Below are 56,548 nucleotides of genomic sequence, written 5' to 3'. Positions count from 1 at the left end.
CAATATTTATTGGTATTCGCTTAGGCGGAATCGCCATAGGCTATGCTGGTGGATTAGGAGTTGTGATTTTAGGTCTTTTCTTAGGACTTAAACCAGGAAGCATTCCTTGGGATGTTATTTTAATTATTGCTGCTGCTATTGCAGCAATCTCTGCTATGCAACAAGCAGGCGGTCTTGATTACATGGTAAAAATGACAGAAAGGCTTTTAAGAGCTAACCCTAAATTTATAAACTATCTTTCTCCAGCTTGCGGTTGGTTATTAACCATTCTTGCAGGAACTGGAAATGCTGTATTTTCTTTAATGCCTGTGGTTATAGACGTAGCAAAATCTCAAAACATAAAACCAAGTGTTCCTTTATCATTAATGGTTGTTTCATCTCAAATTGGAATTACCGCAAGTCCTGTAAGTGCTGCTGTTGTTTATATGAGTGGGGTATTAGAACCACTAGGTTGGAATTACCCTACTTTATTAGGAATTTGGATTGCAACAACTTTTATTGCTTGTATGGTTACAGCTTTAATAATAAGTCTTATAACACCTCTAGATTTAAGTAAATGTTCAATCTATCAAGAAAGATTAAAAGCAGGTCTTGTTAAAGATCCAAATGAGGTTTTACACGCTGAAAATAAACCGGGTGCTAAACTTTCTGTGGCAATCTTTTTAATCGCTGTATTAGCTGTAGTTCTTTATGCCACAGCAATATCAAATAATATCAAATGGATCGATCCAGTGATTATACCAAGAGATGCAGCTATTATGAGTTTCTTACTTACTGCAGCAACTTTAATCACTTGGCTTTGCAAAGTTGAACCATCTAAAATAATTGAAACAAGCGTTTTTAAATCAGGTATGACAGCTTGTGTTTGTGTATTTGGCGTAGCTTGGCTTGGAAATACTTTCGTAAGTGCTCACGAAGCAGGGATTAAAGAAATAGCAGGTGATTGGGTTAAACAAACTCCAGCTATGCTTGCAGTTGCATTTTTCTTTGCTAGTATGCTTTTATACTCTCAAGCAGCTACTGCAAAAGCTATTGTGCCAGTTATTATGGCTGCTTTAGGAATTTCAGCTACTAATCCGCATGACTCTTATATGTTAGTAGCTTGTTTTGCGGCTGTTTCTGCTCTTTTTGTTCTTCCAACCTATCCAACTCTTTTGGGTGCAGTGCAAATGGATGATACAGGATCAACAAAAATTGGAAAATTTATTTTCAATCACTCTTTTTTCATTCCAGGCGTTTTAGCTATCGTAATTGCTGTTACTTTAGGATTTTTTATCGCACCTTTACTTATTTAATTTAAGGGGATTTTCCCCTTTTTTTATTGTATTGATCTTGTAAATAAAATTTGTTAAAAATTTAAAGATTGTTTTCAATGTATTTTTATTTTTTTATAATGTTTCGTTTAATTTAATTTACTTTTCAAGGAATCTTATGACAAAAATACCTTTAAAAACTACCTTAATAGGTTTAAGTTGTTTATTTTTAGGAGCTTGTGCTAATCAAGCTAAAATAAATTCAAATTTCGAAAATGCTTTAGTTCAAAAATATTGCGGTGCTGATTTTTTTAATGAAAATTTAGAAAAAATCCAAAAAAATGATGATGTTATTTATACAGGCATCAATACAGGTTTAATCGCAAGAAATTGTAAAGAATTTAACAAAAGCAATGAATTTTTCGATGCAGCAGAAGATGCTTACAAATATGATGTAGATTTAGAAAGTGTTGGAAAAAAAGGTGCAAAACTCGCAGCTACTACTTTAATAAATGATAGCATTGTTGATTATGATGGTTCTTTATATGAAAGAATTATGGTAAATGTCTATAAAGGGCTTAATTTTATGAATTTAAATGATTATGCCAATGCTAGAGTTGAATTTAATCGTGCTTTAATGCGTCAAGACAAGGCTAAAGAATATTTTGCAGCTCAAATTGCACAAAATAGAGAAGATTTAGAAAAAGCTAAAAAAGAAGATCCAAATTATGCTAAAAATATGAATGAAAACTCAAAAGTTATCGAAGAACAATATAATAGTTTATTTAAAGAATTTGATACAACCAAAAAATTTGTAAATCCTTATGCAACTTATATTGCTTCTGTATTTTTCTTTATGGATCAAGATTATAGAAAAGCAGCTGATTTATTTAGAGAAGTAGCAATCATCAATCCTAAAAATAAAGAAATTCAAAAAGAAGCTAAAATTTTTAACAATTATGCAAAAAAAATCAATTCTAAAAATAATAAAAAATATATTTTTGTTGTTTATGAAAATGGTATGGGTGTAGTAAAAGATGAATTTAGCATAACTTTACCTTTTATAGTAAATAAAAATATCATTAGTACAAGTCTTGCTTTGCAAACTTTGAAAAAAAGAGAAGCTTCTTTTGAAAATTTAAATATCAATGGTATTAATACTACTGAAGTTGTAGATTTAGATGATATTGTAGCAACTGAATTTAAAATCAATATGCCAGCAATGATTAGCAAAGCCTTAGCCCAAACTATTATTAAAACTACTTTAAATGCAGCTGTGGCAAATAATGACTCAAGCGGCGGTTGGTTTTCTTTAGCAAGCTCAGTTGCAACTGCAGCGACAAATAAAGCTGATGTGCGTTCTTGGAGAGGTTTGCCTAAAAGTATTTCTGTGGCTATGATTGAAAATTCAGGCAGTATTAGCATAAAAGATCCACAAGGGCAAGAAATTTATCAAAATAATATTGATAAAAATAAAAATGCTCTAATTATAGTGCGTTCTTTTGCGCCTTATTTGCCAACTAGTGTAGATTTGATCCAAAAATAAGGTTAAAAAATGAAAAAATGGCTTTTACTTATTATAGTAATGCTTTTTAGTGCTTGTGCTTCTTACAAAGCTGATACAAGCACTTCTAACAATGCAATAATAAATTCAAATTTACCAAAAAGCTTGGTAAAACAATTTAATAAACGTATCAACAATAATGGTTATTTAGAATTTGAAGTAATTTTATATAGTACTTTTTCTAAAGATATTATGTATAAGGTGGATTGGTTAGATAGCAATGGCTTTGTGTTGCGTGATGTCTTAAATGAAGAATACCAATATTTAAGAATTCCAGCCAAACAAGAAGTAATTATTCATAAAATTTCAGCTGATCTTAGAGCAAAAGATTTTAGAATTAATATTAAAACAAAAAATTAAAGGATAAAAAATGAAAAAAACAAAAATTTTAGTTACAGCTCTTGCAGGAGCATTATTTTTCAGTGGTTGTGTGCAAACAACTTATACAGATGGAAAAGCAAGTCAAGTAAAAAAAGGTGACGCGCTTACTTTAGGTCTTGATAGAGAAGATTTTGAAAATGCAGCTGAAACTATGATAAATAGTATGCTTAGCGATCCAGCTTTTGCAAATATTAAAGCAGGTCAAAGAAAAGTTATTGCTATTGGTAGAGTAGTAAATGATACTCCTCAAAGAATTGATACAGAAAAACTTACTGCAAAAATCACCTCAGCATTAAGACGTTCAGGCAAATTTGTATTAACTTCAGCTGTTGCAGCAGGTGGAGCGCTTGATAGTATGAGCGAAGATGTTAGAGAATTAAGAGATAATGATGAATTTAATCAAAGCACCATAGCCAAAAAAGGAACACTTGTTTCACCTGATTTTTCATTAGCAGGCAAAATAAGACAAGACAATGTTAAACTTAGCAATGGTAAAACTCAAGTAGAATATTTCTTTTTATTAAGAGTTACTGACTTAAATTCAGGTCTTGTATATTGGGAAGATGAAAAAACTATTGACAAAACAGGTTCAAGCAAATCAGTTACTTGGTAAAAATAAATTTATTTAAAAAATTTTAGCCTGAGTTTGCAAAAACAAACTTGGGCTTTTTTTATAACATTTATAAAGGAAAAAAATGAAAAAATTATTATTAATTAGCTCTTTAGTTGTGGCAAGTTTGCTTTATGGACAAGGCTCACAACCTGTCGAAATTACACAACAAGATATAAATACTCAAAATGAAATGTCCGATGCAAGCACTAAAGATATCACTCCAAAATCAATTGAAGATTTCTTTGAAGAATTTGCAGATAATTTTGGAATAGAATATGGCATAACCAAGGATGGAAAAACTTTTTATACAGGAAAGAGCACTGTTGCTGTAAATGATACTGATCCACAATTTGCACAAGCTTTACAAAATGCATATCAAAAAGCAATGTTAAATTTACAAACTGAATTTATAAGAGATGTTTTTGGAAGAATTGCTACAAATAAAGTTCAAAACTATGAAGCAGATAATTCTACTAATGCTAAAGAATTTGATGAATTACCAAAAGGTGATAAAATTGATCAAATTTTAAATAAACTTACACAATTAGCTGGCGCTAAGCTTGATAAAGCATTAAAAGATTTGGGTATAGATGCAAATTCTTTAAGTGAAGAAAGAAAAAAGACTTTATTAAAACAAGAATTTCTTAATAAAACTATGACAAATGCAGTAGGTTCTATGAGCGGACTTATTCCTGTGCAAACCATAGTAACTCAAAGAAGGGGTGAATATGATGTAGGAGTTATAGCTATTATCTCTAATAAAACACGTCAATTAGCAAGAGATATGGCATTAGCAAGACAAAGCACTATAAAAGGTAAAGGTAAAAAAATAAGTGAGTATTTACCAAAAGATCAAAAAGGTTTTCTTAATGAATACGGAATTCGCTTAGTTTATGATGAAAATGGTGCACCTGTAATTTTAAGCTATGGAAATTGGGGTTATGTAGCTGATCCTAGCAATGCTAAAAAAACAAATATTTTAGAAGATAAAGCTAAAGAAACAGCAATTACTATGGCAGATGCTGCTATTATAGAATTTATCAATACAAATTTAAGTCTTAAAGATGAAAGAACAACAGGTGATACTTATGAAGATATCATCAAGCAAAGTATCAATATTAATGATAATTCCACCCAAGAGCAAACTCAAAATATTACAAATATTATTGATAAGGTAAATAGCAAAGTAAAAACGAGTGCAAGTGGCAAAATTCGTGGTATTCGTACTCTTAAAAAATGGAGTTACACTAGCGAAAATGGTATTGAACATGTGGGCGCTGTGAGATTTTATTCTTATACTAATTTAGCTAATACAAATGAGGTTTTAAATACAAAACCCAATGCAACTAAAAATGAATCTAAAAAATCCTCAAATATCCAAAGAAGCTCCAATATCATAAATAGCTTAGATGATTTTTAAGGATAAAAGATGAAAATAATTCAAATTCTTTTTTTGGGCTTATTTTTAAGCCTAAATCTTAATGCTAAAGTTGTTACTACAACTTCTACAAAATCAAGCACAGGCGAAGGCACGGGATTAACACGTGAAGATGCTATAAATAACGCTATCATCGAAGCTATAGGTAAAATGAGTGGAGTAAGCATAAATTCGCTCAAAAAATCCAACACTAATGTTTCAACCGACAATAAAGGAACAAATATACAAGATAATTACAGCGAACAAATTTCAAAAGCTACTAAAGGTAAAGCTGATACTTATGAAATTAACAGCGTTGAACAAGATGCAAATGGCAAATATGTAGCAAATGTAACTATTTTTAAAACCACAACAACCAAAAAATACCAAACCCCTGGACTCAGTGCGGATAGTAGAAGAAGCATAGTAGTATTTGACTCAACGCCAGATCCTATAAAACGTGGCATAGGTGCAAGCTTACAACAAAAAATTATTTCTGATTTATTGCAAAGTCGCAAATTTAACGTTTTAGATCGTGACTCAAATGGATATTATGAAATGGAAAAAGCTATTATCAAAAGTAGCGATACAGCAAGTGATGAAATTTATAAACTTAAAAATATATTAGCCACAGATTATATTTTATTATTTTCTATTTCAGGGCTTGATGGCAAACAAAAAACAAGTAATCTTACAGGAAAAACTAAAACAGAAGTTGAAGTAGTAATAGATTATCGTGTGCTTTTATTTGCTACAAGACAAATTAAATTTTCCAATACTTTAAGCATGAAAGTAAATCTTAAAGATAATAGTCTAAGTGCCAATGAATCTGTTCTTAAACAAATAGCAAATCGTATTTCAGGAGATATTTTAAATGCTATTTATCCTTTAAAAGTTGCTAGTGTTGAAAACAATGAAGTTGTATTTTCTCAAAGTTTAAATCAAGGTGATACTTATGAGTGTTTTTCACTTGGAAAAGTTATAAAAGATGCCTATACCAAAGAAAATACAGCAAGAGTAGAAACTAAAACAGGAAATATTGAAATCACACGCACCAGCCCAAAGCTTTCTTATGCAAAAATTATAGAAGGAAGTGTAAAAGTAGGCGATATTTGCAGACCTTTAAATAGTGGAAATAATGGAAATGGTTATACAATAGGACGTGATGCAAATTATAAAATAGAACAAGGTGGTGGAGTAAATTTAGGTTTTTAAATTCATTAAAAATTAAAGAAAAATTAGCTAGAATTAAAACTTTTAATCGGCCAATAAAGCTTTTAAACCAAAAATTTGGTGCTTTATGGTAACTTACCTTAAAAAGGAAAAGTAATATGTATGCTATTATTAAACATAGTGGAAAACAATATAAAGTTAGTATTGGAGATGAGTTAAAGCTTGATCATTTTGAAGCAGAAATTAAATCAAGCGTAGAAATTAATGAAGTTTTAGCTATCAACGATAAGGATTTAAAGGTAGGTGCGCCTTTTATAGCAGGTGCAAAAGTTGTCTTAGAAGTTATATGCCACGGAAAAGATAAAAAAGTTATTATTTATAAAAAAAGACGTAGAAAAGACTCTAAACTCAAACGCGGTTTTAGAAGACAATTTACCCGTGTTAAAGTTATAGATATTAAAGCTTAAGGAGTAAAAGAATGGCACACAAGAAAGGTCAAGGTTCAACTCAAAATAATCGCGATTCTATAGGACGTCGTTTAGGTGTTAAAAAATTTGGTGGCGAATTTGTTAGAGCTGGAAATATCATTATTCGTCAAAGAGGAACTGCAACTCACGCTGGAAATAATGTAGGTATGGGAAAAGATCATACTCTTTTTGCCTTAATTGATGGCTTTGTAAAATTTGAAAGAAAAGATAAAGACAGAAAAAAAGTTTCTGTTTATCCTGCTTAATTTCTAGACTAAAGTCTAGAAATTACTTGTATAAATCAAATTTTAAAATTCTAAATAAGACCTAAAATAACAACTTACCAAGCAAAACAATAAAAACGAAATTAAAAAAACTAATAATAATTTATAATTTTAATTATAAATAGTTTATTTGGTATTTTAAAAATTTAATAGAAATTATTTTTAATCATATAAATAAAAAATACTCTTTTATTTATTTTTCAAAATAAGAGAAACAAAATATAATTAAAATATCAAAAAAATCTTTTAGATATTAATATAAATGTAGCAAAAATTCAATTTTTGTATTTTTTAAAATTTCACTTCAAATTTATCATTAAACAAAAACTTATAAGAATTGATATTAAACCATAAAATATTTTATAATTTTTTATTTAAATTCTTTATTATTAATATTACATTTTAATAATATTTAATAATAAAAAATAATATCTTAAATATAAATACAAATAAAAGTTTAAAATTTAAATAATTAACATTATAAAAGTTAAATTTTTGAATTTTATTTTATTTTGATATACTTTTTCAAAAATTTTTAAGGTTATAAATGTTTATTGATAGTGTTAAAATTACCCTAACCTCTGGTAATGGAGGCAAAGGAGCTGTAAGCTTTCGACGTGAAAAACACGTGCCTTTAGGTGGTCCTGATGGTGGCGATGGTGGAAATGGTGGAAATATTTATTTTATATGTGATAACAATACACATACTTTAGCTAATTTTAAAGGAAAAAAAGAATTACGTGCTCAAAATGGATCTGCAGGAATGGGACGCAATAAAAATGGTAAAAAAGGTGAAGATTTAAATCTTATAGTGCCCGAAGGAACTCAAATTATTGATGCAAACACAAATGAAGTTTTGCTTGATTTAACCAAAGAAGGACAAAAAGAATTATTTTTAAAAGGTGGAAAAGGCGGGCTTGGGAATACACATTTTAAACACGCAACCAACCAAAGACCTGATTATGCACAACCAGGCATAAAAGGGGAAAGTCGTTTTGTAAGACTTGAATTAAAACTTATTGCAGATGTAGGACTTGTTGGCTTTCCAAATGTAGGAAAATCGACCCTTATAAGCGTAGTATCTAATGCCAAACCTGAGATTGCAAATTATGAATTTACAACACTTACTCCAAAATTAGGGCTTGTAGATGTAGATGAATACAATTCTTTTGTAATGGCGGATATTCCAGGTATTATTGAAGGGGCAAGCAATGGAAAAGGCTTAGGACTTGAATTTTTAAAACATATTGAAAGAACAAGTTTTTTACTTTTTGTGCTTGATCCTATGAGAGAAATGAGTTTAAAGGAACAATTTATCATCTTAAGAAATGAACTTAAACAATTTTCATCTAAACTTTATGAAAGAAAATTTGGCATAATGATTTCAAAAAGTGATAGTGTAAATTTAGGAGAAGAATTTGCTAAGCAAATAACCCTAAATTTAGAAGATTTAAAAAATTATTTAAAAGAAATAAACAATATCCAAAGCTTTTTGATTAACGTTTCAAGTCTTGAAAAAACAGGGCTTAAAGAGCTTAAATTTATTCTTTTAGAAGAAATCAAAAATTTAAGAAAAGATAAAAATTTAAATGATTAAATAAAATAAATTTTTAAAACTTAAAAATAAAATGGTAAATTTTATAAAATTTTAGGATTAAAATGTGTCAAGTAGTAATGATTTTAAAGATTTTGTTTTAGAATGTTTAAAAGCTTGCGATACGCCTTTTAATTTTAACGCAAAAAAAATGTTTGGAGAATACTGTATATATATAAATTCTAACTCAGCATTTTTAATTTGCAATAATACTTTATATACAAAAAAACTTCCGTGTCTTGAAGAATTATTAAGAGAAAATGAGCTTGGATTTCCTTTTCCCAAAGCTAAACAATGGTATATTTTAGATGTGGAAAATTTAGAACTTTTAAACAAAATTATATGGATTTTATCTGATTTTTATAAGGAAAAAAAATGCAAAGAATAATCATCAAAGTAGGTTCTCACGTTATTAGCGAAGATAATGCTTTAAGCTTTAAACGTTTAGGCAATTTAGTTGAGTTTTTAACAACTTTGATGAAAAAATATGAAGTGATTTTAGTAACTTCAGCTGCTATATCAGCTGGATATACAAAACTTAACATTGATAGGAAAAATTTAATCAATAAACAAGTTTTAGCTGCTATTGGACAACCTTATTTAATGAGTGTTTATAATGAATTTTTATCTAAATTCAATAAAATAGGCGGACAAATTTTACTAACTGCTAAAGATTTTGATTCAAGAAAAGCCACAAAACACGCTAAAAATGCTATTGATGCTATGATAAATTTAGGGATTTTGCCTATTATTAACGAAAATGATGCCACAGCCATAGAAGAAATAGTTTTTGGAGATAATGATAGCTTAAGTGCTTATGCAACATATTATTTTGGAGCCAACTTACTTGTAATCTTAAGTGATATTGATGGTTTTTATGATAAAAATCCTAGCGAATTTAAAGATGCTAAAAGATTAGATAAAGTCGATAAAATTCTTGATTCTTGGCTTGATATGTCAGTAAAAACTGGAAGCGATCATGGAACTGGAGGCATTATCACCAAATTAAAAGCTGCTAAATTTTTACTTGAAAATAATAAAAAAATGTTTTTAGCAAGTGGCTTTGACTTAAGTGTTATTAAGGCATTTTTACTTGAAAATAAACAAATAGGCGGAACTTTATTTGAAAATTAACAAAAACAATACATTTTGTTTTCTCTTCAAATCATAAAAACTTATAATGTAAAATAACTTTTTATTAAATAAGATTTTATCAATGATTAGTAAAAGTTGATTTAAAACTCTTTAAAAAATTCTGCCATTTCTATATCTAAGACTTTTGAAATTTTATAAAGATGTTCAAGATTAAAATGTATATTTTTATATCCTGCTTCAGCTCCACCTACTAAAGAGCAAGACTTATAACCTATTTCAAGACTTAATTCAAGTTGAGACAAACCTTTTTCTCTCCTTAATCTAGAAACATTTTTTGCAATTTTTTTATAAAAATTATCTATTTCATTTTGATTAAACTGATAAGCCAAATTTTATACCTTAATCTATTATGATAGATTAAGGTATATTTGTTTTATAATTTTATTTCATTCTATTATAATAGATTAAAAAGGAGAAAATATGTTAAAAAATGTTTTTAGCCCTATTTTGTGCTTTATTATTTATTGCTTGTAGCGATAAATAAGCTCCAATTGAAATTTCACTAGGCGAAAGATATAACCCTATTTTTAATACAATACCCAGTATTTAAAGATCACTTCTTTGGTAAATACTATAGAAATTACAAAGATAATACCTAAAGAGGAAAGGGAGATTGCAGAGCGGGTGGATTATTGGATAAAAAGATATAAAAATAGAAAAAACTCTATCTTATGGTCAAAGTTGGCAAGTTCCACTTTCAGGCTGTAATAAAGTTTTAGAAGTTGAAATCGAAACAAATCAAGGAACATGGAATTTTAATTTTAACTAAATATATAATTTACCTATATTTATTATAATTCAAAGTATTTTAATATAGGTAAATTAAATATGAAAAACATTATTTTTATGGGAACACCTTCTTATGCAACTTGTATTTTAAAAGAATTAATAGATAAAAAATTTAATATCTTAGCTCTTTTTACTCAACCTGATAAAGCAGTAGGAAGAAAACAAATTTTAACACCTAGTGATACAAAAATATTTTTAAGTCAAAATGCACCGCATATTCCTATTTTTACACCAAAAAGCTTAAAAGATGAAAAAATTATTGATGAGATAAAAGATTTAAAACCTGATTTTATAGTCGTTGCTGCTTATGGAAAAATCTTACCTAAAAATATCCTAGATATTGCACCTTGTATTAATCTACACGCTTCGCTTTTACCAAAATACCGTGGTGCTTCTCCTATACAAAGTGCCATTTTAAATGGAGATGAAAAAAGCGGAGTTTGCACAATGTTAATGGATGCTGGACTTGATACTGGAGCTATACTTGAAAGCATAGAGTGTGATATAAAAGATAAAAATGCTGTAGAAGTTTTTGAACTTTTGGCCCATTTAGCGGCAAAACTTTGTGTTAGCACTTTAAAAAATTATAACTCTATTGTTCCTATAGTGCAAGATGAAAATTTAGCAACATATTGTAAAAAAATTAAAAAAGAAGATGGTTTAATCACTCTAGATAATGCAAAAAAAATTTATCAAAAATATTTAGCCTTTATGTCTTGGCCTGGAATTTTTTTAGATAAAGGTTTAAAATTTCTAGAACTTGAACTTATAGATGAATCAACACAGCACACTAAAGAGGGACAAATTTTAGAATTAGAAAAAGAAAGTTTTTTACTTACTTGCAAACAAGGAATTTTGCGCATTAAAAAAATCCAAGAAAATGGTAAAAAGATCTTAGATGGACGCACTTACCTTAATGGAAAAAGGTTAAAATGTGGAAATTATTTGTATTGATAAAATAGCCTCAACTCATCTTTTTTTATGTGATGAAATTCGTAAAAATAAAATAGAAAAAAATCTAGCTATTTATGCGCTTGAACAAACAAATGGTATTGGGAGTAGAGAAAATTCTTGGCAAAGCTCTAAAGGAAATTTACATCTTTCCTTTTGTATTGATAAGCAAGATCTTCCTAAAGACTTACCTTTAGCTTCTATAAGTATTTATTTTGCTTATTTATTAAAAGAAATCTTAGCTCAAAAAGGATCAAAAACTTGGCTTAAATGGCCTAATGATTTATACATAGAAAATAAAAAAATTGGAGGAATAATAAGCACAAAAATTAAAAATTTTATTATAGGCGGGATAGGACTAAATTTAAAATATTGCCCTGAAAATAGCTCCTTATTGGATATTGATATAAAATTAGATGAATTAGTTTTAAAATTTATAGAAACTTTAATGCAAAAAAAATTATGGAAGAATATTTTTAGCAAGTATATGATAGAATTTGAAAAATCAAAACAATTTAATGTCCATTATGAAGGAAAAATCTTTTCTTTAAAAGATGCTTTCTTATATGAAGATGGATCGATATTATTAAATAATAAAAGGGTATATAGTTTAAGATGAGCGAAGTTATAACAATTGCAAACCAAAAAGGTGGAGTAGGAAAAACAACAACCGCCGTTAATTTAGCTGCTTCTTTGGCTGTTGCTGAAAAAAAAGTTTTATTAATAGATGTTGATCCTCAAGCAAATGCAACCACTGGACTGGGATTTAATAGAAATAATTATGAATATAATATCTATCATGTTTTTATAGGCAAAAAAAAGCTTTCTGATATTATTTTAAAAACCGAACTCAATCAACTTCATCTTGCCCCTTCTAATATAGGATTAGTTGGCATAGAACAAGAACTTGCTAAAGGTGAAAGTAATGAAAAAAAAATTGTTCTTAAAAACCAACTTAAAGAAGTAGAAAATGAATATGATTTTATTATTATAGATTCTCCTCCTGCTTTAGGAAGTATTACTATCAATGCATTTGCTGCAAGTGATAGTGTAATCATTCCTATACAATGTGAATTTTATGCTCTAGAGGGTGTTGCAATGGTTTTAAACACTATTAAAGTAATCAAAAAAACAATCAACCCTAAATTAAAAGTGAGAGGATTTTTACCAACAATGTATAGTTCTCAAAATAATCTCTCTAAAGATGTAGTTGAAGATTTAAAACAAAATTTTAAAAAACAACTTTTTACAATCAATGGAAACGAAGATGATTTCATAGTTATACCAAGAAATGTAAAACTTGCTGAAAGTCCTAGTTTTGGTAAACCTATCATACTTTATGATATTAAATCTCCTGGTTCTTTAGCATATCAGAATTTAGCTTATTCAATTTTAGGATAAATAAATGGGATTAAATAAAAATAAAGGTTTAGCAACACTTATCGGCGATATAGATGAAGTTTATAGCAAAGAATTAGGGCTTGATAAAAACAAAACCATTCAAATTCCGGTTGAAAAAATTAAAGTCAATCCTTTTCAGCCAAGAAAATATTTTGACAAAGAAGCTTTAAATGAATTAGCAAATTCTATTAAACAATATGGACTTATCCAACCTATTATAGTTTTAAAACAAGAAAATCATTATATTCTTGTTGCAGGAGAAAGAAGACTTAGAGCTTATAAAATATTAGGATATGAAAATATACTTGCTTTAGTTTCTGATGTCAAAGAAGAAAAGTTAAGAGAATTGGCACTTATAGAAAATATTCAAAGAGAAAATTTAAATCCTATTGAACTTGCAAATTCATATAAAGATCTAATAGAAATTCACAAAATTACCCAAGAAAATCTTGCATCACTTGTTAATAAAAGTCGTACACAAATCACTAATACTTTAAGACTTCTAAATTTAGATCCAAGTACGCAAAATCTTATTATCGAAGGAAAAATTTCACAAGGACATGCTAAAATTCTTGTAGGATTAAACAAAAAAGATGAAAAAATGATTGCAAGTAGCATTATTGGGCAACAACTAAGCGTTCATGATACTGAAAAAATTGTTAAAAAAATCAAAAATCAAGAAAATGCTAATTTAGAAAATAATACTGAATTTGAAAATGAGCTTAAAGAACTTATAAAATCATTAAATAACAAAGGTTTTAGATGTGAAAAAAATAAAAAAAACCTTATCATACATTTAAAAAATATCGATATAATAAAAAAACTAAGACAAATGATTGAAAAAATTAGTTGAAAAATTATTTTTTCTAAGATATAATAAAAAGCTTAAAAATTAAAATAATCAAGGAGCTTTATGTTTGATGATGTCCATCTTTCCATAATATTAGCAACTATTTTTATATTTTTAGCTATGATAGTTATTTTGAATTCTATGCTTTATAAACCCCTTTTAAAATTTATAGATGAAAGAAATAGCTCTATAAAAAATGATGAAAATAAAGTAAAAGAAAACTCACAAGAAATTTTAGATGTTAATAAAGAAGTAGAAGAAATTCATAAAAATACAAGGGAAGAAATTTATAAAATTAAACAAGAAGCTCTAAACAAAGCCAAAGAAGAAGCTAATGAGCTTATAAAACTTGAGAAAGAAAAAATAGAAAATAAAATGCAAGAATTTTATAAAGATTTAGAAAATCAAAAACAGCAATTAAAAGAAAGCTTACTAGAACATTTACCAGAGTTAAAACAAAGTCTACAAAATAGTATCAAAAGAATCTAAGGATAATAATGCAAAAGTTAAAATTTTTATTTTTTTTACTCCCAGTCTATGCATTAGCAAGCTCTAATAATGGGGATTATGACATAATACCAAGAGTGATTAATTTCTTAATATTTATTGCCATATTGTATTATTTTATTGCTACTCCACTTAAAAATTTCTATAAAAATCGTATTTTTCAAATTTCTTCAAAATTAGATGAAATTCAAAGAAAACTATTAGAAAGTAAAACTAAAAAATTTGAAATGACTAAAAAACTTGAAGAAACAAAAGCTGAAGCAGTTAATGCATTAAATCATGCAAAAAAAGAAGCAGAACTTTTAGTTCAAAAAATCAAAAATGAAACTCAAAACGAAATTGATTTGCTTAATAAATATTTTGAAGAACAAAAAAATTATGAAACTAAAAAAATAGAAAAAGAAATTATATCTCAAATATTATCTGAACTCTTTAAAGAGTCAAATACTATTTTAAAACAAAATGATATGATTGATATTGTTATGAAAAAGGTATCTTAATGGCTGATAAACTTATAGCTAAAAAATATGCAAAAGCTATTGTATCAAGAAAAGATTTCGATGAATTTTATAAAAATTTATGTATAATTTACCAAGCTTTTTGCATTCCTCGTTTTATAAATATATTGGAAAATACACAAATACATAAAGAAAAAAAAGTTAATTTTATACTTTCTTTTCTTGATCAAAAAAATACTTATTTTGAAAATTTTATAAAACTTTTAGCAGATAATTCTAGACTTTTATTTATTCCTGAGATTATCGAAGAGCTCCAAAAACAAAAATCTTTTCAAAATAATACCTACAAAGGAATTATTTATTCTGAAAAAAAACTTGATACAGAAATTTTAAAAGAAATTGAAGAAAAACTTAAATCTAAACTAGAAGCTCAAATTAAACTAGAAAATAAAATTACAAATAACAATGAAATTAAAATTGATATAGAAGATTTAAATTATGAAATATCTTTTTCTATAAAAACTTTCCAAAATAAAATAAGTGAATTTATATTGAAAACTATTTAAGGAGAATGAATGAAATTTAAAGCCGATGAAATCAGCTCAATAATTAAAGAAAAAATTGAAAACTTTGATTTAAACCTTGAAATTGAAGAAACTGGAAAAATTATTTCTATTGCAGATGGGGTTGCTAAAGTTTATGGGCTTAAAAATATTATGGCCGGAGAAATGGTTGAGTTTGAAAATGGCGAAAAAGGAATGGCTTTAAACCTTGAAGAAAGTAGTGTTGGTATTGTTATTCTTGGTAAAGGTGAAACCTTAAAAGAAGGAAGTAGTGTTAAGAGACTAAAAAAACTTTTAAAAGTTCCTGTAGGAGAAGCTCTAATAGGTCGTGTAGTCAATGCTTTAGGAGAACCAATTGATGGTAAAGGTTCTATTTCTAGCAATGAATCACGTTTTGTAGAAGAAAAAGCAAAAGGAATTATGGCTAGAAAAAGCGTGCATGAGCCTTTACAAACAGGTATTAAAGCTATTGATGCCCTTGTTCCAATTGGCCGTGGTCAAAGAGAGCTTATCATAGGAGATAGACAAACGGGAAAAACAACGGTTGCAGTAGATGCTATTATAAACCAAAAAGGACAAAATGTTATTTGTATCTATGTAGCTATAGGTCAAAAGCAAAGTAATGTAGCTCAAGTAGTTAAAAAACTAGAAGAACATGGCGCAATGGAATATACTATTGTTGTAAATGCTGGCGCCTCTGATCCAGCAGCATTACAATATCTTGCTCCTTATTCAGGTGTAACAATGGGAGAATATTTTAGAGATAATTCTAAACATGCTTTAATTATTTATGATGATCTTAGCAAACATGCCGTAGCTTATCGTGAAATGTCTTTGATTTTACGAAGACCTCCAGGACGTGAAGCTTATCCAGGTGATGTTTTCTATCTCCACTCAAGACTACTTGAAAGAGCAAGTAAATTAAATGATGAATTAGGTGCAGGTTCATTAACAGCTTTGCCAATTATAGAAACTCAAGCAGGAGATGTTTCAGCTTATATTCCTACTAATGTTATTTCAATTACTGATGGACAAATTTTCCTTGAAACAGATCTTTTTAACTCAGGAATTCGTCCAGCTATTAACGTTGGATTATCAGTTTCTAGGGTTGGTGGTGCTGCACAAATTAAAGCAACTAAGCAAGTTTCAGGAACTTTAAGACTTGATCTTGCTCAATATAGAGAATTACAAGCTTTTGCACAATTTGCAAGTGATCTAGATGAATCAAGTAGAAAACAGCTTGAACGTGGTCAAAGAATGGTAGAAGTTTTAAAACAACCCCCTTATTCTCCTTTAGCTATCGAAAAACAAATTATTATTATTTTTGCTGGAACTAAAGGATTTTTAGATGATATTGCTGTTTCTGAGATTAAAAATTTCGAAGAAGGAATTTATACATTCATTGAATCAAAATATCCAGAAATTTTTGAAGAAATTCGTTCAAAAAAAGCTTTAGATAAAGAATTAGAAGAAAAAATAATCAAAGCTATTAATGAATTTAAATCAAATAACTTATAAGGTTCTTAATGTCTAGCTTAAAAGAAATAAAAAGAAAAATTAAGAGTGTTAATAACACTCAAAAAACTACAAATGCAATGAAGCTTGTTTCTACTGCTAAACTTAAAAAAGCTGAAGAAGTTGCAAGTAGAGCAAAAATTTATGCTCAAAAAATTGAACAAATGTTAAGTGAAATATCATTTGAAATTAATAAAATTACATATGATGAAAATGATTCAAGATTTAAATTTTTCCATAAAAAAGATCAAATAAAAACTTCTGATATAGTTTTTATAACAGCAGATAAAGGACTTTGCGGTGGTTTTAATATTAAAACCATTAAAGCTGTAAATCAGATTTTAAATGATTATAAAAATAAAAATATTAACGTTAGATTAAGAGCTATTGGTAAAACTGGGATTGAATATTTTAATTTTCAAGGAAAAAAACTTTTTAAAGAATACCTTGGATTAAGTTCAAGCCCTAATTATGAAAAAGCATCGCTTGTAATTAAAGATATTGTAGAAGATTATTTAAATGGATTGACTGATGAAGTTATATTGATTCATAATGGATATAAAAATATGATTACTCAAGAATTATTCATCAATCATCTTATACCTGTTGAGCCTTCAAAAGATCTTGATATAGGTTCTAATTCGCTCATAGATTTAGAACCAGAAAATACAGATCTTTTAGAAGATTTATTAAAAACTTATTTTGAATACAATATGTATTATGCACTAATTGATTCTTTAGCAGCAGAACATAGCGCTAGAATGCAAGCAATGGATAATGCAACAAATAATGCAAAAATCAAAGTAAAACAGCTTAATTTAGCTTACAATAAAGCAAGACAAGAATCAATTACTACAGAACTGATTGAAATTATCAGTGGTGTTGAGTCAATGAAATAGAATTGAAGGAGAATTAATATAATGCAAGGATTTATTTCACAAGTTTTAGGACCTGTTGTTGATATTGATTTTAATGAATACTTACCTAAAATTAATGAAGCAATATTAGTTGATTTTGAAAATGAAGGTAAAAAACAAAAACTTATTTTAGAAGTTGCTGCACATTTAGGAGATAATAGAGTAAGAACTATTGCTATGGATATGACAGATGGACTCACAAGAGGACTTGAAGTTAAAGCTTTAGGAAGTCCTATTAGTGTTCCTGTTGGAGAAAAAGTTTTAGGAAGAATTTTTAACGTAACTGGTGATCTAATTGATGAAGGAGAAGAAATCAATTTTGATAAAAAATGGTCTATACATAGAGATCCACCAGCTTTTGAAGAACAAAGCACAAAAAGCGAAATTTTTGAAACAGGAATTAAAGTTGTTGATTTATTAGCTCCTTATGCTAAGGGTGGAAAAGTAGGACTTTTTGGAGGAGCAGGAGTAGGGAAAACCGTTATTATTATGGAACTTATTCATAATGTTGCTTTTAAACATAGTGGTTATTCTGTATTTGCAGGAGTTGGAGAAAGAACGCGTGAAGGAAATGACTTATACAACGAAATGAAAGAAAGCAACGTATTAGATAAAGTTGCTTTATGCTATGGACAAATGAATGAACCACCAGGAGCAAGAAATCGTATTGCTTTAACAGGTCTTACTATGGCAGAATATTTTAGAGATGAAATGGGTCTTGATGTTTTAATGTTTATTGATAATATTTTTAGATTTTCTCAATCAGGCTCTGAAATGTCAGCTCTTTTAGGAAGAATTCCTTCTGCTGTGGGTTATCAGCCAACTTTAGCAAGCGAGATGGGGAAATTCCAAGAAAGAATTACCTCAACTAAAAAAGGATCTATTACTTCAGTTCAAGCTGTTTATGTACCAGCTGATGACTTAACAGATCCTGCTCCTGCAACTGTTTTCGCACATTTAGATGCTACAACTGTTCTAAATAGAGCTATAGCTGAAAAAGGAATTTATCCTGCTGTTGATCCTCTTGACTCTACTTCTAGAATGTTAGATCCTCAAATTATAGGAAAAGAGCATTATGAAGTTGCGCGTGGCGTTCAATCTGTTCTTCAAAAATATAAAGATCTACAAGATATTATTGCTATTTTGGGTATGGATGAGCTTAGTGAAGAAGATAAACTTATCGTTGAAAGAGCAAGAAAAATTGAAAAATTCTTATCTCAGCCATTCTTTGTTGCCGAAGTTTTTACAGGAAGTCCTGGAAAATATGTTTCGCTCGAAGAAACTATCCTAGGATTTAAAGGAATTCTAGAAGGCAAATATGATCATTTACCAGAAAATGCTTTTTATATGGTTGGAAATATAGAAGAAGCAATTGCAAAAGCAGATAAACTCAAAGGTTAATTATGGATGATTTAATCAATTTTGAAATTGTAACTCCGCTTGGTCTAATTTATAAAGATCAAATTAAATCAGTCACTCTCCCTGGAAGTGAGGGTGAATTTGGTGTTTTAAAAGGGCATGCTTGTTTAATTTCGTCATTAAAATCTGGAATAATTGATATTGAAAAAAAAGACTTAAATCACGAACTAATAGCTATTAATGAAGGATATAGTGAAGTAAATGAAAATAAAGTTTGCGTTTTAGCCAAAGAAGCCATCTGGATAAGTGGAGACAATCAAAGTGAAATTGAAAAAAATCTTACAAAGGCTAAAGAACTTATAAAATCAGTAAGCTCAGATAATGCTGCTTTAGCCGCAACATTATCAAAATTAGATAATAAAGGCTACTAACTATGAATCTTGAATCTATTTTTCATTTTTTTAATAACTCTAGTATGATTACTTATATTGTTTTAATATGGCTTTCTTTATATTTTATTTTATCTTTTTCTATACTTTTTTCAAGAATTACTAATTTAAATATTTGGAAAACTAAAGAACAAAAAAGCTTAGAAATACTTTTATCTGGAGAAAAAGATCTTAGTAAAACAGATTCTATATTAAGAAAATGCACTGAATATAGCCAAAATCATTTAGAAATTTATAAAAATTTAGCCCAAAAAAAGTCTTCTATAGGATTGACTTGGCTTAGTATTATAGCTTCTACTTCACCTTTTATAGGACTTTTTGGAACTGTAATTTCTATACTTGAAACTTTTGGTGGTCTTGGTACTCAAAATTCACTTAGCATCATTGCCCCTAAAATTAGTGAAGCTTTAATTGCGACAGGATGCGGGATCTTAGTAGCTATCCCTGCTTATACTTTTCACTTAATCATTAAAAGAAGAGCTTATGAAGTTATAAATACTATTGATAGTGAAATTAAAATTTTAAATTCAAATAGAGATTAAAATGAATTTTGATGATGATAAACCAGAACTTAATATTACTCCCTTGGTTGATATTATGCTTGTTTTGCTGGCCATTTTAATGGTAACTGCTCCTTCTATAAGTTATGAAGAAAAGATAAATTTACCACAAGGCTCTCAAAAAACAACTAGTTCTCCAACTATTAAAAGTTTAATTGTAAGTATTAATGCAAAAAGAGAAATTATCATTAATCAAAAAAAATTTGATTTTATAAGTTTTGCAGACAATCTAGCTCAAATGAGAAATGAATTTAATATTCAAGACCCAGTTTTTATAAGAGCAGACAAAAGCTTAAAATATGATGATGTGATTTTTGTATTAAAAAATATAAAAAATCTTGGTTTTAATAAAGTTGCTCTACAAACTGAATAAACTATGAAAAATAGCGGTTTTAGCAATCTTAATTCTTTTTTATTAGCTTTAGTAGTTTATTTTCTAATTGTTTTAATTGTTTTTTTTAGAATAGTAGTTTTTAAAGATCCTGCTATCAAATACACTGATTTAGAAGATAGTTTTATCGATATAGAATTAGCTCAAAACTCAGATAAAATAGCAAATCCAGATACTAAAGAAGAAATAGATATTGCTAAACTCTTTGAAAAAACAACAAATCAATTTGTTAAAACTGAAAATATTGATCAAAAAGAAACTAATTTTAATGATTTATTTGGAAATGTTAAAGATATTCAAACTGAAAAAACAACAAAAATTCAATCATCGACTAAATCAAATGAACAAAGTAGATTGCCAAATGATCAAAATGCTTCACAATTGGTGCAAAATTTAGACAATACTCTTCTTACCCAAAATAGCAATACTAACAATATACAACAAACTCAACGCACAGGAATTTATGATGAGTTTTTAGGCAAAATTACACGTATTATAGAAGAACGTTGGAAATTAAACAAATCACAAGGAAATCTTAGTGTTAGGGTAAAAATTTTTATAGATAGTAATGGAAAATTTGGTTATACTTCTGTAGAAAAAAGTAATGATATAGCATTTGATAAAAAAGTAATGGATTTTTTAGAAAATTTACAAGGTAAATTTATAGCTTATCCTCCTAAAAATCAAAGTATCAATATTACAATGAATTTAAGTGATGAGCTAATTGAAATTAAACAATAGATGGAGAAAATAAAATGAATAAACTTTTTTTAATTTTTTTAATTTTTTTTACCTCGCTTTGGGCAGAAGATCCAATTATTGATGTAATCAATAAAGATATTGCTTTACCAAAAATCATCGTAAAAGATACATCAAATTTAAGTGATGAAAATTTAAAAAGAAATTTTTATAATATTCTTGTTAATGACTTAAAAGTAAGTTCAAATTTTGAAATTGCAAATAACGGAAATGAATCAACAAATTATACTTTTGAATATTCTTTATCAAAAAATACGAATAGTTTAGAACTTAATGTTAAAATTAAGGCTGGCAATATTGAAAAATCAAATAAAAATTATTCATCATCTATAGAGCAATATCCATTTTTAGCGCATAAAAGCGTTAAAGATTCTGTTAATGCTTTAGGCCTTGCACCTGTTGATTGGATGGATCATAAAATTTTAATCTCAAGAACAAATAGCTCTAAAAAAAGCCAAATCATTATGGCAGATTATACGCTAACTTATCAAAAAGTTATTATAGACGGGGGGTTAAATTTATTTCCAAAATGGGGAGATAAAGAGCAAACATTATTTTACTATACAGCATATGATTCAGAAATGCCAACCCTTTATTCTTATAATTTAAAAAACAATCGTGCAACAAAAATACTATCAAGTGGAGGAATGGTTGTAGCAAGTGATGTAAGCGAAGATGGAAACAAACTTCTTATCACTATGGCTCCTAAAGATCAGCCTGATGTTTATCTATATGAACTAAATACTAAAAAATTAGAAAAATTAACAAACTATTCAGGAATTGATGTTAATGGAAATTTCATCGGGGACGATGATTCTAAAATTGTTTATGTTTCAGATCGCTTAGGATATCCAAATATCTTTATGCAAACACTAGGTAGCAATGTTGCAGAACAAGTAGTTTTTCATGGAAAAAATAATTCATCAGTTTCAACTTATAAAGATTTTTTAGTTTATTCAAGCAGAGAAGCAAATCAATTTGGTGTTTTTAACATTTATCTTATGTCAATTAAAAGTGATTATATTAGACAATTAACCGCTAATGGTAAAAATTTATTTCCAAGATTTTCAAATGATGGAGGAAGTATCGTTTTTATTAAATATTTAGGCTCTCAAAGTGCTTTAGGGGTTATAAGAGTAAATGCTAATAAAGCTTTTTATTTTCCATTAAAACTAGGTAAAATTCAGTCAATAGACTGGTAAATATAGTGTTGAAATAATTTAAAATTTTAGATATAATCTAAAGAATTCATTAATTTTTGAAAGGTTGCAAAATGAAAAAAATTCTTTTAACTTCGATTGCCGCTTTTGCAGTAATCATTACTGGTTGTAGTACAAAAAGTACCACTGTAGAGAGTGATAGTTCTGTTGATTCTAGACCGGGTAGTGGAAGTAACGATACTTTTGAAAGTATTGATAGTAAAATCAATAGATTAAATGATACTTTAAATAAAGTTTATTTTGATTTTGATAAATTTAATATCAGACCTGATATGCAATCAGTAGTTCAAGATAATGCAAATATTTTTAATACTGAAGTAAGCGGAGTTAGTATAACAGTTGAAGGAAACTGTGATGAATGGGGAACAGATGAATATAATCAAGCTTTAGGCTTAAAAAGAGCAAAAGCTGTGAAAGAAGCTTTAGTTTCTCAAGGTGTAAATGCAGATAGAATTTCTATTAAAAGCTATGGAGAAACTAATCCTGTATGTACAGAAAAAACAAAAGCTTGCGATGCACAAAATAGACGTGCAGAATTTAAATTAGCAAAATAAAATCAATGAAAAAAATATTATCAGTAGCTCTTTTAATAGGAGCTACTTTTGTTTATGCAGAAAATTCTGCTTTTGGTGCAGGTGATTTAACAAATAATTCTTATGGTCTAACACAAAATGAAAAGACAATCAAGCAAAAACTTGATACCTTAAACAATAACTATTCTGAAATTAACGCAAGAATAAATGAAGCAAATGAAAGGATAGAAGGTTTACAAAGTGCTATTGAGGGCATTAATTCACAATATACAAAAATAAATTCACGCCTTAATCAATCAGAAGAAAATTATGAAAATTTAGAAAATAATCTTACACAAGAAATAAATAATTTAAAATCTTATGTAGAAGAAAGTAGAAAAATCCAAGAAAACAACAATAAACAATTTAAAAAAGTTTTAGCAGAATTAAGCACTTTAGTTGATTCTATAAATACAGATTACGTTTCAAAAAAAGAAATGGAAAAAAACTATAACAATATAAATGTTATACCACAAAAAGATATAAATACTACTAGCACCATAGAGAATAATCAAAGTTCTAAAATAACTCCAGAAGAACAAAAAGAAATAGTATATGATGAAAGCTGGAAAAAAGAAAATAATAATAAAATTTTAGATCTTGCTATTTTAGATTTAAATCAAAATAAATTTGAAGAAATGAAACTTAAATTAAATTATCTCCTTCAAAAACATTATAAACCAGCTAGAGTTAATTTTTATTTTGGAGAAATAGAATATAAACAAAAAAATTATAATAATGCAATTGTTTTTTATAAAAAAAGTTCAGCCATAAGCACTAAAGGAGATTATTTTCCAAAATTGCTTTATCACACTGCAATATCTTTAGATAAGATAGGAGATCCTAAAACAGCAAATGGTTTTTATAAAGCTTTAAAGACTAATTACCCTAATTCACCTGAGGCAAAAGCTTCACCAAATCGCAAATAAGGAGAAAATAATGGCTATTGAAAAAAATAATGTTGTTTCCATGTTTTATGAACTAAAAGATGCTAATACAAATGAAATTTTAGAGTCAAATCTTTATGCTCAACCTATTTCTTTTATACTAGGAAAAGGACAGATTTTAGACTCTTTAGAAGAAGAAATTGCAAAATTAGACTGCCCTTCAAACACTGAAATTCTTATCAAAAAAGATAAAGCCTTAGGAGAATATGATACGAATGCTATTCAAACTTTACCAAAAGAACAATTTGCAGGAATTGATCTTAAAATAGGAATGGAGCTATTTGGGGAAGGTGAAAATGGAGAAAGTGTTCGCGTTAGCGTTAAAGATATAAAAGAAGATAGTGTAACTATCGATTATAATCATCCATACGCTGGACGTGATTTGCTTTTTTCTCTTAACCTTGTTGATGTAAGACCAGCAAGTGAAGATGAAATTCTTACAGGCATTATTGCAGGAAGTCATAGTTGTGGCTGTGGTCACAACCACGAACATAAACATCATCATGAGCACCACAAAAGCGGTGGATGTTGTGGGGGCCATAGCGGTGGATGTGGCTGCCATTAATATGAACTATACATTTATTTTTCCAGGCCAGGGCTCTCAAAACCTTGGCATGGGTAAAGATTTCTATGAAAATTCTAAAAGTGCCAAAGAACTCTTAGAACATGCAAGTGATTTTTTAAAAATTGATTTTAAGCATCTTTTATTTGAAGAAAACGATAATTTAAATAAAAGTCAATTTACTCAACCTGCAATACTTTTAACTTCTTTAATGGCTTATAATGCTTTAAATGAACTGGAACCAAATTTAAAGGCTAAAATTTCTTTAGGACATTCTTTGGGTGAGTTTTCCGCTATAGCAATAAGCGGAGGTCTTGATTTTTTAGAAGCACTTAAACTTGTACATCAAAGAGGACTTTTTATGCAAGAAGATTGCTCTAAAGTTGAAGCTGGAATGATGGTTATTCTGGGACTTGATGATGATAAAATAGAAAAATTATGCAAACAAGCAAGAGAAGGAAATAAACAAATTTTTGCAGCAAATTATAATTGTGAAGGACAAATTGTTATTGCTGGTTTAAAAGCTGATTTATTAGCTTATGAAAATGAATTTAAAAATGCAGGAGCTAAAAGAGTTATGCTTTTAAATATGAGTGTAGCAAGTCATTGCCCTCTTTTAGAAAATGCCTCTTTAAAACTTTATAAAGAGCTTCAAAATGTTTTAAAACCAAATTTTGGAATAGTTATTTCAAATGTGAATGCTAAAGCTTATTCAAGTAAAGAAGAAGCTTTAAATTTATTAAAAGCTCAGCTTGTATCTCCTGTGCTTTATAAACAAAGCATAAAAGCAATAGAAAATGAAACTTCCTATTTTGTAGAATTTGGCTCTAAAATTTTACAAGGACTTAATAAAAAAATTACTACCAAAACAACTTATTCTTTAACTAATTTCAATGATATAGAATCTTTTTTAAAGGAAATTAAACTATGAAAATAGCGATTTTAGGTGCAATGGAAGAAGAAATAACTCCTTTGCTTGAAATTTTAAAAGATTATAAAAGCATAAAATATGCTAATAATACTTACTATACAGCAAATTATAAAAATCACGAATTGATTTTAGCTTATTCTAAAATAGGTAAAGTAAATTCAACCCTAAGTGCAAGTATAATGATAGAGAAATTTAAAGCTCAAGCTTTACTTTTTACAGGAGTTGCTGGTGCTTTTAATCCTGAACTTGAAATAGGTGATTTGCTTTATGCTACAAAACTTGTCCAATATGATTTAGATATTACTGCTTTTGGTCATCCTTTAGGTTTTGTTCCAGGAAATGAAATTTTTATTCAAACCAATGAAAAATTAAACAATATTGCTCTAGAAGTAGCCAAAGAATTAAACATAAAACTTAAAGCAGGTATTATTGCAACTGGAGATGAATTTATTTGCGATGAGATAAAAAAAGCAAAAATTAAAGAAATTTTCAATGCTGATGCTTGTGAAATGGAAGGGGCAAGCGTAGCTTTGGTTTGTGATGCTTTAAATATACCTTGTTTTATTTTAAGAGCAATGAGTGATAAAGCTGGAGAAAAAGCTGAATTTGATTTTGACGAATTTGTTGTTAATTCTGCTAAAATTTCAGCTAATTTTGTGCTTAAAATGTGCGATAAACTATGATAAATCTTAGTAAAAAACTTATCCGTCAAGTAGCTAAAGCTAATGCTCAATTTAATCTTATAAAAGAAGGAGATAGAGTTCTTTTGGGATTAAGTGGCGGGAAAGACTCTTTAGCCTTAGCTCATCTTTTAAAACGTATGCAAGCTCACGCTCCTTTTAAATTTGAACTTAAGGCTGTCACTCTAAGCTATGGTATGGGCGAAGATTATTCTAGCTTAAATCATCATTGCAAAGAAAACGGCATTGATCATAGCGTACTTGATTCTAATATTTATGAAGTTTCTGAAGATACTATAAGAAAAAATTCTAGTTTTTGTAGTTATTTTTCAAGAATGCGTCGAGGGGCTTTATATACTTATGCTTTAGAAAATAATTTCAATAAGCTTGCCATAGCTCACCATTTAGATGACGCGGCTGAAAGTTTTTTTATGAATTTTATCCACAATGGAGCTTTAAGAACTTTAGCTCCAATTTATAAAAGCAAACGCGGTGTTATAGTAATACGTCCTTTGATTTTTGTAAGAGAAAGACAACTTAGAGATAATGCTTTACAAAATGAGCTTGAAGTTATTGGTAATGAATTTTGTCCAGGTATGAAGCTAAGTGAAAAAAATGTTAAATTTCCACATGCTAGAGAGGAAGCAAAACAAATTTTAGCCAATCTAGAAAAAGATTATCCCAAACTTTTTACGAGCTTAAAAACTGCATTTGAAAATCTACATACAGAGAGTTTTTGGCTTAAAAATATATGAAAAAAGCTTTTGTGCTTATAGATTACCAAAATGACTTTATTACAGGAAGTTTAGGATTTGAAAAAGCTTTAAAAATAGAAAATAAAATTTTAAATTTATTAAATAATATTAATTTTAATGATACAGATTTACTCATTACTTTTGATACACACGATAATGATTACTTAAATTCCAATGAAGGAAAATTACTACCTATAAAACATTGCATTCAAAATACACTGGGATGGCAAATGCCTAAAAATTTACAAAAATATATACCAAAGGCTAAAAAAATATTTTACAAAAATACTTTTGGAAGTTTAGAGCTTGCAAATTTTATTAACAAAAGTACTTATAAAGAACTTTATTTTTGCGGACTTGTTTCGCATATTTGTGTTTTTTGTAATATTATTTTAGCTTTTAGCGCAAAGCCTGATGCGAAACTTTTTTTATATCAAGAAGCTAGTGCTAGTTTTGATGTAAATTTAGAAGAGTCTTCTTATAATCTTTTAAAAGCATACGGGATTAAAATAATATAGGCTTAAGTCAATGATTATATTTATAATAGCTTTAATTGTGATTATTTTTGTTTTGGTTTTTAAAATATATAATCAAAGCAAAGTTAATAAAAAATTAAATCAAAGCATTTTAAAACAGATCCAAAAAGAAGAAGATAAAAAAATTAAAAATCAAATTTTTTTAGAGAAAAAAAAACAAGAAGAAAAAATATCAGAATACAAAAAAAGCAAAGAATATAAGCTTGATTTAGTTAAAAAATCTAATATCTTAAGCAAAGATAGACTTATGGGTATTGGGGAATTTCTAATTTATAAAGAATTAATTTTTTGTGAAGATATTAAAAATAATTTTAAAGTTTTTCCGCAAATTTCTTTAAAAAGTTTTTTAGAAAATGATGAAGAAAATGAAGTTTGGAAAGCATATTCTGATTTAGTAGTTGATTTTTTATTTGTTATTAAAGATTTTAAAAATAAATCTACAAAACCATTTGCCATTTTAGAATTTCAAGGTGGAGGGCATTATGGAGATAAATCAAATATTGCTCAAGTTTATCAAAATAATTCTTGCTTTATTGATGATTTAAAATTAAAAAAAGAAATCAAAAAAATTGCAAATTCACTTTATTTAAAATACAAAGATTTAATTTAACTTATGCAAGGTTTTATTTTACATACTCAAAAAATCAAAGATGAAGATTTAATCGTTTATATCCTAAGCTCCAAAGCTTTAATTAAAACTTATCGCTTTTATGGGCTTAGACATTCAAGTATTTTGAATGGATACAAAATTGATTTTGCTCTAGATGAAAATCCTAATTTTTTGCCACGTCTTAAAGATGTTATGCATCTTAGTTTTACTTGGATCTTGCAAAGAGAAAAAATGTTTCTATGGCAAGAATTTATACGTCTTTTTTACCAGCATTTAAAAGGCATAGAAGAGCTTGATCCTTTTTATTTCGAACTTTTAAATGAAAGTGCTATAAAATTTTTAAAGCAAAATCCAAAACGTGTTATTATAGATGCTTATGTAAAAATCTTAGAATTTGAGGGCAGACTTCATCAAAATTTTATTTGTTTTTCCTGTGAAGAAGCCATAAAAGATGAAGTTACGCTTCTAAGAGCTTTTTTACCCTCTCATCATCATTGTGCTTTAGGTTATACATTTAACCAAACAAAACTCAAAGAATTTTACAAATATAAAAATTCTAGCATTTTTAATGATGATGAAATAGAAAAAATTTATTCTATTATCAAAGAAGGATTTTAAAATGATAATTTGTGATGAAAATGTTGATTTCTTAGAAAAAATTGCTCAAAAAATAAGTTCTAAAGATGTTGAACTTATTTTTTTAGACAATGAACAAATGCGTAATTTAAATTTAGAACAAAGAGGGATTGATAAAAGTACCGATGTGCTTTCTTTTCCACTTGTAGATATAGCTAAAAATTTACCCCTAGGATCTATAGTAATAAATTTTGAATTAGCCAAAGAAAAGGCAAAAGAATTAAATCATAGCTATAAAGAAGAAATAAGCTTACTTTTTATCCACGCTATGCTTCACTTAATAGGTCTTGATCACGAAACAGATAAAGGAGAGATGAGAGAAAAAGAAAAAGAATTAATAAATTTTTTCAAACTCCCAAAATCTTTGATAGTAAGAAACAACGGATAAAACTATATTTATTACTAAATATCTAAAAAGATCAAAATGCTTTTAAAAACATTGCGATTTTAAAAACTAAGGAAATTAAAATATAAAATTTATAAAAAGATTTTTATTATATTAAAATCTTTTTATATATTAAAAATTATCAGTATTTATATTAGCACTTTACTTACCTAATCACACCAATAATTTACTAGAATTTGGAAAAGACTGCTCATTGTTTATTTTGCTCTCTAGCCTTTTGCATTAATTCCTTTGTACTAGTAGTTGGTTTATAATCAAATGATCTAGAATAATTTGCTTTATAGGCATTTTCACATTCTAAATACACCTTACTTGGATTACCATTAAGATATTTTAACTGCTCTTCATCAAGTTTTTTGCTTCCTTTTGGGAATTTTTCTTTACATTCTTTAATTTTGGCTTCTAATTCCTTAGCATTTTTTGGATCTTTATAGTAATCTAGTGATTTTGGCTCACTAGAACAAGCAGAAAAAACGCCTATAATCATTGCACTTAATAAACCTAATTTAATTGTATTTTTCATTTTTACTCCTAAATATTAAATGAATTATCATTATATTTTTAATAAAATTAAATAATAATTAATAATTTATTAATTAAATTACAATTTATTTTAATTGCTTTAGAATTATTTTTAAATTTTTTAGCTTTTAATATGAAAAAAGCTTAAAATTGCTAAAACCAAGATTTTTGATGTTTAAGCTCTAATTAATATTTACACTCCTATAATATTCATAATTTACATAATTTATCAAGGGGGCAAAAATGAAAAAAGTTATCTTAAGTTTAGCAATCCTTGCTTCATTATCTAGCTTTGCTCTAGCTTCAAATAATAGCTATCATAGTAAGAAAAATCTTAGTAATTCGCAACAAGAATATAAAGAAGATAGAAGTATAACTTGTGCAAATTTTCATAATTGCCAGACAATACATCAGCCTATTTACCAAGAAGCTGGACATAAAGCGCTTTGTAAATTTGGACATTGTTTCTAATGTTAAATATATTAAATTCTAATTCAAATCATCGTTTCCATAAGTGTATGCCTAAGGAAGTTCATCAAATATATGACACCTTAAAACTTATGGAACAACAAGATGATGCAAAAAAAGTAGAAGCCCAAGCTAAAAAAGAAGAACAAAATAATTCTATAAATACAGATACTAGCAAAAAAGATAAGCTTTTAGATATAACTGCTTAATCATTGTGAAAAGATTTTTATAATTTTGTGCTTCTTTTGCGTTGATTACTCTTTGCTTATCTAAGTAAAAAGTTTTTTCAGCTTTATCTTTTAGCTTTTCTAAACTTTGTATATCTTTGAAGTTTTTAACACCAAAAGCCATAAATTTATCATCACTTTTTCTTTGTGCGATGATTAAAATTTTATTATCGGCTTCATTGTGCTCATAATGAGTTATTATCATTTCGCCAAAGCGTTCATCATAAATTGATTTATTTATATAAGAACTTAGTATTTCTTTTAACCTGGTAAAAATTTTCTCTTGCTTAGCTTTCTCCTGTGCAATGCGTTTATCGTTATTTTTATAATCAAAAATAAATTCTAAATCTGTTATTTTACGCCCTGTTTTATAAGTTTTAATTTCAAGTAAAACGATATTTGATTTGCCATTTATATATTTTTTGACTTGATTTATATAAATTAATAAATTATTAATTATTATTTAATTTTATTAAAAATATAATGATAATTCATTTAATATTTAGGAGTAAAAATGAAAAATACAATTAAATTAGGTTTATTAAGTGCAATGATTATAGGCGTTTTTTCTGCTTGTTCTAGTGAGCCAAAATCACTAGATTACTATAAAGATCCAAAAAATGCTAAGGAATTAGAAGCTAAAATTAAAGAATGTAATAAAAATGCTAATTCTGCAAAAACTGATACAGAATGTGCTAATGCTTATAATGCAGAATATTCTAAATCATTTCAAAATTCTAAAAATACAGAAATTAGTGATGAAGAAGCCGCAAAGTATCTTAATCTTAAAAAGAAACAATAATGAATCTTTTTCAATTTTTAAGCGAAAGCATACAGCAAATCATTGATGCTATAAGACAAGTAAGCGCTAGTGATAAAGTTGCTGAGCTTTAAAAGTAAATACTATTATATATTGGTGTTTTAATATATAATAGTTATTTTTAGTAATTAATAATACCATTTTGCTTATTGATACTTAAAATCTTTTAATTGTATTTGAATTTTTATCAATTTGTTTTAAAACAAAAATTAAAATAATAAAAATAATTTTATAAAAATATTAGAATATTTTTATAAATAAAAAATTATAAAAATAAAAAACACAATACACGCAAAATATACAGAACTTAGAGAACGCATTAAAACAACTTAAAAAATCAATAACAAAAGTTAGAAAAAGAAGTAAAAGGAATTTTGTAGATAAAAGTGAGATATATTTATAAAATATGCTTTATCTTAATTGAAATTGCAATATAACAAAAATCCGCTTTGAGTTTTCACTCTTGGCGGAAATTTATCAATCAAGGCTAACTATGAAACGACATAGTAAGCGTTCTGCGAGATTATATCTAAATTTTTAAATTTTTTAAGCTTGAAGTTGAAGCATTTTTCTAATAAAATAGGGATAGTAAGACCTCTTGATCTTGTTATAAATCCTAAAATAAAGATTTAACAATACAAACTATAAAAACTAATAAGAAAAATTCAAAAGCAGTCTTACCCAAAATAATCGCTTTATGTATATTAAGACATTATAAGCACAATGAAGCCGATAATAAAATTTTGATCATCGCACAAAGAAAGAGTGATGATAAATTGGTGGCTTTTGGAGTTAAAAACTTCAAAGATATACAAAGCCTAGAAAAGTTAAAAGATAAAGCCGAAGAACTTTTTTACTTAGATAAGCAAAGAGTAATCAACGCAAAAGAAGCACAAAATTATAAAAATCTTTTCACAATGATTAAGCAGTTATATCTAAAAGCTTATCTTTTTTGCTAGTATCTGTATTTATAGAATTATTTTGTTCTTCTTTTTTAGCTTGGGCTTCTACTTTTTTTGCATCATCATTCTTGGTTTTTTTCTCTTGTCTAGCTTCTTCAAGTTCTAATAGTGGTTTTGCTGTATAACGCAAATTTGTATCGATAACTTGATTACAGCATTGAGAATATACTAATCCCATAATATATCCTTTAGCGATTTATACAAATCTAATTTAGCACAAGTTATGCTTCTATATTCTTATTGAGAATTACTAAGATTTTCTTGCTATGATAGCTATTCTTTAAAGTCAAAGCAAAGCTAAATAATGAAGCAAGGATTGCTAAACTTAAGATAACTTTTTTCATTTTTGCCCTAAATATTAGATAAATTATTATATTTTTAACAAAATTAAATAATAATTAATAATCTCTTTTAATTAAATTGCAATTTATTTTAATTGCTCTTTAGAATTGTTTTGATGTTGTTTAGCTTCTTATCTAGTTAAATTTTAAGTTTTTTACATTTATTAAGTTAATTATATTTTTAATTAAATTTACGAAGATAATTTCATTTTAAATTAAAATATTAATTAATCTTGCTCTAAATCAAAATCACAAGATTAATTATTTAAAAATTTAATTTATATTTTCCTTCTCAAAAAATATTGCTTTATCTAATACCTGAAAAAAAGAATTATAAACCTCAGGATCTTCTACAGATTGTGGAATTTGATTATTAGATCCAAACTGAGCATTAGCCCTTATAATAGATTTATTTTGATCATCAGATCTGATAACCAAAGTTATTCTCATAGTTGCACCTTTTAATAACTTAGTAGCAGTTATAGTTCCTGTTTGCATATCCGCTTTATCTATAACAAACCCCAAATCTTGCAAAGCGGCAACACTAGCTTTTGCTATAACTGCTTTAGAATATTCATAATGTTTTGTTTGATATGTTCTTGTTTTAAGTTGCTGCGTATCTTCTATTAGCATTTGTCTTGAATTTACTCCACAACCAATTATTCCAAATACAACTACAAATAACAAAAATTTTTTCATAATTCATTCGCCTCCAAAAATACTGATTTAGATAATTTTTCATAAAATTGTTGATAAATTTCTTTATCTTTAATAGTCTCAACTTCATTAATAGCACCTTCTTGATTTTTCACAATTCTTTGCGCTGTAAGTCTTACAAATGTTGTTTTATTCTTTTTATTGGTAGCGATAACAACACTTGCTTTAATTTCTTGCGTATTATCAGATTGTCTTGATGCAGCAATAGCAGCACTTGGAGATAATAAAGTTAAAAATATAATACCAACTTGAGTTTTTGTCTCTCTAGCATCTCTTATCTTAGAAGCACTTACTAACCCAAAATCTTTATTTATCTCATCAATATTAAATCCCAAATCTTGCAAAGTAGCTATACTAGATAATAATATTTTATCACTATCGATAGTATTAAATCTTTTTATTTGCAATTGTCTTTCTTGCGCTGTTGATGTTTCAATTTTCATCATATCCTTAACATTTGCCGTAGAACAACCATAAAAAAATAAAAAACAAAAAATCAATACAACATACTTCATCTTCTAGCCTTTAAAAACTTGATGTATGATATGCTACATCTCTAACTTTTTGTTTATTATCAAATTTTATTATGATGGTTAAAGTTCTTTGAGAACTCACACTACTTCCACTATTTCCACCAGCACCTGCAATGATAATACTAATTCCTCCTGCTGAATTTTGATAGGCTCTTTGAGAGCTGATTTTATCATAAACCCAGACTTCTCTTCTTTCGTTATCAGTAGAAATTATATTAGGAGAACCTAATATTTCTATAACTTCAGATGAGCTCATACCTATTTTAATATCTTTTTGTGCTTTAGATACTACAATTTTTTCATCTGCTTCTTGATTATAGAGATTTTTGCTACAAGCACAAAAAAATAAACCTAAAACAATTGACATAATTATTTTTTTCAATTTTTCTCCTTGTAATTTATCCTATAGGATATATTTAAAAAGATTATATCTTTGTAAAGTTTAATTTTATATTAATCCTATGGGATAAAAAAATGAAAGAAAACTTTAGCAATGCAAGTGAAGAAGAAATATTAAATTTTTATAAAAAGATATCTTCAAATATTAGAAAACTTAGAGAAGAAAAAGGGATTTCACAACTTGAATTAGCTCTAGATATAGGTATAAAATCAGTTGCATTTTATTCAAATTGCGAATGCAATAGATATAATAAACATTTTAATTTAGAACATTTATATAAAATTTCTAAAAGCTTAAAAATTCCAATTAAAGATTTATTAGAATAATTATTTTAAATCTAAAATTATATAAATTTAACTATCAAACTAAAAATTTTATAAATTTAAAACTTTATAAAATAAATAAAACTAAAAATAATGAAAGTTGTGCACAAATTTTTAAATTCCAAATCTTTTTAACAAAGCTAAAAAAGTAATTTTAATCATAAAATTCAGAAATTAGATTGTATTTTAAGAATTATAAGTGGTGCGGATGAAAGGACTTGAACCTTCACGCATTGCTGCACCAGATCCTAAGTCTGGCGTGTCTGCCAATTTCACCACATCCGCAAAAGTGGTACGCTCAAGAGGATTCGAACCTCTGACCTACGGCTTAGAAGGCCGTTGCTCTATCCAGCTGAGCTATGAACGCATATATAAGAAGTGGTGGTGCGCCCGATAGGAATCGAACCCATAACCTACAGATCCGAAGTCTGTCGCTCTATCCAGTTGAGCTACGAGCGCTTAGTGGGGTGAGTGATGGGAATTGAACCCACGACCCTCAGGACCACAATCTGATGCTCTAACCGACTGAGCTACACTCACCATTTTTTATAAATATTTATAAAAATGGTCGGGGTGAAAGGATTCGAACCTTCGGCCCCTTGGTCCCAAACCAAGTGCGCTAACCAGACTGCGCTACACCCCGAATTTAAAAGCTAGCATTCTAGCATAAAAAATAATACAAGTCAAGAATTTATTATTCTCTAACGCGTAAAAATACAGGAAAACGTGGTAAAGAATTTTTTGTTAATCCGTTAAATTTATAAGTGATAATAGAACCTATTTTTGGAGGATTTTCTCTATCGCTATCTTTTAACCCTGATCCAATTTTAATAACTTTTGTGCTAGATAGCTCACACAATAAAGCTCCGATCTTATTTTCATATTTACCTTTTCCTTTTATATAGCCTACAACTTTACATTCATCATCAAAAAAAGGCTTTAGTTTTAAAGAAAAATTTGATCTTTTATTTTCATAAGGCATAGAGTTTTTTCTTATGATAAGTCCTTCTCCATCGTTTTTTAAAACATTTTTATAATAATCATTTAAATGCTTTTTATCTTTAATAAAAACTTGAGGAATGATTCTTATGTAAGCATTAGAATATTTTTTTAAATACTCTTGCAAAATTTCTAAACGATTTAATAAAGTGCATTCTTTAAGCTTAAATTCTTCACAAGCATTTGGAACATCAAAAACATTATAAGTTACTTGTTTCCAAAGTGTATTATTGGCTTCATTTGTTCGTATAAGAGCTGAAATTTCATCAAAACTTTTTCTTTGTATCCATAATTCCCCATCAAGAGCAAAATTTGGAAAATTTTGAGTAAAAAATAAAGGAGCAAAGATAGGATTATTTTTGCGTGTTTTAAATGTCTTACCATCCCAAATCCCTCTTACACCATCAAGTTTTTCACTCATTACATAAGTTTTTATATCTTCTTTATCAAAAAAATTTTCATCATAAGTATCAAATAATAAAATTGCATTAGAATAAGAAATAAAAAATATTAAAAATACAATTTTTCTCATTTATAATAAATTGATAATATAACCAGTAGAATCTTTTTGAATTTGATAACTATACTTTCCATCCAAATAAATCACTAAACGATAATACCCTTTATGGGATCCAAAATCTATTCTTTTAAACAAAGAATCTTTAAGTCTGATATTTTTAGTTGGCTGAATATCATCTGATTTAAAGTCTAAAACAATTTTACTAGGATTTCCTATTGAAAAATCAGATAATATTTCATCACTTGTATTAAATTTAATCTTATTTTTATAAGTTGTATAAGCTATAAAATCATATATTTTATCTGTTTGTATAGGAAGTTCTATGCTAACAGAAGTATTTAGATCTGATTTAGAATTATTTTTCTCAGGTATAGTTACAGAAACATCTAAATTTTTAGAAGGATCAGGAGCTTTTACTCTTGTTAATACATAACGATCGTGCCAATCTATGCTTTTATTGATATCAAGATTTAAATCACTCTCACTTCCATCAAGATTAATATAATGAAAAGTAATAGCTTTAAGAATTCTTGCACTTGAATTAAATTTAACTTCTTCTTTTTGAAAAGATTCTGGGATTATAATATTATTACTTAAATTTTGTTCTATATCAAAAGGATTTGTTTTAGCATTTGCAAAAGCACATAAAAATAATAAAACGCACAATAATTTAATTTTCATTTGGATACAAACCTTTCAACTCAAAATATTCTTTTTGGGCTTTAGCATTTTGCTCTTTTAATAAAAGAATTTTTTTATTTAAATTTTCTTTTGTTGTCTCTAAAGACAACATAGTATCTAAAGAATATTGACCAAAAAGCATATTACCAAAATAAATTGCTCCAATAATTACAAAAATCGCCCATAAGGCCATTTTAAAAATATGAAAATAAAGGCTCTTTTTCTTAGTGCTTTCGTCATATTCTTTTAATAAATCACTCAGAGTTTCTCTCCTAAATATTCATCATTTTGAAGCTCTATTTCTAATAGACGATTATATTTAGCAGTTCTTTCCCCTCTTGCTAAAGCTCCTGTTTTAATTTGACCTGTATTTAAACCTACGGCAAAATCAGCTATAAAAGTATCTTCACTTTCCCCTGATCTATGAGACATAATACACTTATAATTATTTCTATGTGCTAAACGCACCGTTCTCATAGTCTCTGTAATAGTTCCTATTTGATTAGGCTTAATAAGAACAGCATTTGCTATTTTTTTAAGAATACCTTCTCTTAAAATATTTTCATTAGTTACAAATAAATCATCGCCCACAAGCTGAATTTTATCCCCTAATTTCTGAGTAAGTTTTATCCAACCTTCAAAATCATTTTCAGCTAAGCCATCTTCTATACTACAAATTGGATATTTTGAACAAAGCTCTATATATTTTTCAATCAAATCATCACTTGAAAAAGTTTTTCCTTCTAAATGATAGCTTCCATTTTTATAAAACTCACTACTAGCAACATCAAGGGCTAATTTTATATTTTTTTCATAGCCTGTTTTTTTAATACAAGTCATCAAAAGATTTAAAGCTTCTTCATTGTTTGCTAAATTAGGAGCAAATCCTCCTTCATCTCCTAATGCCGTAGAATGCCCTAAAGATGCTAATTCTTTCTTAAGAGAAGCATAAACTTCGCAAACAGAACGCAAGGCTTCTTTAAAACTTGTAAATCCAAAAGGCATAATCATAAATTCTTGAAAATCGATATTATTATTTGCGTGAGCTCCTCCATTGATAATATTACACATTGGAACAGGCAAAATACTTGCATTTATACCACCTAAATATCTATATAAAGGTATATTTAAAGAGTTAGCCGCTGCACGTGCTAAAGCCATAGAAACACCTAAAGTTGCATTAGCCCCTAAATTAGAATAATTACTTGTGCCATCAAGCTCTTTTAAAGTTTCATCAAGTTGAATTTGATCATAAGCATCAAGCCCTATGATATTTTCAGCTATAAGCTCATTGACATTGGAAATAGCTTTTAATACCCCTTTTCCGTTAAATCTTTCATCATTATCTCTAAGCTCTAAAGCTTCTTTTGAACCAGTACTTGCACCACTTGGAACTATAGCTGAACCCACGCTACCATCATTTAATACTATTTCTGTTTTTATTGTAGGATTTGCCCTACTATCTAAAACTTCAAATGCTCTTACATCTTCTATTATTAACATCAATCTTCCTCCTCATCTTGTGAAGAACTTATCATTCCTTCAATACCTATAGAATTTTGTATTTCTTTAGTAATTTCTTCTGCAATTTGTGGATTTTCTTTTAAGAAAGCTTTTGAATTCTCTCTACCCTGCCCTAGCTTTTTATCTTTATAAGAAAACCACGCTCCACTTTTATCTACTATATCTAATTTAACACCATAATCTATAAGCTCACCTTCACGGCTTAATCCTTCTCCAAACATTACATCAAATTCAGCTTGTCTAAAAGGCGGAGCAACTTTGTTTTTAACTACTTTAACTTTAACACGATTTCCAATTACTTCTTCGCTTTGTTTTAAACTTGCAACTTTTCTTACATCTAAACGCACAGATGCATAAAATTTTAAAGCATTTCCACCAGTAGTTGTTTCAGGCGTTCCATAACCCATAGCACCTATTTTCATACGAATTTGGTTGATAAAAATAACTGTGGTATTCATCTTATGCACTATACCTGTAAGCTTTCTTAAAGCCTGAGACATTAATCTTGCTTGAAGTCCTACGTGCTGATCGCCCATATCTCCTTCTATTTCAGCCTTTGGAGTAAGAGCTGCTACGCTATCAACTACAATCAAATCAATAGCCCCGCTTCTAGCTATGGTCTCTACGATCTCTAAAGCCTGCTCCCCAAAATCAGGCTGAGAAATATAAAGATCATCTGTATTTACTCCTAAATTTTTAGCATATTTAACATCTAAAGCGTGTTCTGCATCGATAAATGCACAAACCCCACCTGCTTTTTGACATTCTGCAATGATATGCAAAGTAAGCGTTGTTTTACCTGAACTTTCAGGTCCATAAATTTCAATGATTCTTCCTTTTGGAATTCCCCCTATTCCTAAAGCTAAATCAAGCCCAACCGAACCTGTACTAATACTATCAATTTGCTCAACTTCTTTATCACCAAGTCTTAAAATCGTTCCTTTTCCAAAGGCTTTATCAAGACTTTTTAAAGCAGCATCTAAGGATTTTCTTTTATTGTCATCCATTATTTTCCCTTAAAAATAATTTAGTCTAAATTCTAACAAAATAAAGCTAAATAATGCATTACTTCAAAAAAATATTTTTAAAATAAAATCATAAAATTAAAGTTTTTATAAATTTTTAAATGAAATTCTATAAAATATTTTATTAAGAAAAATCAAGGATCAACTCATCAATGAAAAAAACGATCACTATAGCTCATTCTCCTGATGCTGATGATATTTTTATGTATATGGCAATTAAATTTGGCTGGATTGGAAATGAATTTGATTATAAAAACAAAGCCTTAGATATACAAAGTTTAAATGAATTAGCGCTTCAAAATTATTATGATGTTAGTGCTATTTCTTTTGCGCTTTACCCTTTAATTGCTAAAGAATACGCACTTTTACGCACAGCTATGAGTTTTGGTGAAGGCTATGGACCAAAACTTATCAAAAAAAAAGAAACACAATTAAAAAGAAATTTTAAAGTGGCACTAAGTGGAGCAAATACCACAAATGCTTTACTCTTTCGTATGAAATATCCAGAAGCTAAAATTATTTATAAAAATTTCTTAGAAATTGAAAAAGCTGTATTAGAAGGTGAAGTAGATGCTGGAGTTTTAATCCACGAAAGTATTTTAGACTTTGATACAAAACTTTGCGTAGAAGTAGAACTTTGGGATATTTGGCTAGAACTCGCAAAAGAAAATCTCCCCTTACCTTTAGGCGGGATGGCTCTGCGTCGCTCTTTACCTATCACAGATGCGATTCAAATAGAAAAAGATCTTATCAATGCCGTTAAAATAGCATATTTAAATTCTAAAATTTTAATTCCTATGCTAATGGAAAGAAAGCTAATACGCGTAGATGAATCAAAACTAAAAACTTATTTATCCTTATATGCCAATCAAAATTCTATTTATTTAAATGAAATTCAAACTAAAGCCCTTGATACACTTTTTAAACTAGGATATGAACATAAGTTTTATGATAAAATAATCCACACAAATGATTATCTTATTCCTAGCGAATACGAAAATGCTAGATATTCTTAAAGGAAAATTATGGATGAGAGCACTCTTGTAGCCCTTGGGGTTGCTACTTTTAAAGTTACACTTTTAATCTCCTTGCCTATGCTTCTTGCAGGGCTTATTGCAGGGCTTATTATAAGTATTTTTCAAGCTACAACACAGATAAATGAAATGACGCTTTCTTTTGTCCCAAAAATCATTTTGGTTGTGATTGTAATCATTTTTTTAATGCCTTGGATGACAACAACAATGATAGAATTTACTGAAAATATTTTAAATCAAATTCCAACCTTTATCAAATGATAATAGACTTCAAAAAATACTCATCTGTGCGTATAGGTGATAAATTTGAAGTTCAAGTTTTAAACAAAATAGAAGAATTTGATGGCTTTTTAATAGGTGGAGCAAATAATTTATTAATTAGCCCAAAACCTAAAAAAATGGGGATTTTAGGAGATATTTTTGATTTTATAGAAATACTTGATAAAAATAAAGACTTTATTATCTTACGCATAGGTTGTAAAACAAAAGCAAATAAAATTTATCGCTTTGTCAAAGAAAACAATCTTTTAGGCTTTGAGTTTTTACAAAAAATCCCAGGCACACTTGGGGGACTTTTAAAAATGAATGCGGGACTTAAAGAAGAATGCATCAGTCAAAATTTAATCAAAATTGCCACCGCTAAAGGCGAAATTATACGTGAAAATATAAATTTTGCCTACCGCTTTTGTCCTTTGCAAACACCTTTTTTTTGGGCTGAATTTAAACTTTTCTTTGGTTTTGATAAAACAAAAGATGAATTTTTAAAAAATGCCAGAAATAACCAACCAAGCGGAGCAAGCTTTGGCTCTATCTTTAAAAATCCAAAAGATAATTTCGCAGGAGCCTTAATCGAAGCTGTAGGGCTTAAAGGCTTTAGCAAAAATGACGCTATGCTAAGTGATAAACACGCCAATTTTTTAATCAACAAAAAAAATGCTAGCTTTGATGATGCACTTTTTCTTATAGAACTTGCCAAAAAAAGAGTTTTTGAAAAATTTGGAATTTTATTAGAAGAAGAAGTAATCATACTTTAACTTGCTTATTTTAAAGGATTTTTATGAAATTTATCAATTTAAATCAAAAAGATTTTTTTAATCCTTATTATCTTAAAAAACAAATCACACAAAATGAATTTGATAGTTTCAAAAAGCTTTTAAACATTTACTTAGCTGATCTTGAAAATTCTAAAAACCAAAATGAAGATTATCTAGTGGCCAACGCTCTTGCACCCTTTTTAAAAGCTTTAAATTTTAATACTGTTATAAAACATAAACAAAAAGGCAAAAGTGAGATTGATCTAAGTCTTATCAATAAAGAAGAGTTAGAAGTCATCATCGAAGCTAAAAAACAAGGCTCTAAAGAATTTATCACGCCAAATTCCTTAAATTCAAAAGCACTTTGCGAAAGCATACTTTATTATCTTAGAGAAAGAGAACATAATTTTAATCTAAAATTTATCATCATTACTAATTTTTATGAATTTTATATTTTTAAAGCAAGAGTTTTTGAAGAGTTATTTTTCAATGATACAAATTTCAAAAAACTTATCAACACTTTTAATGATGGCAATTCTCTTATCAATAACACAGAAGAATTTTACAAAGAATGCTCTAAACTTATAGAAAATAAAAAGCAAAATTTAGAAGGCTTTTTTATAGATTTAAAAATCTTTAATGACAAAGAAAAGCAAAATTTTAAAAATTTAAAAACTATTTTTAAAATTTTTAATAAAGATTTTTTACACAATGAATTTAACCCCAACGATGCAAATTCCTTAAATAACGCCTTTTACAAAGAGCTTTTATACATCTTAGGACTTTATGAGAGCAAACAAAACTCAAAACTCATCATCACAAAAAGCCAAGAGAGCAAAGAAGAGCAAGGCACTTTTTATACCGCTATAAATTCTAAACTTCAAAAAGAAAATTTTGAAACCATTTTAAAGCTTTTGATCTTATGGCTAAATCGCATTTTGTTTTTAAAACTTATAGAGTCAAATTTAGTGCGTTTTAATGATGATAAAAATTTGAAATTTTTAAATTTTAAAAAAATCCCTGATTTTGACAAACTTAGCGAACTTTTCTTTGAAATTTTAGCCAAAGAAAAAAGCAAAAGAAAGAAAAGTGTATTTGCTTATCTGCCTTATCTAAATTCTTCTTTATTTGAAAAACAAAGCATAGAAAATACGCTTGAAATTTCAAGTCTAAATAATGATTTAAAGCTTTTTTACTATAAAAACACTATACTAAAAGATGACAAATGCAAAGCCAAAAAAGGACAAGTTGGGCTTTTGGAATACTTGTTTGAATTTTTAGATAGTTTTGATTTTGGTAGCGATGATGAACAAAGTGAAATTTTAAGCCAAAAAGAACTCATAAGTTCAAGTGTTTTAGGAAATGTTTTTGAAAAACTAAACGGCTATAAAGAAGGAAGTTTTTACACGCCAAGCTTTATCACTTCTTATATGTGTAAAGAAAGTATCACAAAAATCGTGCTTGATAAATTTAATACCAAATTTGATCTTGATGCTAAAGATATAAACGAACTAAGAAAATCTTTAAGAAAAGAAGATAAAAAGATACAAAAAGAGCTTTTAAACTCCATAAAAATTTGTGATCCTGCAGTAGGAAGTGGGCATTTTTTAGTTTCTGCTTTAAATTGTTTGCTTAGCATTTATGATGAGTTAAATCTTTTTGATGAAGAATTTTACCTAGAAGTGCAAAATGATGAAATTCTAATCACCAATCATAAAGGCGAGTTTATAGAGTATAAACGTCCAAGCACACCTAAAGATAAAGCCCATCTTATCCAACAAGAGCTTTTTCATACTAAAAAAGACATCATAGAAAATAATCTTTTTGGGGTTGATATCAATCCCAACTCTTGCGAGATCACGAAGCTAAGGCTTTGGATAGAATTACTAAAACACAGCTTTTATCAAAGCTTCGATGATGAGAATTATCACGATCTTAAAACCCTGCCAAACATCGATATAAATATAAAATGCGGAAATTCTTTGGTATCTTATTTTGAAACAGGTAAAAGCTTAAACCATTATCCTAATATCAAAGAACGTATGAGCAAATACAAACGCATAGTAAAAGACTATAAAGAGGGATTTTACACGGATAAAAGTCAAATCAACCAAGAGATAAAAAATCTCAAAATGTCTTTTAAAAATTTCTGCTTTGCAGATAAATTTAAAAAAGAAATGAAAAGCTTTAATGATAAATGTGAAAAATACTCCAAAAAATATGGAAATTTCTTAGCTATAGATGATGAGAATTTAAAATTTTTTGTTAGTGCAAATTTGACTCTTTTTGACTTTGATGAAAAAGAAGCCACAAAAGAATTTAAAAAACTCAAAGAAGATTATAATGCCATTTTTAACCTAGAAAGCAATCATCCTTTTGAATGGCGTTTTGAATTCCCTGAAATTTTAGATGATGATGGAAATTTCAAAGGCTTTGATCTAATCATTGGCAATCCGCCTTATATAAGACAAGAAGAGCTTAAAGAGCTAAAACCTCATCTAGCTAAAAACTATAAAGTTTATAAAGGTACTAGTGATATTTATACTTATTTTTATGAATTAGGATTTAACGCTTTGATAAACGGGGGGGGGGGTATTGAATTTCATAACCTCCAACAAATACACGCGTGCAGGATATGGGGAAGCTTTGCGTGAATTTTTACTTAAAAATGTTAAAATTTTAGAATACACTGATCTAAATGGTATAAAAGTTTTTGATAGTGCCACCGTGGATACTTCTATACTTTGTTTTGAAAAATCAAAAAGCAAAGATAATAAATTCAAATACCTTGCTCTAAATAATGAAATTTTAAAAGCTTGTGCTTATGACATTGGTTTATATAAGGACTTTGCAGAATTTTCGCAAAAGTCTTTAAGCAAAGAAAGTTTTACTTTTAGCGATGAAAATACTAGTGCTTTAAAAGCCAAAATTGAACGCATAGGAACTCCGCTTAAAGATTGGTATGACTTAAATATTAACTATGGAATAAAAACGGGTTTAAATGAAGCCTTTATCATCACTACTAAAAAAAGAAATGAAATTTTAACAAATTGTAAAGATAAAGCTGAAAAAGAACGCACCGCTAAACTTATACGCAAAATGCTACGCGGACGCGATATAAAAAGATATAGCTATGAATGGGCTGGGCTTTGGATAATAGTCTTTGAATTTGGAAGTTATAAAATTTTAGAAAAAGATTATCCAGCCATATATAATCATTTAAAACAATACAAAGAAAAACTTCAAGCTAGAGGGCAATGCACCAATAAACCTGTGACAGAGCAAAAGCCATATTTGGGACAACATCATTGGCTTGAGTTAGACAATAACCCAAATAGAGAGTATTTATCACAATTTGAAAAAGAAAAGATAGTTTATAGTGAAATTGTAAGAAGACCGCAATTTTATTTAGATACAGATTTGAATTTTTATGCAGAAGCCACAAGTTTTATTTTAACAGGTAAAAATTTAAAATATCTCATTGCTTTTTTAAATAACGACTTTGTCGCTTTTATTTTTAAAATATTTTATGCAGGCGGAAATTTAGGGGAAAATGGTTTTAGATATAAAAAGGCGTTTTTAGAAAAACTTCCTATACCAAAAATAAATTCCAAAAATGAAAAATTAGCCGATGAACTTATAAATTTAGTTGATGAGATTTTAAAAGCCAAAGAACAAGACAAAAACGCAAACACCCAAAAACTAGAAAATAAAATCAATTCTTTGGTTTATAAACTTTACAATCTCACCGATGATGAGATAAAAATCATCGAAAACAAGGAGTGAAAATGATTAAAAAAATAAAACAAGTTAATTATAAAAGTTTTAATAATTATAATTCAAGTGGTTTGGAATTTAGTCGTATTAATATTTTGTATGGGAGAAATGGTCAAGGTAAAAGTTCATTGGTAAATTTCATTAAAGATAATATTGAAAATAATAATTTAGATATTTTTGAAACAAGGTCTAACGGTTTTAGTTTATTTTTTTATGATACAGATTATAAAAATAGCTTATTTTATAGCAATGATAAATTTAAGACATTTTATATAGCTGATGATATAGAAAATATAATTCTAGAAAAAAATAAGATATACAAAAAGATAAAAAAACTTAAAGAATTCAAAAATAAAATAGAAGAAAAAATAAATACTGCAAATAAAAACAAAAAGGATCTTAAAAGCACAATAGCAAAAAATACTAGAGAAGTTCTAAGCAAAATTGATAGTAATAAATATAATACCCCACAATCTTATCAATCCACACATATAGATGATAGTTACTTATCAAGTGAAAAAATATCATTATTTGAGGTATTGTCGTATGATGAATTTGAAAAAATTAAATCAATGAAAAAAAATTTAAATTATGAAATTATCAAAGAGTTTAATTTTGATAAATTTAAACAAATAGAAAACGGTGTAAAAAAAATTGATGAAATGCTTAAACAAACCCCAGAAAATAATGCAATAGATAGATTTAAGCAAGATAACGATTTGGAAAATTTGGCAAGATTAGCATTTGATATAAAAAATAAGTCAGAGATGTATAAAGATAAATGTCCATTATGTGGGCAAAATATATTAGGTGTTAAATTATGGGAAAAATTAGAAAAACATTTTAATGAAGAATATAAACAGTTTATTGAAAGATTAGATAAAGCTAAAAATTTTTTTGAAAATTCTATAACAGAATTGAGTAATTATATAAAATGGATTAATGAGTATTTTATTAAGACTAAATTACTTATTGATGATGATATTGATAAAAAAAGACAAGAATATTTATTGTTTATTGAAGAATCTGTAAAAGAAATGAATAATATAATAAATCATATAGAACTTAAGAAACAAAATCCAAACAAGAATGATATAGATATTGATTGTGATTTAAATTTATTTCAAAGAATTTTAAACAATGACATCCAAAACTTAATTAAACAGCATAATAGGAAGCAACAAACATATCTTAAAGATATAGATGAAAATATTGAAAAGATAAAAAAGCATTTTATAGCTCAAGAGAAAGATAACGTTACATTATATAATGGTTTAATTAATTTTTATAATAAAATCAAAGAAAAAATTAATTGTGTATTAGAAAAAAGAAATAAGCATATAGTAGATATAGATACAAAACTTAAAAAAATGGATCAAAGTTTTCAAAATCTTAATAAAGATATGGAAGAATGGTTTTTCAATGATATTTGTTTTGAGAAGATAGGGGATACGCACTATAAAATACAAAGGTTAAGTTTTAATAATGAATGGTTTGATTGTGATAAGGGATTGAGTGAAGGTGAGAAGACTATAGTTTCTATAATATATTTTACAAATCATTTTTTATCAAAAATTAAAGAAATAAAAGAATGTCCTTTAGTTTTTTTAGATGATCCTATAAATAGTTTAGACAATTCAAATCGAGATAAAATTATTAATTATATATCCAGTAAACTTTTGAAACAAAATAGAGGTCAGTTTTTTATAGCTACGCATATTGATGAAGTATGTGATAAGTTTAATAAAAAAAATAGTGATACACAATCAATTTTTGAAATAAAAAAATATGCTAATCAGTCTGAAATTGAAAAATTGGCAGATTTTAAATTGAATAATGATTTTAAAACAACTTATTTGAGATTATGTGAATATTTAAAATTTGGAAAATATGAAGATGCTTTTGATATCAGCGGCGATGTTAGATTTATTCTTGAAAAGATTTGTAATATATTTTTTGAAAATACCGAAAATTTCACAAATTGTTATGATAAATTAGTTAGTAAATTTGATATAGTTAAAAAATATACAGCAAATGATATACAAGATTTAAATCATGGAAAAAATATAATAAATTCAGATGAAATAATAGAAAAAGTTAGATTTGTTGTCGAAATTATCGATAAAATTAGGAATTATTCATGCGGGAAATTATAGCAGTAAAAAAGGATTTTATTGCTTTTAATAAAAAATCATTTTGTCAAGATAGATTATTGACGTCTGGAAAAGCATATTATTTACACTATAAGGATAACAATAAATTTTGTGGTTATGCTGGAAAAGAATGTGTAAAGCAAAAATGCAGCAACGATTTAAATATCGTACCAGATTTTACAAAATCTTTGATTTCAAATTTTAAAAAAGAAACTAAAATAATCCAAGGCAAAAAACACATTCATAGGGCAAATTTGAGTAAGAGCGACATTTCTATGGCTATTGAATATGTAATTTTAAGGCAAAGTAAAATGAAAAAATTTAAAAAAGCAAATTATTTTATACTAAATGATTATTACAAAGAATATTTAAAGACAAATACTCTTTCACTGAATTCAATCAAACATATTTTAAATATAGAAGAAAAAGCACCTTTAAAATTTAAATTAGATAATTTGCTAACATGTTATGCTTACGAATATAAAATTTTACTTGCGTTAAAAAATATTCCTATAAATAAAAGAGCATATTTAATAAGCATATTGTCAAATTTAAGACAATACTATACATTAACAGATAAACAGATAGAAGGTTTAAAGGAATGGTTTAAAAGAATTAAAAATAAGGAAATTGCAGAGGCTAAATTAAAGAAATTCTTGTACGCAAAAATTCCATAGTGCCAAGCTAAGCCTTAAAACTTAGCTTGAAATTTTACAATCAGTCTTTTAAGTAGTATTCTATAGTAGAAACCACTCTTATAGTTTTGATATAAGGGGTATTTTTATCTCTATTGCTAATGCTAAATTGCCCTTGAGAAGCTTTTTTAATTTTACCCAGTGTGCTATTTGAATCTTGTGCGAATTTTAAGGCCGCGTTTCTAGCATTGAGCGTGGCTTCTTCTATCATCTTTGGTTTTATATCATTTAGTTTGGTATAAAGATACTCTATCTCATAATCATCGATTTTTATCACTATACCAAGTTTTCCAAGTGTTGAAATTTTTTCTAGTATGCTTTTTCCAAGTTTTACATTTTTAGTATAGATGAGTAAATTTCCCGTGCCTATATATCTAAAGGCTACTTGATTGTCATTTCTATAAGGATCGCTTAGTTTATCTGTGATATTTGGGGCATTATAACTTATCTCATCAGCTCTTACGCCTTGATCTTGCAAAAATTTAAGTATATTTTGCTTATCTTTTTCCAAATCTTCATACAAATTAGCAAGATTGTTATTTGATCTTGTAAATTTTATAGGAAAGATAAGCGTATCTGCTTCGATATCTTTTTGACTTAAGCCTTTTACTATCACACTTCTATCAAATGTTTTAAAATCATTTAAAGCTTTATTTAAACCTATAGTAAAAATCAAACTAGCCAAAATGATAGCTAAAGATATAAAAAAAGTATTTAGTTTCATTTTTATCCTTTAAAAATTAATGAAAATAAAATTCTTATTTTATCTTTAATAAATTTGAAATAGTATTAATCTATGGATAAAATTTATATTATTAAAACTTTTATTTTTAGATAGTAAGGATTATAAAAAGTAAAATATTTTTAAAAATTTAAAATCTTTAAATTTTAAATTTTTAAAAAACAATCAAAGATAAAATTTAAATCTTAAAACAAAATTTAGAAACTAGAAAACAAAACGTGGCCGGGAGAAAGGGATTCGAACCCCTGGAGGTGTGACCCTCAACGGTTTTCAAGACCGCCGCTTTCGACCACTCAGCCATCTCCCGAAAAAATTGTAAAGAAATCTATCGCTGGAGGCGACATCCGGATTCGAACCGGAGATCAAGGCTTTGCAGGCCCATGCCTTACCGCTTGGCTATGTCGCCTTGAATATGGTGCCCGAGGCCGGACTTGAACCGGCACGGAAGAAAAATTCCGAGGGATTTTAAGTCCCTTGTGTCTACCAATTCCACCACCCGGGCGGGTGATAATGGAGCGGGAAACGAGAATCGAACTCGCGACACCAACCTTGGCAAGGTTGTGCTCTACCCCTGAGCTATTCCCGCGAAAAAACTTTATATAAAATAAGTAAGTAAAGATGAAATCTTAACAAATTAAACTTAAAATATTGTTAAGATTTATTTTTATTTACTTACAAATATAACTTACAATAGCTTCTAATTTCTGATCCCCTTCTGTTACGATAGGCAAAGAAAGTTCTACTCCATCCATTTTAGCACTTGAATTTAAAACCCTTGGCATCATTGCACTTGGTTGTCTTTGAGTGATATTTAAAGATCTTAAAGTACAAGTTCTATTTAAATCGCTAGAATATTTTTTTTCATATTCTAATGATTTTGCTAAAAGTTTATCATAAAGTTTTTCTTTGCTTTCTTTTAAAAGCTCATCAGAAAATTTAGCATTTAAAGAAGGCATTGAAACACTTACAAAATCACTTTTTGCTACAATGGCATTTAAATCATTGATAAAAGCATTAAATGCACTTAATTCTTCTGGTTTTATATCACAATTTAAATAAGCGTTTAATCTTTGTCCTTTTGGAATTTGAATTCCATCTTTATAAGAGAAATTTGGCTCCAAGCTATAAGAACCACCGGTGCAAAATTTATCTTGTTTAGCTCTTTGTAAAATTTGATTAAAAGTATTAGAGATTTGATTTTTTTCTTCTTGAGTTAAAGAAATTTTTGTACTTAAAAGCTCATTTGCCCAAAAATTAATATGCGCATTAAATACATCAGGACTTATTTTTGAACTTTCTTCAATATTTCTTGAAAAACTTAAATATCTATTTGAGTTTAAACTACTATTTAAATCTTTTTTCTTGTTTAAAAACTCAACATTAAAAATAACCCCTAAAATAAAAAGCAATAGACATAAAAAACCTACACCCAAACCCTTAAAAAAAGTTAGCATATTTCTTTCCTTTGTTAAAAATTTAAGCTAATTTTAGCAAAGAAATATAAAAATCAATATTCCTTTATCCTTTTTTTAAAAATCCTATAATATGATTACATTTTTTACATCTAAATTTGGCATTTTTATCTTGAATCTTTTTATGAATTCCAAAAGGCACATCGTGAATTTGTCCTAAACATTGACAAGTGTAAAAATAAATTGCTAACTCATCATCTTCATCTTTGATTTCTTCAAAACTTATATCAGTCCCACTATCAGAACTTAAAGATCCTATTCTCCATTGCTCTACTTTCATATCTTCATAAAGTATATGTTCTAAAAGCCATTTTTTTACCATAGCATAAAGCTTTTCTTTTAAATCATTTGTGGTTTTTATATTTTGTATAAGCTCTATCATAGATTGGGTGATTTCTTTATGAATCCTGCAGTGCTCTTCAAAATAAGGATATTTAATAGCCGACATATATTTTTCTTCATCATTAAAATGATATTTCATATAATTAAAAAATTCCATAAGCAAGGTTTTAATTTTATCTTTATATACAGGTTTATCAAGCATATGCTCTACTTTTGCTGCAAGTTCAAATAGTTTTTTATGCTGAGCATCAATTTTACTATTGTGAACACTATAACTCTTATCCCATTTTGGTAGCAATCTTTATCCTTTATAAGTTTTTTCTTCACTCTTAATAAAAACTAAAAGCTGATGACATTTTTTGCATTTTATAGTTGTATCATCATTAGTCATACTCATATGTTCTTTAAAATTTAATCTATGATTTATTTTGCAAGGACAAGAATAAATAAATTCTAAATTTTCATGTATTATAGGTTGATTTTGGACTGATTTTTCATCATTTAAAGTTTTCGTTTTATTTTCATTGGCCCAAATTGCTATTTTAAGATCATATTTTAAGATATGTTTATAAAGCCAATTTGACATCATATAATACAATCTTTCTTTAAGATCATTTGTGGTTTTTATATTTTGAATCAATCTAGACATTTCATATATGATATTTTTATGCATTTGTCTATGCTCTTGAAGATAAGGATATTGGATCTCTTCCATAAATTTTTCTTCATCATGGAAATGCTCTTTCATGTAGTTGAAGAGTTCTGTTAAAATTTCTTTTAATTCATCACGTTTAACAAATTTATAAACTGCATTTTCAACTTTTGCAGCAAGTTCAAAGAGTCTTTTATGCTGAGCATCAATTTTTTTATTATTAATACTATAGCACTCATCCCAAGCTGGGATTAATCTATAATCTTCCATTTTATCCATTCCTTTACAGAATATTCTGTAAATATTCTGTAAATATTCTGTAAATATTATATCACAAAGATTTCTATTTTCAAAATAAAAATTTATTTTTTAGATATTTTTTAATAATATATTTTAATAATATGTTTTAACAATATTTTATTTTAAAAATGAAAAAACAAGCTTTTCGTATATTTTTATTAAATTTTTGTTAAATTAATTAAAATTTAATTACTTTTTTAATATTTATAAATTCGTCTTATGGTAAAAATTAAAATATATTGCTATAAATTTTATTTTTTTGTTATACTCTTTTTTATGCAAAAACAAACCATTAAAAAATTACAAGAAAATCTACTGATTTGGTATGAAAAAAACGGCAGAAAAGAACTACCTTGGAGAAATTTACAAAGCTCTTTATGTGATAAAAGACTTTGTCACATTGAGCGTGCTTATGGGGTTTATATAAGCGAAATTATGCTTCAGCAAACTCAAGTAAAATCAGTATTAGAAAAATTCTATTTTCCTTTTTTAGAAAAATTTCCAAATTTAACAAGCCTTGCAAATGCAAATGAAGAAAAACTTTTAAAGGTATGGCAAGGACTTGGATATTATTCTAGGGCTAGAAATTTAAAAAAAGCAGCTATGGCTTGTATGCAAAAATTTAATGGTTCTTTGCCAAAAAATATTAAAGATTTAAAAAGTTTAAGCGGTATAGGATCTTATACAGCTGGAGCTATTGCTTGCTTTGGATATGATGAAAAAGTAAGCTTTGTTGATAGTAATATAAAACGTGTTTTATGCAGACTATTTGCTTTAGAAAGTCCTAATATGAAAGAACTAGAACTCAAAGCTGAAAAAATTTTAAATTTAAACAATGCTTTTGATCACAATCAAGCTTTACTTGATATAGGAGCTTTGATTTGTTTACCTAAAAATCCAAAATGTGGAATTTGTCCAATTTATGAGTTTTGTCTAGGAAAATTCAATACGCAGCTTTATCCACAAACCAAAAAAATACTATATGAAAATTTAAATTTAAATCTTGTTTTATTTGAATTTCAAAAGAAATTTAGCATCCAAAAAAGCTCTAAAAAACTTTATAAAGGTTTATATAATTTTCCCTTTTTTAAGGATGATGAATTTAATTTAAATGAAAATATGAAACCAATAGCTGAGTTTAAACACGGCTATACCAAATTTAAAATTAATGTTAAAGTTTATCATCAAATTTTAGATAAAGAAGATAAAAGCTATGAATTTAAAAGTTTTAAAGAATTAGACAATATACCCATTTCAATTCTTTCCTTAAAAGCCTTGAAAAAAGTTAAAAATCTATTATAACTTAGTGTTTGGTTTTAATTTATTATAATATAAAATTATTTTAAAAATTTAAATTGGACAATTAATGAAATTTAAAAAAATTTATATAGAACTTAGCGATATTTGTGGTTTAAAATGTGAATTTTGTCCTTCAATGAAAAACATAAGAGGCGTTATGAAATTATCAAATTTTAAAGCTTTAGTTGAAAAAATTTCAAATAAAGCAGAACTTTTTACTTTTCATTTGCTAGGCGATCCTTTACTTTTACCTAATCTTGAAAAATATATTCAAATAGCTTATGAAAAAAATATGAAATTAGAGCTTACAACAAGTGGTTTTTACTTTAATACTAAAAATCAAAATTTGCTTTTAAAATATTCTAATATTTACCAAATCAATATTTCAATCACAGCCTTTTTAAGTCAAAATAAATTAAGCCTAAAAGATTATTTTGAACCAATTTTAACTTTTTTTAAAGAACATCTTAAGCAAAATGCTAAAAGTTTTATCAATCTTAGGCTTTGGAATTTAGATGAAAAATTTAATTTTCCTAAAGAAAATTTAGAATTTTATGAATTTTTAAACTCATATTTTAATGTAAAAATTGATCCTAAGCAATCTAAAAATCGTCTTGCAAGACATATAATATTGCATCAAAAAAAATCATTTAAATGGCCTAGTTTAGAAGATGAAATTATAAATACCAAAGGAACTTGTTATGGGCTTATTAAGCAAATTGGAATCTTAAGCAATGGCACAGTTGTGCCTTGCTGTTTAGATTCTAAAGCTTGTATTAACCTTGGAAATATCTTTGAAAAATCTTTTACAAGCATTATTAATTCTCAAAAATCAAAAAAAATTAAACAAGGCTTTAAAGAAGGAAAATATCTAGAAACTTTATGTCAAAGATGTACATTTAATGTAAGTTAAATTTAATTTTTTTTAGCTAAATTAAACATTTTATTTTATAAAAGGCAAAGAATGAAAAAAAACCTAATCATAGTCGAATCTCCCGCTAAAGCAAAAACCATAGGAAATTTCTTAGGAAAAGATTATGAAGTTATAGCCTCTAAAGGTCACATCAGAGATTTACCAAAAACAAGCTTTGGTATAAAAATAGAAAATGATGTTTTTATCCCTGAATATAAAATCACAAGTGATCATAGCTCCTTAGTAAAAGAATTAAAAGAAAAAGCTAAAAATGCTAAAGAAATCTTTCTTGCAACGGATGAAGATAGAGAAGGTGAAGCTATAGCTTATCATATAGCAAAAGCTATAGGAAAAGATGAAGAAAAACTTCCTCGTATTGTATTTCACGAAATTACAAAAAGTGCTATTGATCATGCTTTAAAACATCCAAGAAAACTCAATATGAACTCAGTCAATGCACAACAAACTAGACGCTTACTTGATCGCATTGTAGGTTATAAATTAAGTCCTCTTTTAGGACAAAAAATTCAAAAAGGCTTGAGCGCTGGACGTGTTCAAAGTGCAGCTTTAAAGATCATAGTAGATAGAGAAAAAGAAATTCGTGCTTTTATTCCTTTAGAATATTTTAGTATCGATATGATTTTTAAAAAAGACTTAGAAGCAGAACTTATTGAATTTGATAAAGGAAAAATAGAAAAACTTACTATTACCAATAAAGATCGTGCTAAACTTATTTTTGAAGCTTGTAAAAATGATAATTATTTTATAAATGAAATAGAAAGCAAAGAAAGAAAAATATCTCCGCCACCACCTTTTATGACCTCAACTTTACAACAAAGTGCTAGTAATCGTTTAGGATTTAATCCTAAAAAAACCATGATGATAGCTCAAAAACTTTATGAAGGTGTAAATACACACCAAGGCACAATGGGTGTAATCACTTATATGAGAACAGATAGTTTAAATTTAGCTAAAGAAGCGGTGCAAAATGCAAGAGAATTTATTAAAAATAATTTTGGAGAAAAATACTTACCAAACAAAGCCAATATTTATACTACAAAATCTAAAGGAGCACAAGAAGCACACGAAGCAATAAGACCTACAAATTTAGACTTTACTCCAGAAATAGCAACTAAATTTTTAGATAAAGATGAATTAAAACTTTATGCTTTAATTTATAATCGTTTTTTAGCCTCTCAGATGAATCCTGCTATCTCTGGAATTCAAAATGTTTTTATAAAAAATGATAGAGCTGTATTTAAAATAAGTGGTAGGAAAATACTATTTGATGGATATTATAAAGTATATGGAGATATGGATAAAGATAAAATTTTACCTGATCTTAAAATTGGTGAAAATTTAAAAATACAAAATTTAGAAATGAATTCCCATTTTACAGAACCTCCTTCAAGGTATTCTGAGGCAGGACTTGTAAAAAAACTTGAAAGTTTAGGTATAGGACGCCCTTCTACTTATGCTCCTACTATTTCTATACTTACAAGTCGTGATTATGTAAAGATTGATAAAAAACAATTAATTCCTAGTGAAACAGCCTTTGTAGTTACTGAAATGCTTGAAAAAAACTTTAGTGATATAGTAGATAGCAAATTTACTTCAAATCTTGAAAATACACTTGATGAAATTGCTGAAAATAAAGCTAATTGGCAAGAAACTTTAAAAGAATTTTATTATCCTTTTATAAGAAAAATAGAAGAAGGAAAAACAAAAATTGTTAGTCAAAAAACTATAACAAAATTAGGCGAAATATGTCCTGATTGTGGTGGTGAACTTGTTATAAGAAAAGGGCGTTTTGGCGAATTTATAGCGTGCTTAAATTTTCCAAAATGCAAATACTCAAGAAATTTAAAAAATGAAAATAAAAATGAAGAACAAAACCCTACAAAAACCAAAATAAACTCAACAGGTATAATTTGCCCAAGTTGTAAAAAAGGAGAACTTGTAGAACGTTTTTCAAAACGTGGAAAATTTTATGGTTGTAGCACCTATCCAAAATGCAACTTTATAAGTAAATATAAACCAAGTGAAGAAAAATGCAAAGAATGTAATGAAATTTTAGTGATTAAAGAACTTAAAAAAGGCACTTTTTTAGAATGCCCTAAATGCAAAATAAAACAAGAAATTAAAGATTAGTCTTGCTATAAAAATGGAAATAATAAATTATCCATTTTTATAGAATTTTATAAATTAAAATATAAAAACAATGCAAAATTAAAGTTTAAAAGGATTAAAATGCAAAAAATTTCAAAAATACGCATTATTAAAACTGATATCATTTTAAGCTTAGGTTCTGCTTGTCGCACTGCACATCATTTAAGAAAAAATCATTTAAGATCGCTTTCTTCTCCGCTTGATTGGATGGTAAGCGGGGATTTAGATATAATTTATGATTTATTTTACAATGATTTTAAAGATTTTTTCTTAAATTATGAAGTAGTCAAACATTCCCCAAAAAGCAATAAAGTAGATGAGCCAATTCATGTTAAAGATACTAAATATAACATTTTATCTATTCATCACTTCTTTACCAATGAAGATTTAAAAATTCAAAGCAAAAGAGTTAATGAACAAAGTATTTATCGTTGGAATAAAATTAAACAAAAATTATTTTTAGCCAAAAATATTACTTTTATACACTGTGGTCAGTTTGAACTTGAGAAAATGAAAAAATTTTTAATAAAAATCTCTCTTCTTTTAAAAATAAATAGGGGGGGGGGAATAATAAAAAGTATTATTTTATAAATATTGATTCAAATGAAAATTTAAACGAAAATGAAATTTATATAAATGAGTTTAAAATTGACGAAAATTTGTGTATTATAAATTATAT

The 56,548-nt window shown here is 27.4% G+C and carries 65 protein-coding genes, 9 tRNA genes and 2 pseudogenes (1 of these 76 cut by a window edge); 50 read left to right on the top strand and 26 right to left on the bottom strand.

What is annotated here, in order from left to right:
* From JG677_RS00375 to proB, 11 genes are all read left to right on the top strand, one after another.
* Nucleotides 1–1,295 carry the 3' portion of an anaerobic C4-dicarboxylate transporter gene (locus tag JG677_RS00375; protein ID WP_200169275.1) on the top strand. It extends 43 nt beyond the left edge of the window, so 1,295 of the gene's 1,338 nt are visible here — the last part of the coding sequence; the start codon falls outside the window, past its left edge; the stop codon is at nt 1,293–1,295.
* A gap of 136 nt (nt 1,296–1,431) precedes the next feature.
* Nucleotides 1,432–2,799 carry a hypothetical protein gene (locus tag JG677_RS00370; RefSeq protein WP_200169274.1) on the top strand — a complete coding sequence of 456 codons (1,368 nt, stop codon included), beginning with the start codon at nt 1,432–1,434 and terminating at the stop codon, nt 2,797–2,799.
* A 9-nt stretch (nt 2,800–2,808) separates the two neighbouring features.
* Nucleotides 2,809–3,177 (top strand): DUF1425 domain-containing protein, encoded by a 369-nt coding sequence (locus JG677_RS00365; RefSeq protein ID WP_200169273.1) that lies wholly within the window; start codon nt 2,809–2,811, stop codon nt 3,175–3,177.
* 10 nt (nt 3,178–3,187) lie between these two features.
* Nucleotides 3,188–3,811, top strand: a complete 624-nt coding sequence (lpoB, locus tag JG677_RS00360; RefSeq protein ID WP_200169272.1) for a penicillin-binding protein activator LpoB — start codon at nt 3,188–3,190, stop codon at nt 3,809–3,811.
* An 82-nt stretch (nt 3,812–3,893) separates the two neighbouring features.
* Complete coding sequence (locus JG677_RS00355) at nt 3,894–5,231, top strand: DUF6844 domain-containing protein (protein WP_200284605.1); 1,338 nt, start codon at nt 3,894–3,896, stop codon at nt 5,229–5,231.
* A 9-nt stretch (nt 5,232–5,240) separates the two neighbouring features.
* Nucleotides 5,241–6,443, top strand: coding sequence for a CsgG/HfaB family protein (locus JG677_RS00350; RefSeq protein ID WP_200284604.1), 1,203 nt, complete (start codon nt 5,241–5,243; stop codon nt 6,441–6,443).
* 116 nt (nt 6,444–6,559) lie between these two features.
* Nucleotides 6,560–6,868: a 50S ribosomal protein L21 gene (gene rplU / locus JG677_RS00345; RefSeq protein ID WP_200169269.1), complete on the top strand. Its 309-nt coding sequence runs from the start codon at nt 6,560–6,562 to the stop codon at nt 6,866–6,868.
* An 11-nt stretch (nt 6,869–6,879) separates the two neighbouring features.
* A complete protein-coding gene (gene rpmA, locus JG677_RS00340; RefSeq protein WP_066778460.1) occupies nt 6,880–7,134 on the top strand; it encodes a 50S ribosomal protein L27 in 255 nt (84 codons plus the stop codon).
* A gap of 565 nt (nt 7,135–7,699) precedes the next feature.
* The gene (gene obgE, locus JG677_RS00335; RefSeq protein ID WP_200169268.1) at nt 7,700–8,749 is read left to right on the top strand and encodes a GTPase ObgE; all 1,050 of its coding nucleotides are present in this window, start codon (nt 7,700–7,702) and stop codon (nt 8,747–8,749) included.
* Nucleotides 8,750–8,813: 64 nt separating this feature from the next.
* A complete protein-coding gene (locus JG677_RS00330; RefSeq protein ID WP_200216964.1) occupies nt 8,814–9,134 on the top strand; it encodes a hypothetical protein in 321 nt (106 codons plus the stop codon).
* On the top strand, nt 9,122–9,880 hold the full coding sequence (gene proB, locus JG677_RS00325) for a glutamate 5-kinase (RefSeq protein WP_200284602.1): 759 nt from the start codon (nt 9,122–9,124) through the stop codon (nt 9,878–9,880). The genes JG677_RS00330 and proB overlap by 13 nt, the downstream gene beginning before the upstream one ends.
* Before the next feature lie 101 nt (nt 9,881–9,981).
* Here the strand turns inward: proB and JG677_RS00320 are convergent, their stop codons facing one another.
* Nucleotides 9,982–10,230, bottom strand: coding sequence for a helix-turn-helix domain-containing protein (locus JG677_RS00320; protein ID WP_200169265.1), 249 nt, complete (start codon nt 10,228–10,230; stop codon nt 9,982–9,984).
* A gap of 499 nt (nt 10,231–10,729) precedes the next feature.
* On the opposite strand from JG677_RS00320, the gene fmt reads away from it, so the two are divergent.
* The 25 genes from fmt (at nt 10,730) to ybeY (ending at nt 29,207) form a co-directional block, all read left to right on the top strand.
* The gene (fmt, locus tag JG677_RS00315; protein WP_200216966.1) at nt 10,730–11,644 is read left to right on the top strand and encodes a methionyl-tRNA formyltransferase; all 915 of its coding nucleotides are present in this window, start codon (nt 10,730–10,732) and stop codon (nt 11,642–11,644) included.
* Nucleotides 11,625–12,260 carry a biotin--[acetyl-CoA-carboxylase] ligase gene (locus JG677_RS00310; RefSeq protein WP_200169262.1) on the top strand — a complete coding sequence of 212 codons (636 nt, stop codon included), beginning with the start codon at nt 11,625–11,627 and terminating at the stop codon, nt 12,258–12,260. The genes fmt and JG677_RS00310 overlap by 20 nt, the downstream gene beginning before the upstream one ends.
* Entirely contained in the window at nt 12,257–13,042 is a 786-nt protein-coding gene (locus tag JG677_RS00305) for a ParA family protein (RefSeq protein WP_200169261.1), read from the top strand. The genes JG677_RS00310 and JG677_RS00305 overlap by 4 nt, the downstream gene beginning before the upstream one ends.
* Before the next feature lie 4 nt (nt 13,043–13,046).
* Nucleotides 13,047–13,895 (top strand): ParB/RepB/Spo0J family partition protein, encoded by an 849-nt coding sequence (locus JG677_RS00300; protein ID WP_200284600.1) that lies wholly within the window; start codon nt 13,047–13,049, stop codon nt 13,893–13,895.
* Nucleotides 13,896–13,955: 60 nt separating this feature from the next.
* On the top strand, nt 13,956–14,381 hold the full coding sequence (locus JG677_RS00295; protein ID WP_200169259.1) for a FoF1 ATP synthase subunit B': 426 nt from the start codon (nt 13,956–13,958) through the stop codon (nt 14,379–14,381).
* An 8-nt stretch (nt 14,382–14,389) separates the two neighbouring features.
* A complete protein-coding gene (locus JG677_RS00290; protein ID WP_200169258.1) occupies nt 14,390–14,899 on the top strand; it encodes a F0F1 ATP synthase subunit B in 510 nt (169 codons plus the stop codon).
* Entirely contained in the window at nt 14,899–15,423 is a 525-nt protein-coding gene (locus tag JG677_RS00285; RefSeq protein WP_200169257.1) for a F0F1 ATP synthase subunit delta, read from the top strand. Before JG677_RS00290 ends, JG677_RS00285 begins: the two co-directional genes overlap by 1 nt.
* Before the next feature lie 9 nt (nt 15,424–15,432).
* Nucleotides 15,433–16,938, top strand: coding sequence for a F0F1 ATP synthase subunit alpha (atpA, locus tag JG677_RS00280; protein WP_200169256.1), 1,506 nt, complete (start codon nt 15,433–15,435; stop codon nt 16,936–16,938).
* Between the two features lie 8 nt (nt 16,939–16,946).
* Nucleotides 16,947–17,834, top strand: a complete 888-nt coding sequence (atpG, locus tag JG677_RS00275) for an ATP synthase F1 subunit gamma (protein WP_200216968.1) — start codon at nt 16,947–16,949, stop codon at nt 17,832–17,834.
* A gap of 21 nt (nt 17,835–17,855) precedes the next feature.
* The gene (gene atpD, locus JG677_RS00270; RefSeq protein ID WP_200216969.1) at nt 17,856–19,253 is read left to right on the top strand and encodes a F0F1 ATP synthase subunit beta; all 1,398 of its coding nucleotides are present in this window, start codon (nt 17,856–17,858) and stop codon (nt 19,251–19,253) included.
* A gap of 2 nt (nt 19,254–19,255) precedes the next feature.
* Nucleotides 19,256–19,642 carry an ATP synthase F1 subunit epsilon gene (atpC, locus tag JG677_RS00265; RefSeq protein WP_200169253.1) on the top strand — a complete coding sequence of 129 codons (387 nt, stop codon included), beginning with the start codon at nt 19,256–19,258 and terminating at the stop codon, nt 19,640–19,642.
* A gap of 2 nt (nt 19,643–19,644) precedes the next feature.
* Nucleotides 19,645–20,202: a MotA/TolQ/ExbB proton channel family protein gene (locus JG677_RS00260; RefSeq protein ID WP_200169252.1), complete on the top strand. Its 558-nt coding sequence runs from the start codon at nt 19,645–19,647 to the stop codon at nt 20,200–20,202.
* 1 nt (nt 20,203) lies between these two features.
* The gene (locus JG677_RS00255; RefSeq protein ID WP_200169251.1) at nt 20,204–20,593 is read left to right on the top strand and encodes an ExbD/TolR family protein; all 390 of its coding nucleotides are present in this window, start codon (nt 20,204–20,206) and stop codon (nt 20,591–20,593) included.
* 3 nt (nt 20,594–20,596) lie between these two features.
* Nucleotides 20,597–21,352, top strand: coding sequence for a TonB C-terminal domain-containing protein (locus JG677_RS00250; protein ID WP_200216971.1), 756 nt, complete (start codon nt 20,597–20,599; stop codon nt 21,350–21,352).
* 14 nt (nt 21,353–21,366) lie between these two features.
* Nucleotides 21,367–22,572 (top strand): Tol-Pal system protein TolB, encoded by a 1,206-nt coding sequence (tolB, locus tag JG677_RS00245; RefSeq protein WP_200216972.1) that lies wholly within the window; start codon nt 21,367–21,369, stop codon nt 22,570–22,572.
* A gap of 71 nt (nt 22,573–22,643) precedes the next feature.
* Nucleotides 22,644–23,144 carry a peptidoglycan-associated lipoprotein Pal gene (pal, locus tag JG677_RS00240; protein WP_200169248.1) on the top strand — a complete coding sequence of 167 codons (501 nt, stop codon included), beginning with the start codon at nt 22,644–22,646 and terminating at the stop codon, nt 23,142–23,144.
* Nucleotides 23,145–23,149: 5 nt separating this feature from the next.
* Nucleotides 23,150–24,091, top strand: a complete 942-nt coding sequence (locus JG677_RS00235) for a tetratricopeptide repeat protein (protein ID WP_200169247.1) — start codon at nt 23,150–23,152, stop codon at nt 24,089–24,091.
* A 10-nt stretch (nt 24,092–24,101) separates the two neighbouring features.
* On the top strand, nt 24,102–24,674 hold the full coding sequence (locus tag JG677_RS00230; protein ID WP_200169246.1) for an FKBP-type peptidyl-prolyl cis-trans isomerase: 573 nt from the start codon (nt 24,102–24,104) through the stop codon (nt 24,672–24,674).
* Nucleotide 24,675: 1 nt separating this feature from the next.
* Nucleotides 24,676–25,602 (top strand): ACP S-malonyltransferase, encoded by a 927-nt coding sequence (fabD, locus tag JG677_RS00225; RefSeq protein WP_200284624.1) that lies wholly within the window; start codon nt 24,676–24,678, stop codon nt 25,600–25,602.
* A complete protein-coding gene (locus JG677_RS00220; RefSeq protein ID WP_200169245.1) occupies nt 25,599–26,285 on the top strand; it encodes a 5'-methylthioadenosine/adenosylhomocysteine nucleosidase in 687 nt (228 codons plus the stop codon). Before fabD ends, JG677_RS00220 begins: the two co-directional genes overlap by 4 nt.
* The gene (locus tag JG677_RS00215; RefSeq protein ID WP_200216976.1) at nt 26,282–27,037 is read left to right on the top strand and encodes a tRNA 2-thiocytidine biosynthesis TtcA family protein; all 756 of its coding nucleotides are present in this window, start codon (nt 26,282–26,284) and stop codon (nt 27,035–27,037) included. The genes JG677_RS00220 and JG677_RS00215 overlap by 4 nt, the downstream gene beginning before the upstream one ends.
* Nucleotides 27,034–27,555, top strand: a complete 522-nt coding sequence (locus JG677_RS00210) for an isochorismatase family protein (protein ID WP_200169243.1) — start codon at nt 27,034–27,036, stop codon at nt 27,553–27,555. Before JG677_RS00215 ends, JG677_RS00210 begins: the two co-directional genes overlap by 4 nt.
* Before the next feature lie 10 nt (nt 27,556–27,565).
* On the top strand, nt 27,566–28,183 hold the full coding sequence (locus tag JG677_RS00205; RefSeq protein ID WP_200169242.1) for a DUF2726 domain-containing protein: 618 nt from the start codon (nt 27,566–27,568) through the stop codon (nt 28,181–28,183).
* 3 nt (nt 28,184–28,186) lie between these two features.
* A complete protein-coding gene (gene recO / locus JG677_RS00200) occupies nt 28,187–28,801 on the top strand; it encodes a recombination protein RecO (RefSeq protein ID WP_200169241.1) in 615 nt (204 codons plus the stop codon).
* 1 nt (nt 28,802) lies between these two features.
* Nucleotides 28,803–29,207, top strand: coding sequence for an rRNA maturation RNase YbeY (gene ybeY / locus JG677_RS00195; RefSeq protein WP_200284598.1), 405 nt, complete (start codon nt 28,803–28,805; stop codon nt 29,205–29,207).
* A 208-nt stretch (nt 29,208–29,415) separates the two neighbouring features.
* Here ybeY and JG677_RS00190 read toward each other — a convergent pair whose 3' ends face one another.
* Nucleotides 29,416–29,748: an EexN family lipoprotein gene (locus JG677_RS00190; RefSeq protein WP_200284596.1), complete on the bottom strand. Its 333-nt coding sequence runs from the start codon at nt 29,746–29,748 to the stop codon at nt 29,416–29,418.
* Between the two features lie 242 nt (nt 29,749–29,990).
* On the opposite strand from JG677_RS00190, the gene JG677_RS00185 reads away from it, so the two are divergent.
* Both JG677_RS00185 and JG677_RS00180 read left to right on the top strand, forming a co-directional pair.
* Complete coding sequence (locus JG677_RS00185; RefSeq protein ID WP_200284594.1) at nt 29,991–30,218, top strand: hypothetical protein; 228 nt, start codon at nt 29,991–29,993, stop codon at nt 30,216–30,218.
* Nucleotides 30,218–30,424: a hypothetical protein gene (locus JG677_RS00180; RefSeq protein WP_200284592.1), complete on the top strand. Its 207-nt coding sequence runs from the start codon at nt 30,218–30,220 to the stop codon at nt 30,422–30,424. The genes JG677_RS00185 and JG677_RS00180 overlap by 1 nt, the downstream gene beginning before the upstream one ends.
* On the opposite strand, the gene JG677_RS08720 is transcribed toward JG677_RS00180, so the two are convergent.
* Together JG677_RS08720 and JG677_RS09010 are read right to left on the bottom strand one after the other, a co-directional pair.
* Nucleotides 30,387–30,647, bottom strand: a complete 261-nt coding sequence (locus JG677_RS08720) for a hypothetical protein (protein ID WP_234284603.1) — start codon at nt 30,645–30,647, stop codon at nt 30,387–30,389. The two genes, JG677_RS00180 and JG677_RS08720, sit on opposite strands and share 38 nt — an antisense overlap.
* Before the next feature lie 138 nt (nt 30,648–30,785).
* Nucleotides 30,786–30,878 (bottom strand): annotated as a pseudogene (locus JG677_RS09010) (hypothetical protein); the annotation flags it as partial.
* Nucleotides 30,879–30,956: 78 nt separating this feature from the next.
* Between JG677_RS09010 and JG677_RS00170 the strand changes: the two are divergent.
* A complete protein-coding gene (locus tag JG677_RS00170; protein ID WP_200284590.1) occupies nt 30,957–31,244 on the top strand; it encodes an EexN family lipoprotein in 288 nt (95 codons plus the stop codon).
* A gap of 939 nt (nt 31,245–32,183) precedes the next feature.
* Here JG677_RS00170 and JG677_RS00165 read toward each other — a convergent pair.
* From JG677_RS00165 to bamE, 4 genes are all read right to left on the bottom strand, one after another.
* Nucleotides 32,184–32,402 carry a hypothetical protein gene (locus tag JG677_RS00165; protein WP_200284627.1) on the bottom strand — a complete coding sequence of 73 codons (219 nt, stop codon included), beginning with the start codon at nt 32,400–32,402 and terminating at the stop codon, nt 32,184–32,186.
* Nucleotides 32,403–32,838: 436 nt separating this feature from the next.
* Nucleotides 32,839–33,264: a hypothetical protein gene (locus JG677_RS00160; protein WP_200284588.1), complete on the bottom strand. Its 426-nt coding sequence runs from the start codon at nt 33,262–33,264 to the stop codon at nt 32,839–32,841.
* Nucleotides 33,261–33,797, bottom strand: a complete 537-nt coding sequence (locus JG677_RS00155) for a hypothetical protein (RefSeq protein ID WP_200216981.1) — start codon at nt 33,795–33,797, stop codon at nt 33,261–33,263. The genes JG677_RS00160 and JG677_RS00155 overlap by 4 nt, the downstream gene beginning before the upstream one ends.
* 10 nt (nt 33,798–33,807) lie before the next feature.
* Nucleotides 33,808–34,197 (bottom strand): outer membrane protein assembly factor BamE domain-containing protein, encoded by a 390-nt coding sequence (bamE, locus tag JG677_RS00150; protein WP_200216982.1) that lies wholly within the window; start codon nt 34,195–34,197, stop codon nt 33,808–33,810.
* A gap of 92 nt (nt 34,198–34,289) precedes the next feature.
* Here bamE and JG677_RS00145 point away from each other — a divergent pair, with 92 nt between their 5' ends.
* The gene (locus JG677_RS00145) at nt 34,290–34,541 is read left to right on the top strand and encodes a helix-turn-helix domain-containing protein (protein WP_200216983.1); all 252 of its coding nucleotides are present in this window, start codon (nt 34,290–34,292) and stop codon (nt 34,539–34,541) included.
* Between the two features lie 197 nt (nt 34,542–34,738).
* Here the strand turns inward: JG677_RS00145 and JG677_RS00140 are convergent.
* From JG677_RS00140 to recA, 10 genes are all read right to left on the bottom strand, one after another.
* A tRNA-Leu gene (locus JG677_RS00140) sits at nt 34,739–34,823 on the bottom strand.
* A gap of 5 nt (nt 34,824–34,828) precedes the next feature.
* A tRNA-Arg gene (locus tag JG677_RS00135) sits at nt 34,829–34,905 on the bottom strand.
* 15 nt (nt 34,906–34,920) lie between these two features.
* Nucleotides 34,921–34,997 (bottom strand) — tRNA-Arg (locus tag JG677_RS00130).
* Between the two features lie 4 nt (nt 34,998–35,001).
* Nucleotides 35,002–35,078: transfer RNA gene (locus JG677_RS00125), tRNA-His, on the bottom strand.
* 25 nt (nt 35,079–35,103) lie between these two features.
* Nucleotides 35,104–35,181: transfer RNA gene (locus JG677_RS00120), tRNA-Pro, on the bottom strand.
* Nucleotides 35,182–35,232: 51 nt separating this feature from the next.
* The gene (locus JG677_RS00115) at nt 35,233–36,069 is read right to left on the bottom strand and encodes a DNA ligase (RefSeq protein ID WP_200284586.1); all 837 of its coding nucleotides are present in this window, start codon (nt 36,067–36,069) and stop codon (nt 35,233–35,235) included.
* Nucleotides 36,070–36,738, bottom strand: a complete 669-nt coding sequence (locus JG677_RS00110) for an AMIN domain-containing protein (RefSeq protein WP_200169235.1) — start codon at nt 36,736–36,738, stop codon at nt 36,070–36,072.
* Entirely contained in the window at nt 36,728–36,931 is a 204-nt protein-coding gene (locus tag JG677_RS00105) for a hypothetical protein (protein ID WP_200169234.1), read from the bottom strand. The genes JG677_RS00110 and JG677_RS00105 overlap by 11 nt, the downstream gene beginning before the upstream one ends.
* A gap of 65 nt (nt 36,932–36,996) precedes the next feature.
* Nucleotides 36,997–38,241, bottom strand: a complete 1,245-nt coding sequence (gene eno, locus JG677_RS00100; RefSeq protein ID WP_200284584.1) for a phosphopyruvate hydratase — start codon at nt 38,239–38,241, stop codon at nt 36,997–36,999.
* Entirely contained in the window at nt 38,241–39,269 is a 1,029-nt protein-coding gene (gene recA, locus JG677_RS00095) for a recombinase RecA (RefSeq protein ID WP_200169232.1), read from the bottom strand. The genes eno and recA overlap by 1 nt, the downstream gene beginning before the upstream one ends.
* Nucleotides 39,270–39,439: 170 nt before the next feature.
* On the opposite strand from recA, the gene JG677_RS00090 reads away from it, so the two are divergent.
* The 6 genes and pseudogenes from JG677_RS00090 (at nt 39,440) to JG677_RS00065 (ending at nt 47,962) form a co-directional block, all read left to right on the top strand.
* Nucleotides 39,440–40,303, top strand: coding sequence for a menaquinone biosynthesis family protein (locus JG677_RS00090; protein WP_200284583.1), 864 nt, complete (start codon nt 39,440–39,442; stop codon nt 40,301–40,303).
* A 9-nt stretch (nt 40,304–40,312) separates the two neighbouring features.
* A complete protein-coding gene (gene fliQ / locus JG677_RS00085) occupies nt 40,313–40,582 on the top strand; it encodes a flagellar biosynthesis protein FliQ (protein ID WP_131164006.1) in 270 nt (89 codons plus the stop codon).
* The gene (locus JG677_RS00080) at nt 40,579–41,355 is read left to right on the top strand and encodes a UDP-N-acetylmuramate dehydrogenase (RefSeq protein ID WP_200284582.1); all 777 of its coding nucleotides are present in this window, start codon (nt 40,579–40,581) and stop codon (nt 41,353–41,355) included. Before fliQ ends, JG677_RS00080 begins: the two co-directional genes overlap by 4 nt.
* A 23-nt stretch (nt 41,356–41,378) precedes the next feature.
* A pseudogene (locus tag JG677_RS00075) lies at nt 41,379–45,141 on the top strand (class I SAM-dependent DNA methyltransferase).
* 2 nt (nt 45,142–45,143) lie between these two features.
* Complete coding sequence (locus tag JG677_RS00070; RefSeq protein ID WP_200284581.1) at nt 45,144–47,288, top strand: AAA family ATPase; 2,145 nt, start codon at nt 45,144–45,146, stop codon at nt 47,286–47,288.
* Entirely contained in the window at nt 47,273–47,962 is a 690-nt protein-coding gene (locus tag JG677_RS00065; RefSeq protein ID WP_200284580.1) for a hypothetical protein, read from the top strand. Before JG677_RS00070 ends, JG677_RS00065 begins: the two co-directional genes overlap by 16 nt.
* A 40-nt stretch (nt 47,963–48,002) precedes the next feature.
* Here JG677_RS00065 and JG677_RS00060 read toward each other — a convergent pair whose 3' ends face one another.
* The 8 genes from JG677_RS00060 to JG677_RS00025 form a co-directional block, all read right to left on the bottom strand.
* Nucleotides 48,003–48,704, bottom strand: coding sequence for an SIMPL domain-containing protein (locus JG677_RS00060; RefSeq protein WP_200284579.1), 702 nt, complete (start codon nt 48,702–48,704; stop codon nt 48,003–48,005).
* A 237-nt stretch (nt 48,705–48,941) separates the two neighbouring features.
* Nucleotides 48,942–49,029, bottom strand: a tRNA-Ser gene (locus JG677_RS00055).
* A gap of 25 nt (nt 49,030–49,054) precedes the next feature.
* Nucleotides 49,055–49,128 (bottom strand) — tRNA-Cys (locus JG677_RS00050).
* 7 nt (nt 49,129–49,135) lie between these two features.
* Nucleotides 49,136–49,224 (bottom strand) — tRNA-Leu (locus tag JG677_RS00045).
* Between the two features lie 9 nt (nt 49,225–49,233).
* Nucleotides 49,234–49,308 (bottom strand) — tRNA-Gly (locus tag JG677_RS00040).
* Between the two features lie 82 nt (nt 49,309–49,390).
* Nucleotides 49,391–50,176, bottom strand: a complete 786-nt coding sequence (locus tag JG677_RS00035; protein ID WP_200284578.1) for a hypothetical protein — start codon at nt 50,174–50,176, stop codon at nt 49,391–49,393.
* A gap of 64 nt (nt 50,177–50,240) precedes the next feature.
* A complete protein-coding gene (locus JG677_RS00030; RefSeq protein ID WP_200284577.1) occupies nt 50,241–50,834 on the bottom strand; it encodes a bacteriohemerythrin in 594 nt (197 codons plus the stop codon).
* Between the two features lie 3 nt (nt 50,835–50,837).
* Entirely contained in the window at nt 50,838–51,458 is a 621-nt protein-coding gene (locus JG677_RS00025) for a bacteriohemerythrin (protein ID WP_200169225.1), read from the bottom strand.
* A 306-nt stretch (nt 51,459–51,764) separates the two neighbouring features.
* On the opposite strand from JG677_RS00025, the gene mutY reads away from it, so the two are divergent.
* The 4 genes from mutY to JG677_RS00005 all read left to right on the top strand — a co-directional run bounded on the left by mutY (nt 51,765) and on the right by JG677_RS00005 (nt 56,460).
* A complete protein-coding gene (mutY, locus tag JG677_RS00020) occupies nt 51,765–52,790 on the top strand; it encodes an A/G-specific adenine glycosylase (RefSeq protein ID WP_200284575.1) in 1,026 nt (341 codons plus the stop codon).
* Between the two features lie 64 nt (nt 52,791–52,854).
* Complete coding sequence (locus tag JG677_RS00015; RefSeq protein WP_200284573.1) at nt 52,855–53,700, top strand: radical SAM/SPASM domain-containing protein; 846 nt, start codon at nt 52,855–52,857, stop codon at nt 53,698–53,700.
* A gap of 51 nt (nt 53,701–53,751) precedes the next feature.
* Entirely contained in the window at nt 53,752–55,851 is a 2,100-nt protein-coding gene (topA, locus tag JG677_RS00010; protein ID WP_200284571.1) for a type I DNA topoisomerase, read from the top strand.
* Nucleotides 55,852–55,950: 99 nt separating this feature from the next.
* Entirely contained in the window at nt 55,951–56,460 is a 510-nt protein-coding gene (locus JG677_RS00005; protein WP_200284568.1) for a DUF1796 family putative cysteine peptidase, read from the top strand.
* Nucleotides 56,461–56,548 lie beyond the last annotated feature (88 nt).

It is taken from the genome of Campylobacter sp. TTU-622, assembly GCF_016598965.1.
Lineage (GTDB): Bacteria > Campylobacterota > Campylobacteria > Campylobacterales > Campylobacteraceae > Campylobacter_D.
The sequence above is the reverse complement of the archived record's forward strand: the minus strand, read 5'-3'. Positions and strand labels throughout refer to the sequence as shown.

Bases quoted from the DNA above. Each gene is read 5' to 3' on its own strand.
- JG677_RS00370 (WP_200169274.1), top strand. From the start codon at position 1,432: ATGACAAAAATACCTTTAAAAACTACCTTAATAGGTTTAAGTTGTTTA.
- JG677_RS00365 (WP_200169273.1), top strand. From the start codon at position 2,809: ATGAAAAAATGGCTTTTACTTATTATAGTAATGCTTTTTAGTGCTTGT.
- lpoB (WP_200169272.1), top strand. From the start codon at position 3,188: ATGAAAAAAACAAAAATTTTAGTTACAGCTCTTGCAGGAGCATTATTT.
- JG677_RS00355 (WP_200284605.1), top strand. From the start codon at position 3,894: ATGAAAAAATTATTATTAATTAGCTCTTTAGTTGTGGCAAGTTTGCTT.
- JG677_RS00350 (WP_200284604.1), top strand. From the start codon at position 5,241: ATGAAAATAATTCAAATTCTTTTTTTGGGCTTATTTTTAAGCCTAAAT.
- rplU (WP_200169269.1), top strand. From the start codon at position 6,560: ATGTATGCTATTATTAAACATAGTGGAAAACAATATAAAGTTAGTATT.
- rpmA (WP_066778460.1), top strand. From the start codon at position 6,880: ATGGCACACAAGAAAGGTCAAGGTTCAACTCAAAATAATCGCGATTCT.
- obgE (WP_200169268.1), top strand. From the start codon at position 7,700: ATGTTTATTGATAGTGTTAAAATTACCCTAACCTCTGGTAATGGAGGC.
- proB (WP_200284602.1), top strand. From the start codon at position 9,122: ATGCAAAGAATAATCATCAAAGTAGGTTCTCACGTTATTAGCGAAGAT.
- fmt (WP_200216966.1), top strand. From the start codon at position 10,730: ATGAAAAACATTATTTTTATGGGAACACCTTCTTATGCAACTTGTATT.
- JG677_RS00305 (WP_200169261.1), top strand. From the start codon at position 12,257: ATGAGCGAAGTTATAACAATTGCAAACCAAAAAGGTGGAGTAGGAAAA.
- JG677_RS00300 (WP_200284600.1), top strand. From the start codon at position 13,047: ATGGGATTAAATAAAAATAAAGGTTTAGCAACACTTATCGGCGATATA.
- JG677_RS00295 (WP_200169259.1), top strand. From the start codon at position 13,956: ATGTTTGATGATGTCCATCTTTCCATAATATTAGCAACTATTTTTATA.
- JG677_RS00290 (WP_200169258.1), top strand. From the start codon at position 14,390: ATGCAAAAGTTAAAATTTTTATTTTTTTTACTCCCAGTCTATGCATTA.
- JG677_RS00285 (WP_200169257.1), top strand. From the start codon at position 14,899: ATGGCTGATAAACTTATAGCTAAAAAATATGCAAAAGCTATTGTATCA.
- atpA (WP_200169256.1), top strand. From the start codon at position 15,433: ATGAAATTTAAAGCCGATGAAATCAGCTCAATAATTAAAGAAAAAATT.
- atpG (WP_200216968.1), top strand. From the start codon at position 16,947: ATGTCTAGCTTAAAAGAAATAAAAAGAAAAATTAAGAGTGTTAATAAC.
- atpD (WP_200216969.1), top strand. From the start codon at position 17,856: ATGCAAGGATTTATTTCACAAGTTTTAGGACCTGTTGTTGATATTGAT.
- atpC (WP_200169253.1), top strand. From the start codon at position 19,256: ATGGATGATTTAATCAATTTTGAAATTGTAACTCCGCTTGGTCTAATT.
- JG677_RS00260 (WP_200169252.1), top strand. From the start codon at position 19,645: ATGAATCTTGAATCTATTTTTCATTTTTTTAATAACTCTAGTATGATT.
- JG677_RS00255 (WP_200169251.1), top strand. From the start codon at position 20,204: ATGAATTTTGATGATGATAAACCAGAACTTAATATTACTCCCTTGGTT.
- JG677_RS00250 (WP_200216971.1), top strand. From the start codon at position 20,597: ATGAAAAATAGCGGTTTTAGCAATCTTAATTCTTTTTTATTAGCTTTA.
- tolB (WP_200216972.1), top strand. From the start codon at position 21,367: ATGAATAAACTTTTTTTAATTTTTTTAATTTTTTTTACCTCGCTTTGG.
- pal (WP_200169248.1), top strand. From the start codon at position 22,644: ATGAAAAAAATTCTTTTAACTTCGATTGCCGCTTTTGCAGTAATCATT.
- JG677_RS00235 (WP_200169247.1), top strand. From the start codon at position 23,150: ATGAAAAAAATATTATCAGTAGCTCTTTTAATAGGAGCTACTTTTGTT.
- JG677_RS00230 (WP_200169246.1), top strand. From the start codon at position 24,102: ATGGCTATTGAAAAAAATAATGTTGTTTCCATGTTTTATGAACTAAAA.
- fabD (WP_200284624.1), top strand. From the start codon at position 24,676: ATGAACTATACATTTATTTTTCCAGGCCAGGGCTCTCAAAACCTTGGC.
- JG677_RS00220 (WP_200169245.1), top strand. From the start codon at position 25,599: ATGAAAATAGCGATTTTAGGTGCAATGGAAGAAGAAATAACTCCTTTG.
- JG677_RS00215 (WP_200216976.1), top strand. From the start codon at position 26,282: ATGATAAATCTTAGTAAAAAACTTATCCGTCAAGTAGCTAAAGCTAAT.
- JG677_RS00210 (WP_200169243.1), top strand. From the start codon at position 27,034: ATGAAAAAAGCTTTTGTGCTTATAGATTACCAAAATGACTTTATTACA.
- JG677_RS00205 (WP_200169242.1), top strand. From the start codon at position 27,566: ATGATTATATTTATAATAGCTTTAATTGTGATTATTTTTGTTTTGGTT.
- recO (WP_200169241.1), top strand. From the start codon at position 28,187: ATGCAAGGTTTTATTTTACATACTCAAAAAATCAAAGATGAAGATTTA.
- ybeY (WP_200284598.1), top strand. From the start codon at position 28,803: ATGATAATTTGTGATGAAAATGTTGATTTCTTAGAAAAAATTGCTCAA.
- JG677_RS00190 (WP_200284596.1), bottom strand. From the start codon at position 29,748: ATGAAAAATACAATTAAATTAGGTTTATTAAGTGCAATGATTATAGGC.
- JG677_RS00185 (WP_200284594.1), top strand. From the start codon at position 29,991: ATGAAAAAAGTTATCTTAAGTTTAGCAATCCTTGCTTCATTATCTAGC.
- JG677_RS00180 (WP_200284592.1), top strand. From the start codon at position 30,218: ATGTTAAATATATTAAATTCTAATTCAAATCATCGTTTCCATAAGTGT.
- JG677_RS08720 (WP_234284603.1), bottom strand. From the start codon at position 30,647: ATGATAATAACTCATTATGAGCACAATGAAGCCGATAATAAAATTTTA.
- JG677_RS00170 (WP_200284590.1), top strand. From the start codon at position 30,957: ATGAAAAATACAATTAAATTAGGTTTATTAAGTGCAATGATTATAGGC.
- JG677_RS00165 (WP_200284627.1), bottom strand. From the start codon at position 32,402: ATGGGATTAGTATATTCTCAATGCTGTAATCAAGTTATCGATACAAAT.
- JG677_RS00160 (WP_200284588.1), bottom strand. From the start codon at position 33,264: ATGAAAAAATTTTTGTTATTTGTAGTTGTATTTGGAATAATTGGTTGT.
- JG677_RS00155 (WP_200216981.1), bottom strand. From the start codon at position 33,797: ATGAAGTATGTTGTATTGATTTTTTGTTTTTTATTTTTTTATGGTTGT.
- JG677_RS00145 (WP_200216983.1), top strand. From the start codon at position 34,290: ATGAAAGAAAACTTTAGCAATGCAAGTGAAGAAGAAATATTAAATTTT.
- JG677_RS00115 (WP_200284586.1), bottom strand. From the start codon at position 36,069: ATGAGAAAAATTGTATTTTTAATATTTTTTATTTCTTATTCTAATGCA.
- JG677_RS00110 (WP_200169235.1), bottom strand. From the start codon at position 36,738: ATGAAAATTAAATTATTGTGCGTTTTATTATTTTTATGTGCTTTTGCA.
- JG677_RS00105 (WP_200169234.1), bottom strand. From the start codon at position 36,931: ATGGCCTTATGGGCGATTTTTGTAATTATTGGAGCAATTTATTTTGGT.
- eno (WP_200284584.1), bottom strand. From the start codon at position 38,241: ATGTTAATAATAGAAGATGTAAGAGCATTTGAAGTTTTAGATAGTAGG.
- recA (WP_200169232.1), bottom strand. From the start codon at position 39,269: ATGGATGACAATAAAAGAAAATCCTTAGATGCTGCTTTAAAAAGTCTT.
- JG677_RS00090 (WP_200284583.1), top strand. From the start codon at position 39,440: ATGAAAAAAACGATCACTATAGCTCATTCTCCTGATGCTGATGATATT.
- fliQ (WP_131164006.1), top strand. From the start codon at position 40,313: ATGGATGAGAGCACTCTTGTAGCCCTTGGGGTTGCTACTTTTAAAGTT.
- JG677_RS00080 (WP_200284582.1), top strand. From the start codon at position 40,579: ATGATAATAGACTTCAAAAAATACTCATCTGTGCGTATAGGTGATAAA.
- JG677_RS00070 (WP_200284581.1), top strand. From the start codon at position 45,144: ATGATTAAAAAAATAAAACAAGTTAATTATAAAAGTTTTAATAATTAT.
- JG677_RS00065 (WP_200284580.1), top strand. From the start codon at position 47,273: ATGCGGGAAATTATAGCAGTAAAAAAGGATTTTATTGCTTTTAATAAA.
- JG677_RS00060 (WP_200284579.1), bottom strand. From the start codon at position 48,704: ATGAAACTAAATACTTTTTTTATATCTTTAGCTATCATTTTGGCTAGT.
- JG677_RS00035 (WP_200284578.1), bottom strand. From the start codon at position 50,176: ATGCTAACTTTTTTTAAGGGTTTGGGTGTAGGTTTTTTATGTCTATTG.
- JG677_RS00025 (WP_200169225.1), bottom strand. From the start codon at position 51,458: ATGGAAGATTATAGATTAATCCCAGCTTGGGATGAGTGCTATAGTATT.
- mutY (WP_200284575.1), top strand. From the start codon at position 51,765: ATGCAAAAACAAACCATTAAAAAATTACAAGAAAATCTACTGATTTGG.
- JG677_RS00015 (WP_200284573.1), top strand. From the start codon at position 52,855: ATGAAATTTAAAAAAATTTATATAGAACTTAGCGATATTTGTGGTTTA.
- topA (WP_200284571.1), top strand. From the start codon at position 53,752: ATGAAAAAAAACCTAATCATAGTCGAATCTCCCGCTAAAGCAAAAACC.
- JG677_RS00005 (WP_200284568.1), top strand. From the start codon at position 55,951: ATGCAAAAAATTTCAAAAATACGCATTATTAAAACTGATATCATTTTA.